The 55,733-nt window shown below is 67.4% G+C and carries 51 protein-coding genes (1 of these 51 running past the window's edge); 19 read left to right on the forward strand and 32 right to left on the reverse strand.

From position 1 onward, the window contains the following. Positions 1-213: 213 nt before the first annotated feature. Positions 214-846 carry a TetR/AcrR family transcriptional regulator gene (locus AC1RVW_RS05890; RefSeq protein WP_493198619.1) on the reverse strand — a complete coding sequence of 211 codons (633 nt, stop codon included), beginning with the start codon at positions 844-846 and terminating at the stop codon, positions 214-216. Between the two features lie 82 nt (positions 847-928). Between AC1RVW_RS05890 and AC1RVW_RS05895 the strand changes: the two genes are divergently transcribed. Next, positions 929-1,585: an O-methyltransferase gene (locus tag AC1RVW_RS05895; RefSeq protein WP_234383060.1), complete on the forward strand. Its 657-nt coding sequence runs from the start codon at positions 929-931 to the stop codon at positions 1,583-1,585. Here AC1RVW_RS05895 and AC1RVW_RS05900 read toward each other — a convergent pair. Further along, on the reverse strand, positions 1,582-2,793 hold the full coding sequence (locus tag AC1RVW_RS05900; protein ID WP_493198620.1) for a serine hydrolase domain-containing protein: 1,212 nt from the start codon (positions 2,791-2,793) through the stop codon (positions 1,582-1,584). The genes AC1RVW_RS05895 and AC1RVW_RS05900 overlap by 4 nt on opposite strands. A gap of 189 nt (positions 2,794-2,982) precedes the next feature. Between AC1RVW_RS05900 and AC1RVW_RS05905 the strand changes: the two genes are divergently transcribed. The 3 genes from AC1RVW_RS05905 to AC1RVW_RS05915 are packed head-to-tail and all read left to right on the forward strand — an operon-like array spanning position 2,983 to position 8,743. After that, positions 2,983-4,002 carry a TRAP transporter substrate-binding protein gene (locus tag AC1RVW_RS05905; RefSeq protein WP_155742470.1) on the forward strand — a complete coding sequence of 340 codons (1,020 nt, stop codon included), beginning with the start codon at positions 2,983-2,985 and terminating at the stop codon, positions 4,000-4,002. Continuing rightward, positions 3,999-7,025, forward strand: a complete 3,027-nt coding sequence (locus AC1RVW_RS05910; protein WP_493198621.1) for a bifunctional diguanylate cyclase/phosphodiesterase — start codon at positions 3,999-4,001, stop codon at positions 7,023-7,025. Before AC1RVW_RS05905 ends, AC1RVW_RS05910 begins: the two co-directional genes overlap by 4 nt. Next, entirely contained in the window at positions 7,025-8,743 is a 1,719-nt protein-coding gene (locus tag AC1RVW_RS05915) for an OPT/YSL family transporter (RefSeq protein WP_493198623.1), read from the forward strand. The genes AC1RVW_RS05910 and AC1RVW_RS05915 overlap by 1 nt, the downstream gene beginning before the upstream one ends. Here AC1RVW_RS05915 and AC1RVW_RS05920 read toward each other — a convergent pair. The 5 genes from AC1RVW_RS05920 to AC1RVW_RS05940 form a co-directional block, all read right to left on the reverse strand. Beyond that, complete coding sequence (locus tag AC1RVW_RS05920) at positions 8,736-9,614, reverse strand: 2OG-Fe(II) oxygenase (protein ID WP_493198625.1); 879 nt, start codon at positions 9,612-9,614, stop codon at positions 8,736-8,738. The genes AC1RVW_RS05915 and AC1RVW_RS05920 overlap by 8 nt on opposite strands. Before the next feature lie 4 nt (positions 9,615-9,618). Continuing rightward, a complete protein-coding gene (locus AC1RVW_RS05925) occupies positions 9,619-10,290 on the reverse strand; it encodes a hypothetical protein (RefSeq protein WP_493198627.1) in 672 nt (223 codons plus the stop codon). Between the two features lie 41 nt (positions 10,291-10,331). Beyond that, positions 10,332-10,982, reverse strand: a complete 651-nt coding sequence (locus tag AC1RVW_RS05930; protein ID WP_081267629.1) for a hypothetical protein — start codon at positions 10,980-10,982, stop codon at positions 10,332-10,334. A gap of 18 nt (positions 10,983-11,000) precedes the next feature. Then, the gene (locus AC1RVW_RS05935) at positions 11,001-12,422 is read right to left on the reverse strand and encodes a cytochrome-c peroxidase (protein ID WP_081267800.1); all 1,422 of its coding nucleotides are present in this window, start codon (positions 12,420-12,422) and stop codon (positions 11,001-11,003) included. 99 nt (positions 12,423-12,521) lie between these two features. Further along, entirely contained in the window at positions 12,522-14,975 is a 2,454-nt protein-coding gene (locus tag AC1RVW_RS05940; RefSeq protein WP_081267628.1) for an alkaline phosphatase family protein, read from the reverse strand. 611 nt (positions 14,976-15,586) lie between these two features. Here AC1RVW_RS05940 and AC1RVW_RS05945 point away from each other — a divergent pair. After that, positions 15,587-16,543, forward strand: coding sequence for a hypothetical protein (locus AC1RVW_RS05945; protein ID WP_155742468.1), 957 nt, complete (start codon positions 15,587-15,589; stop codon positions 16,541-16,543). Positions 16,544-16,685: 142 nt separating this feature from the next. Here the strand turns inward: AC1RVW_RS05945 and AC1RVW_RS05950 are convergent, their stop codons facing one another. Genes AC1RVW_RS05950 through AC1RVW_RS06000 form a run of 11 tightly spaced genes read right to left on the reverse strand, consistent with a single transcriptional unit; the run spans position 16,686 to position 27,880 of the window. Further along, positions 16,686-17,675, reverse strand: a complete 990-nt coding sequence (locus AC1RVW_RS05950; RefSeq protein ID WP_493198630.1) for a Bug family tripartite tricarboxylate transporter substrate binding protein — start codon at positions 17,673-17,675, stop codon at positions 16,686-16,688. After that, the gene (locus AC1RVW_RS05955; RefSeq protein WP_493198632.1) at positions 17,672-18,961 is read right to left on the reverse strand and encodes an SDR family oxidoreductase; all 1,290 of its coding nucleotides are present in this window, start codon (positions 18,959-18,961) and stop codon (positions 17,672-17,674) included. The genes AC1RVW_RS05950 and AC1RVW_RS05955 overlap by 4 nt, the downstream gene beginning before the upstream one ends. Continuing rightward, positions 18,961-19,506, reverse strand: a complete 546-nt coding sequence (locus tag AC1RVW_RS05960) for a nuclear transport factor 2 family protein (protein ID WP_493198634.1) — start codon at positions 19,504-19,506, stop codon at positions 18,961-18,963. The genes AC1RVW_RS05955 and AC1RVW_RS05960 overlap by 1 nt, the downstream gene beginning before the upstream one ends. Then, the gene (locus tag AC1RVW_RS05965; protein WP_493198636.1) at positions 19,503-19,883 is read right to left on the reverse strand and encodes a VOC family protein; all 381 of its coding nucleotides are present in this window, start codon (positions 19,881-19,883) and stop codon (positions 19,503-19,505) included. The genes AC1RVW_RS05960 and AC1RVW_RS05965 overlap by 4 nt, the downstream gene beginning before the upstream one ends. Then, positions 19,880-20,638 (reverse strand): SDR family NAD(P)-dependent oxidoreductase, encoded by a 759-nt coding sequence (locus AC1RVW_RS05970; RefSeq protein WP_081267621.1) that lies wholly within the window; start codon positions 20,636-20,638, stop codon positions 19,880-19,882. Before AC1RVW_RS05970 ends, AC1RVW_RS05965 begins: the two co-directional genes overlap by 4 nt. Next, a complete protein-coding gene (locus AC1RVW_RS05975; protein ID WP_493198638.1) occupies positions 20,635-22,767 on the reverse strand; it encodes an acetate--CoA ligase family protein in 2,133 nt (710 codons plus the stop codon). The genes AC1RVW_RS05970 and AC1RVW_RS05975 overlap by 4 nt, the downstream gene beginning before the upstream one ends. A gap of 1 nt (position 22,768) precedes the next feature. Beyond that, complete coding sequence (locus AC1RVW_RS05980; RefSeq protein WP_081267619.1) at positions 22,769-23,530, reverse strand: enoyl-CoA hydratase/isomerase family protein; 762 nt, start codon at positions 23,528-23,530, stop codon at positions 22,769-22,771. Next, the gene (locus AC1RVW_RS05985) at positions 23,527-24,639 is read right to left on the reverse strand and encodes an acyl-CoA dehydrogenase family protein (RefSeq protein WP_493198640.1); all 1,113 of its coding nucleotides are present in this window, start codon (positions 24,637-24,639) and stop codon (positions 23,527-23,529) included. The genes AC1RVW_RS05980 and AC1RVW_RS05985 overlap by 4 nt, the downstream gene beginning before the upstream one ends. Positions 24,640-24,642: 3 nt before the next feature. Next, positions 24,643-25,803 carry an acyl-CoA dehydrogenase family protein gene (locus AC1RVW_RS05990; RefSeq protein ID WP_493198642.1) on the reverse strand — a complete coding sequence of 387 codons (1,161 nt, stop codon included), beginning with the start codon at positions 25,801-25,803 and terminating at the stop codon, positions 24,643-24,645. A 28-nt stretch (positions 25,804-25,831) separates the two neighbouring features. Continuing rightward, the gene (locus tag AC1RVW_RS05995) at positions 25,832-26,767 is read right to left on the reverse strand and encodes a flavin reductase family protein (protein ID WP_493198644.1); all 936 of its coding nucleotides are present in this window, start codon (positions 26,765-26,767) and stop codon (positions 25,832-25,834) included. Positions 26,768-26,788: 21 nt separating this feature from the next. Continuing rightward, positions 26,789-27,880 carry an LLM class flavin-dependent oxidoreductase gene (locus AC1RVW_RS06000; protein WP_493198646.1) on the reverse strand — a complete coding sequence of 364 codons (1,092 nt, stop codon included), beginning with the start codon at positions 27,878-27,880 and terminating at the stop codon, positions 26,789-26,791. A 75-nt stretch (positions 27,881-27,955) separates the two neighbouring features. On the opposite strand from AC1RVW_RS06000, the gene AC1RVW_RS06005 reads away from it, so the two are divergent. Beyond that, positions 27,956-28,891: a LysR family transcriptional regulator gene (locus AC1RVW_RS06005; RefSeq protein WP_234383057.1), complete on the forward strand. Its 936-nt coding sequence runs from the start codon at positions 27,956-27,958 to the stop codon at positions 28,889-28,891. On the opposite strand, the gene AC1RVW_RS06010 is transcribed toward AC1RVW_RS06005, so the two are convergent. Next, positions 28,888-29,769, reverse strand: a complete 882-nt coding sequence (locus tag AC1RVW_RS06010; protein ID WP_493198648.1) for an SMP-30/gluconolactonase/LRE family protein — start codon at positions 29,767-29,769, stop codon at positions 28,888-28,890. The genes AC1RVW_RS06005 and AC1RVW_RS06010 overlap by 4 nt on opposite strands. 138 nt (positions 29,770-29,907) lie before the next feature. On the opposite strand from AC1RVW_RS06010, the gene AC1RVW_RS06015 reads away from it, so the two are divergent. Continuing rightward, positions 29,908-30,870: a Bug family tripartite tricarboxylate transporter substrate binding protein gene (locus AC1RVW_RS06015; protein ID WP_285411245.1), complete on the forward strand. Its 963-nt coding sequence runs from the start codon at positions 29,908-29,910 to the stop codon at positions 30,868-30,870. 27 nt (positions 30,871-30,897) lie between these two features. Here the strand turns inward: AC1RVW_RS06015 and AC1RVW_RS06020 are convergent, their stop codons facing one another. From AC1RVW_RS06020 to AC1RVW_RS06040, 5 genes are all read right to left on the reverse strand, one after another. Further along, positions 30,898-32,109 (reverse strand): CaiB/BaiF CoA transferase family protein, encoded by a 1,212-nt coding sequence (locus tag AC1RVW_RS06020; RefSeq protein ID WP_493198651.1) that lies wholly within the window; start codon positions 32,107-32,109, stop codon positions 30,898-30,900. 38 nt (positions 32,110-32,147) lie between these two features. Next, complete coding sequence (locus AC1RVW_RS06025; protein WP_493198653.1) at positions 32,148-33,314, reverse strand: acyl-CoA dehydrogenase family protein; 1,167 nt, start codon at positions 33,312-33,314, stop codon at positions 32,148-32,150. Positions 33,315-33,337: 23 nt separating this feature from the next. Beyond that, on the reverse strand, positions 33,338-34,096 hold the full coding sequence (locus AC1RVW_RS06030; protein ID WP_493198655.1) for an SDR family NAD(P)-dependent oxidoreductase: 759 nt from the start codon (positions 34,094-34,096) through the stop codon (positions 33,338-33,340). After that, positions 34,097-35,056 (reverse strand): Bug family tripartite tricarboxylate transporter substrate binding protein, encoded by a 960-nt coding sequence (locus tag AC1RVW_RS06035; protein ID WP_409196635.1) that lies wholly within the window; start codon positions 35,054-35,056, stop codon positions 34,097-34,099. A 234-nt stretch (positions 35,057-35,290) separates the two neighbouring features. After that, positions 35,291-36,235, reverse strand: a complete 945-nt coding sequence (locus AC1RVW_RS06040) for a class I SAM-dependent methyltransferase (RefSeq protein ID WP_493198818.1) — start codon at positions 36,233-36,235, stop codon at positions 35,291-35,293. A 229-nt stretch (positions 36,236-36,464) separates the two neighbouring features. On the opposite strand from AC1RVW_RS06040, the gene AC1RVW_RS06045 reads away from it, so the two are divergent. From AC1RVW_RS06045 to AC1RVW_RS06060, 4 genes are all read left to right on the forward strand, one after another. After that, a complete protein-coding gene (locus AC1RVW_RS06045) occupies positions 36,465-37,094 on the forward strand; it encodes a carbonic anhydrase (protein ID WP_409196636.1) in 630 nt (209 codons plus the stop codon). Between the two features lie 148 nt (positions 37,095-37,242). Then, the gene (locus tag AC1RVW_RS06050) at positions 37,243-37,788 is read left to right on the forward strand and encodes a PM0630 family protein (RefSeq protein ID WP_493198658.1); all 546 of its coding nucleotides are present in this window, start codon (positions 37,243-37,245) and stop codon (positions 37,786-37,788) included. 107 nt (positions 37,789-37,895) lie between these two features. After that, positions 37,896-38,900: a DUF2891 domain-containing protein gene (locus tag AC1RVW_RS06055; protein ID WP_493198660.1), complete on the forward strand. Its 1,005-nt coding sequence runs from the start codon at positions 37,896-37,898 to the stop codon at positions 38,898-38,900. A gap of 71 nt (positions 38,901-38,971) precedes the next feature. Further along, a complete protein-coding gene (locus tag AC1RVW_RS06060) occupies positions 38,972-39,262 on the forward strand; it encodes a DUF1330 domain-containing protein (protein WP_081267589.1) in 291 nt (96 codons plus the stop codon). Here AC1RVW_RS06060 and argC read toward each other — a convergent pair. Further along, on the reverse strand, positions 39,246-40,172 hold the full coding sequence (gene argC / locus AC1RVW_RS06065; protein WP_285411234.1) for an N-acetyl-gamma-glutamyl-phosphate reductase: 927 nt from the start codon (positions 40,170-40,172) through the stop codon (positions 39,246-39,248). The genes AC1RVW_RS06060 and argC overlap by 17 nt on opposite strands. Before the next feature lie 82 nt (positions 40,173-40,254). Between argC and AC1RVW_RS06070 the strand changes: the two genes are divergently transcribed. Together AC1RVW_RS06070 and AC1RVW_RS06075 are read left to right on the forward strand one after the other, a co-directional pair. After that, positions 40,255-41,145, forward strand: a complete 891-nt coding sequence (locus tag AC1RVW_RS06070; RefSeq protein WP_493198662.1) for a LysR family transcriptional regulator — start codon at positions 40,255-40,257, stop codon at positions 41,143-41,145. A 64-nt stretch (positions 41,146-41,209) separates the two neighbouring features. Continuing rightward, positions 41,210-41,785: a dihydrofolate reductase family protein gene (locus AC1RVW_RS06075; RefSeq protein ID WP_493198664.1), complete on the forward strand. Its 576-nt coding sequence runs from the start codon at positions 41,210-41,212 to the stop codon at positions 41,783-41,785. A gap of 10 nt (positions 41,786-41,795) precedes the next feature. Here the strand turns inward: AC1RVW_RS06075 and AC1RVW_RS06080 are convergent, their stop codons facing one another. The 3 genes from AC1RVW_RS06080 to AC1RVW_RS06090 all read right to left on the reverse strand — a co-directional run bounded on the left by AC1RVW_RS06080 (position 41,796) and on the right by AC1RVW_RS06090 (position 44,226). Further along, positions 41,796-42,152, reverse strand: a complete 357-nt coding sequence (locus AC1RVW_RS06080; protein WP_493198666.1) for a hypothetical protein — start codon at positions 42,150-42,152, stop codon at positions 41,796-41,798. 271 nt (positions 42,153-42,423) lie between these two features. After that, positions 42,424-43,215, reverse strand: a complete 792-nt coding sequence (locus AC1RVW_RS06085; protein ID WP_493198668.1) for an SDR family NAD(P)-dependent oxidoreductase — start codon at positions 43,213-43,215, stop codon at positions 42,424-42,426. Between the two features lie 63 nt (positions 43,216-43,278). Further along, complete coding sequence (locus AC1RVW_RS06090; RefSeq protein ID WP_493198670.1) at positions 43,279-44,226, reverse strand: alpha/beta fold hydrolase; 948 nt, start codon at positions 44,224-44,226, stop codon at positions 43,279-43,281. Between the two features lie 120 nt (positions 44,227-44,346). On the opposite strand from AC1RVW_RS06090, the gene AC1RVW_RS06095 reads away from it, so the two are divergent. Then, positions 44,347-45,273, forward strand: a complete 927-nt coding sequence (locus AC1RVW_RS06095; RefSeq protein WP_493198672.1) for a LysR family transcriptional regulator — start codon at positions 44,347-44,349, stop codon at positions 45,271-45,273. Between the two features lie 137 nt (positions 45,274-45,410). Next, positions 45,411-46,427 carry a LysR family transcriptional regulator gene (locus tag AC1RVW_RS06100; RefSeq protein ID WP_493198820.1) on the forward strand — a complete coding sequence of 339 codons (1,017 nt, stop codon included), beginning with the start codon at positions 45,411-45,413 and terminating at the stop codon, positions 46,425-46,427. On the opposite strand, the gene AC1RVW_RS06105 is transcribed toward AC1RVW_RS06100, so the two are convergent. The 4 genes from AC1RVW_RS06105 to pdxR all read right to left on the reverse strand — a co-directional run bounded on the left by AC1RVW_RS06105 (position 46,345) and on the right by pdxR (position 51,026). After that, positions 46,345-47,202: an ABC transporter permease subunit gene (locus AC1RVW_RS06105; RefSeq protein ID WP_081267794.1), complete on the reverse strand. Its 858-nt coding sequence runs from the start codon at positions 47,200-47,202 to the stop codon at positions 46,345-46,347. The genes AC1RVW_RS06100 and AC1RVW_RS06105 overlap by 83 nt on opposite strands. A gap of 31 nt (positions 47,203-47,233) precedes the next feature. Beyond that, positions 47,234-48,022, reverse strand: coding sequence for a taurine ABC transporter ATP-binding protein (locus AC1RVW_RS06110; protein ID WP_081267583.1), 789 nt, complete (start codon positions 48,020-48,022; stop codon positions 47,234-47,236). A 289-nt stretch (positions 48,023-48,311) separates the two neighbouring features. After that, a complete protein-coding gene (gene tauA, locus AC1RVW_RS06115; RefSeq protein WP_081267582.1) occupies positions 48,312-49,322 on the reverse strand; it encodes a taurine ABC transporter substrate-binding protein in 1,011 nt (336 codons plus the stop codon). A 168-nt stretch (positions 49,323-49,490) separates the two neighbouring features. Beyond that, positions 49,491-51,026, reverse strand: a complete 1,536-nt coding sequence (gene pdxR, locus AC1RVW_RS06120) for a MocR-like pyridoxine biosynthesis transcription factor PdxR (RefSeq protein ID WP_106938246.1) — start codon at positions 51,024-51,026, stop codon at positions 49,491-49,493. Between the two features lie 139 nt (positions 51,027-51,165). Between pdxR and AC1RVW_RS06125 the strand changes: the two genes are divergently transcribed. From AC1RVW_RS06125 to AC1RVW_RS06140, 4 genes are all read left to right on the forward strand, one after another. Beyond that, positions 51,166-51,579 (forward strand): nuclear transport factor 2 family protein, encoded by a 414-nt coding sequence (locus AC1RVW_RS06125; RefSeq protein WP_081267580.1) that lies wholly within the window; start codon positions 51,166-51,168, stop codon positions 51,577-51,579. A 31-nt stretch (positions 51,580-51,610) separates the two neighbouring features. Further along, positions 51,611-53,095 carry an NAD(P)/FAD-dependent oxidoreductase gene (locus tag AC1RVW_RS06130; protein ID WP_081267579.1) on the forward strand — a complete coding sequence of 495 codons (1,485 nt, stop codon included), beginning with the start codon at positions 51,611-51,613 and terminating at the stop codon, positions 53,093-53,095. A 204-nt stretch (positions 53,096-53,299) separates the two neighbouring features. Then, complete coding sequence (locus AC1RVW_RS06135; protein WP_493198676.1) at positions 53,300-54,913, forward strand: ABC transporter substrate-binding protein; 1,614 nt, start codon at positions 53,300-53,302, stop codon at positions 54,911-54,913. A 21-nt stretch (positions 54,914-54,934) separates the two neighbouring features. Then, on the forward strand, positions 54,935-55,733 hold the 5' portion of the coding sequence (locus tag AC1RVW_RS06140; protein WP_409196881.1) for an ABC transporter permease. 179 nt of this gene lie beyond the right edge of the window; the window shows 799 of its 978 coding nt (coding positions 1-799); its start codon is at positions 54,935-54,937; the stop codon falls past the right edge of the window.

Below are 55,733 nucleotides of genomic sequence, written 5' to 3' on the forward strand. Positions count from 1 at the left end.
TCCCCGCCCCCTCCTCCTCCGCCGCAGGCAACAAGCACGAGGGTGATTGCCGTGGCAAGGGCGTAGCCAGCGCGGCGCGAAAAGGCGGAATGCAGCGTCATCGGGATGGTCGGCGAGTGAAGCGTTTTTTGACGAACGCGCAGGCTAACGAAGGAGGCTTTCCGAAGCCATCCCCGAGAACAGGTAGAACGGTGTGGACTCCGAGCGCCGGGCTCAGCGCGATGCGAGGCTTTCCAGGTAGGCGCAGAGCATGTCGGCCATCGCGTCCGCCCAGGATTCGATCTCGGCGGCGGTCCGGGGGCTCTCCGAAAAATCCTTGCCCACCGTGCTGAGCGTCCTCACGATCAGGTCGCCCGCCATTTCACGCGTGGCATCGGAAGCCGCGGGCAGGGCTTGCTTCATGAACACCCTCACGATCTCGCCGCCGGCGGCGCGCACTTCCCGGGCCTCGGGCGCGTCACGGTAGAACGGCGCGGCGTCGCCGAGCGCCGTTCGCACCTGCGCCTCGTCGCACTCGGAGCGAATGAAGGCGTGCGTGAGCATGCGCAGGCGTTCGAGCACGGGCCGCTGCATGTCACCCAGAATGCCGCGCATCATTTCCGTGGTCTGCTGCCATTCGTCGCTCTGCAGACGAAACAGGATCGACGCCTTGTTCGGAAAGTACTGATAGACCGAACCGACGCTCACCCCGGCCCTCTCGGCGACGCGCGTGGTGGTGAAGCGGCTCACCCCTTCCTTCGCCAAAACCTGAATAGCTGCCTGAAGAATGGCCTGGAGAAGGTCGGCCGAGCGCGCCTGCTTGGGCTTTCTGCGAGAGGAGATGGAGGCACTCGAGCGGTCTGTCATGGGCAGGATCCGTAACGCGAATGGAAAACGTGAAGGGTTCTTCATATTATTTCGCATCTGCTTTTTCACACGAAAGAACCCGGTGACGACCCTGACCTCCCCTCCCCTCGCCCCTTTGCTCGACCGCCTGTTCCTGCAGGCCGCCGCGGCAACCAGCCCTGCCATCGCCAGCATCAGCCGCGAGGAACGCGAACGGCTGATGCACAGCAAGACCGAGTACCTCGACCTCTATGGCCGGATGAAGGATCTTTGGCTGCCGGTGTCGCGCGAGACCGGCGTGCTGCTCTACCAGCTGGCACGCAGCATGAACGCGCGCAACATCGTGGAGTTCGGCACTTCCTTCGGCCTGTCGACGCTCTACATGGCTGCCGCGCTACGCGACAACGGCGGCGGCAGGCTCATCAGCAGCGAGTTCGAGCCATCGAAGATCGCCAAGGCCCGCGAGCACCTGACTGAAGGGGGCGTGAGCGACCTGGTCGAAATCCGCGAAGGCGATGCGCTGAAGACGCTGGCCGTCGACCTGCCCCAGACCATCGACCTGGTGCTGCTGGACGGCGCGAAGGCGCTCTACCCCGACATCCTGGCGCTGGTCGAGAGCCGCCTGCGGCCGGGTGCGCTGATCGTGGCGGACAACGCCGACCACAGCCCGGAGTACCTCGCACGCGTGCGTGCGTCCGACGGCGGATACCTGTCGGTCCCCTTCGCCGCCGACGTGGAACTGTCCATGCGGGTGGGCTAGCCGCCGGGCTTCCCCACGCCTTCGTCGTCGATGGCCTTTTGCACCGCCCTGTAGAAACTGTCCCGCGCCGCGCTGTCGGCGCGGTTCGACGCCCCACCCGCCCAGTTGCCGTTCGAGGCGATGACCAGCCTGCGCTTCGGGTCGATGAAGATGCCCTGGCCGAAGATGCCGCGCGCCGCGAAGCTGCCGTCGTCGTAGGTCCACCATTGATAGCCGTAGCCGCGGCCCGGCTGGCCGATGTCCGTGCGCCGCGTGGTGGCCTCGGCCAGCCAGCCGTCCGGCACGATCGGCTGGCCGCCGATGCGTGCGCCGTCGAGCACGAACTGCCCGAAGCGGGCAAAGTCGCGCGTGGCCGCCTGGATGCAGCAACCGCTGATCTCCTGCCCCGAGCGGTTCAGGATCCAGGTGGCCTGCTGCTCCATGCCCGCGGGCCGCCAGATCTTCTCCGACAGATAGGTAGCCAGCGGCTTGCTCGTAGCCCGTGCCACCAGCACCCCCACCAGATTGGTCTCGCCCGTGCTGTAGTTCCAGCGGGTGCCCGCCGGTGCCGCCCGGGGGAGCTGGCGCAGGTAGCTCACCAGCGCGTCGGCACCCGGCTCCGGCCGATGGTTGTTGAAGCGCGCCACGTCCGACTGCGGATCGCCGTAGTTTTCGTTCCAGCGCACGCCGGAGGTCATCGTCAGGAGCTGGCGGATGCTGACAGCGTCATATGCCGAGCCCTTCATCTCCACGATGTAGTCGCTGACCTTGTCGTCGAGGCTGCGAATGTGGCCGTCCCGCACGGCCGCACCGAGCAAGGTGGAAGTGATGGATTTCGCCACCGAGAAGCTGGTCCAGCGCCCTTCGCGGTCGAAGCCCAGGCCGTAGCGCTCCAGGCGCAGCTTCCCGTCTTGCAGGATCACGAGCGCGGCGCTGCGCTGCTGCGCCATGTATGCATCGACGTCCAGGGACAGCGCCAACGGCGGCCCCGGCGGCAAGGCCGACGGCGCGGCACCAGCGGCCACGACGTGCGCCTTGGCCAGCACCGGCAAGCGGTCGAGGGCCCGGAAGCCCGCATCGCGCTGGCGCTGGCTCCAGAACAGCACATCGCTGTTGGTGGGCAGCGTGGAGAGCAGCCCGCGCGTTTCCTTGTCCAGGCTGAACCAGCCCGCCGCCCCGGCGATGGCCAGCACGGCGAGCCCCCCGAGAACGATCTTGCCAAGCTTCATGCTGAGAATTCCATGCGAGACGGTGATGAGTGACGATGTGCAGCGCATTGGACACCAAGCCGTCCCGGCCGGCGCCGAGCCCGTTACAACATCCGAGGGCGTTCACTCATCGCTGCCCGTGAAACCTGTGTAATGATTTGAAACCCTTCTCGCTTAGGGCTTATGTTGGTTTATTTCGCCGGACTCCTGATGTTTTTCGCCTCGCTGCTCTGCCACGCGCAGACGGCGCCCGAGCAACGGCTGCGCATCGTCGGCGGCCTGGGAGGAGTCACGCAGTACACCGGCCACGAAGAGCAGTTCTGGACCCGGGATCTGGCCACGCTGTCGGGCGGCCGCTACACCGCCAGCATCGTGCCCTTCGACCGTGCTGGCGTGCCGGGGCAGGAGATGCTCAACCTCATGCAGCTGGGCGTGGTGCCTTTCGGCACGGCGCTGCTGAGCCAGGTCTCGACGCAGTATCCGGAGCTGGGCGCCGCCGACATGGCGGGGCTGAACCCCGACGTTTCCACGCTGCGGCGCACGGTCGGCGCATTTCGCCCCTACCTGGCCGCCGCGCTGCGCGAACGCTACGGCGCCGAACTGCTGGCCGTGTACATCTACCCGGCCCAGGAGGTGTTCTGCAACAAGCCGCTGCAGCAGCTGTCGGACCTGGCGGGCCGCCGCACGCGGGTGTCGAGCTCGACGCAGGCGGATTTCATCGCCGCGGTGGGCGGCACGCCGGTCTACACCGAGTTTTCGCAGATCATGGCGAACATGAGGTCAGGCAACACCGACTGCGCGGTCACCGGCACCATGTCGGGCCACACGCTGGGCCTGCACGAGGTGACCAGCACCATCTACACCTTGCCGCTGAGCTGGGGCGTCGCGGTGTTCGCGGCCAACCGGGAGAGTTTCAACGCGCTGCCGGCCGACCTGCAGGCATTGCTGCGCAAGGAACTGCCCAAGCTGGAAAACGCGGTATGGACCCAGTCGGAGCGGGAAACCGACGAGGGCATCGCCTGCAACACCGGTGCGGCGGGTTGCACCAAGCCCACCAAGGGCCGCATGACGGCCGTCCGGCCGTCGCCACAGGACGAAGCGCGCCGCCGCGAGATCTTCGCGAACCGCGTGCTGCCCGGCTGGGTGCGGCGTTGCGGCCCGGAGTGCGCCAAGGCCTGGAACGACACGCTGGCGCCGGTGGTGGGGCTGCGCGCTCCTTCAGTTCAGTGAAGCCGCATTTCCCGCGCCGCGTCACCGCCATCGTCTTCGGCGTGGCCGTGCTTTTCCTCGCCACGGTGGTGACCGTGGCCAGCCTCATCGTCTGGGATGGGCGCCAGAAGGCGATCAGCGACCACGAGAACCTGGCCGTGCGATTCGTCAGCGGCTCCGAGGCGGCGCTCAACCGCTCGCTGCTGAGCGTCGACATGCTGCTGGCGGGCGCCAACGAACTGCTGCGCAGCTCCACCGTCGGCAGCGCCGGCAACGACATGGGCCGCTTCGAGGACCACCGGCTGCTGGACACCGTGGTGCGGCAGAACCTGCTGGTACGCCACGTCGCCTTCGTCGACGCACGCGGCGCCGTGGTGGCATCTTCCGACCGGCGCGGCGCACAGCTGCCGCTGGTGCTGCCCGCCGGCTTCATCGACAGCGTGCTGGCCAACCCGGTGTCCACCCTGGCCATCAGCCAGCCGGCCACCAGCCTGGTCACCTCGCAGAGGGTGTTGTTCTTCGCGCGCGCCACGACGCTGGCCGACGGCTCGCGCATGGTGGCGGTGGCCGAGGTGCAGCTCTCGCTGCTGGCCACCATCATGACCCAGGGCGCCGGCATCTACGGGCTCGAAGTCACGCTGGAGCGCGACGGCGGCCCGCTGCTGGCGAGCCTGCCGCCGCGCGACGATCTTGACGGCCGGCAGATCGAGCCCGCCCTGCACGAGAGGACCAGCGACGGCAAGCCCTCGCGCATGGCGGCGCGCCTGAGCGGGCTGCCGGCCATCGTGGTGGCCCGTCCGACCCTGCACCGCAACCTGCTGATCGTCGCGAGCATTCCCCTGACCGCGGCACTGCGCGAGTGGCGCCGCGAGCGCGACCTGATCGCCTGGACGGCCGTCGCCATCGGGCTGATGATCCTGGCGGTGGCCTGCTTCACGCACATCCAGCTGCGAAGGCAGTGGCTCGCGCAGATGGAGCTGCTGCGTTCCAAGTTCACGCTCGACCAGGCCCTGGAGTCGATGATCGACGGCTTCATCCTGCTCGACTCGGACAACCGCGTGCTCACCTGGAACCGCGGCTTCGTCGCGATGTTCCCGTGGGTCGCGCCGATGATTGCGCCGCAGCTGCCGTTTCGCCAGATCATGGACGAGACCGCCCGGCATGTGGTGCATGACCAGGGCCCGGCCGGCTGGACGGCGCTGAACACGCCGCAGATGGATCAGCCTTACTCCGAGCAGGAGGCGCTGCTGGAGAGCGGCCAGGTGATCCGCGCGGCGCGCAGCCGCACGCCCGACGGCGGCATCGTCTGCGTCTACCAGGACATCACCGAGAAGCGCCGCCACATGGCCGCCATCATCGAGAGCAAGGCACAGCTGCAGGCCACGCTGGATGCGCTGCCCGACCTGCTGCTGGAGGTCGGCCTGGACGGCCGCTGCCACGGCTGCCACTCGCCGCGCGTGCCGTTCCCGGCCATCGAGATCGCGGACCCGGTCGGGCACCTGCTGTCCGAACTGCTGCCCGCCGAAGCGACCGCCGAAGTCATGGGCGCGCTGCACGACGCCGACGCCAAGGGCCATTCGGCCGGCCGGCAGTTCGAGCTGCGCCACGCGGGGGACAAGGACTGGTTCGAGATCTCGGCCTCGCGCAAATCGATAGGCGACGGCCGGGACGCGCGCTTCATCGTCATCCTGCGCAACATCACCGAGAGCAAGCGCGCGGCGCGGGAGATCGAGCACCTTGCCTTCTACGACACGCTCACCGGCCTGCCCAATCGCCGCCTGCTGCTGGACCGGCTCAAGCGGGCCATGGGCTCCAATGCGCGGGGCTCGCGCCGTTGCGCGCTGCTGTTTCTCGACCTCGACAACTTCAAGACGCTGAACGATGCGCTCGGCCACGACATCGGCGACGTCATGCTCAAGCAGGTGGCGCAGCGGCTGAAGGAATGCCTGCGCGAAGGCGACATGGTGGCGCGCCTGGGCGGGGACGAGTTCGTCGTGATCCTCGAAGACCTGGACACGCAGAACGTCGTCGCCACCTCGCAGACCGAGACCATGGGCGCGGCCATCCTCGCGCGGCTGAGCCAGCCCTACCAGCTCGGCCTGCAGCAGCACCACAGCACCTGCAGCATCGGCGCCGCGCTTTTCGATGCGGGGAACGCATCGATGGAGGAAGTGCTCAAGCAGGCGGACATCGCGATGTACTACGCCAAGACCGACGGCGGCAACGCGCTGCGCTTCTTCGAGGCAGGCATGCAGACCACCATCACCGCGCGCGCCACGCTGGAGAGCGAGCTGCACGCGGCCATCGCCGCCCGGCAGTTCGTTTTGCACTACCAGAGCCAGGTCACCGACGAGAACAAGGTGACGGGCGCGGAGGTGCTGGTGCGCTGGCGCCACCCGGTGCGCGGCCTGCTGCTGCCGCACGAATTCATCGACGTGGCGGAAGACACGGGGCTCATCATCCCGCTCGGCCTGTGGGTGCTGGAGGCCGCCTGCATGCAGCTGGTGGCCTGGCGGGACGACCCGCGCCTGGGCCACCTGCAGCTGTCGGTGAACGTGAGCGCGCGGCAATTCCGCGAAGCGGACTTCGTCGACCAGGTGAGCCGGGTGCTGCAGCGCACCGGCGCCGACCCGCGCAAGCTCAAGCTGGAGCTCACCGAAAGCCTGCTGCACGAAAAAGTGGTCGACGCCATCGGCAAGATGAACGCGCTGGCGGCGCTCGGCATCCAGTTCTCGATGGACGATTTCGGCACGGGCTATTCGTCGCTGTCGTACATGACGCAGCTGCCGCTGAGCCAGATCAAGATCGACAAGTTCTTCGTGCACAGCATCGGCCTGAACCCGAAGGTGGAGCTGATCATCCAGACGATCATCGGCATGGCGCGCAACCTCGAGCTCCAGATCGTGGCCGAGGGCGTGGAAACGCAGGCGCAGCGCGACTTCCTCGAGCGCCACGGCTGCCGCGTGTGCCAGGGCTACCTGTTCGGACGGCCCCAGCCGCTGCACCTCTACGAACGCGAACTCGAATTCGACACCGCCGCCTGATGCCGCCCTCGCAAGCCTCCCCGCGAGCCCGCCGGCGCTGGTTGCCGGCCGAGGGCAGCTGGCGCTACCACCTGCTGCTGGTGGCCGCGGGTGCCCTCGTGCTGGGGCCGCTGGCCGGCGTGACGGCGGCCTACATGAACTTCTCGCTCGGCTTTTTCGTCGGCGGCCAGGTGCTCGCCGGCCTGCTGGGCTCGGCCGTGACGGCGGGCTACGGCGCGAGCGGACGGCACGGCGCCAACTACATCCAGACGGCGGCCGCCTCGGTGGCCGCCATGAGCGGGCTGGGCGTGCTGCTGCAGGCCATGGCGTGGATGGGCATGCCGCAGCCGCCGGCATGGCAGCTGATGCTGTACCTGGGCTGCATCGGCATGCTGGGCGCGGGCGTGGGCATGCTCTACACGCCGGTGCTGGTGGAACGCATGCGGCTGACCTATCCGTCGGGGCTGGCCGTGGCCAACATCCTGCGCGCGCTGACCGATCCGGCGTTGCTGCGGCGCTCGGTCAAGCAGCTCGGCGGTGGCATCGGCATCGGGCTGGTGGCGGGGCTGGCCACCGCGCGGCTGGCGGTGCTGGGCGCCATCGGCATGTCGGCATCGACCCTGGGCGCAGGGCTGGTGGTGGGCGCGCGCATCGGCGTCCCGGCGCTGACCGGAGGCCTCATCGGACTGGCGCTCAAGCCATGGTTCGTCTCGGCCGGCTGGCTGCAGGCGGACGACGCGCCGCGCAAGGTCATGTTCCTCATCGCGCTGGGTGCGATCATGGGCGCGGCGATCCTGGACATGGCGTTGATCTTCCGGCGGGCACTGCCGGGCGCACGGCGGCAGGCCGCAGCGCACGACGAGATGCCCGGGGTCACGCGCGGTCTCGCGCTCTGGGTGCTGTTCTGGGGCGCCGCCACCGTGGCCTGCGGGCATTGGCTGCTGGCGCAGCCGGTGTTCTATCTGGTGGTGGCCGTGGCGCTGGTGTTCGTCTTCGCGCTGGTCAACGGGATCTCAGTGGGCGTGAGCGATTCGAACCCGATCTCGTCGGCCTTCGTCGTGACCGTCGTCATCCTCGCCGCGCTCGGACTGCGCGACCCCACGGTGGGGCTGATGGCCGGCGCGGTGCTGCTCATGGCCACGGGCGTGGCCTGCGACATGCAGCAGGACCGCTCCACGGGCTGGAGGCTCGGCAGCTCGCGCACGCTGCAGTTCCGCTACCAGGTAATGGGCATCGTGGTGGGCGCCGTGCTCGCGGTGGTGTTCGCGCGCCTGTTCATGGCGGCCTACCCGGTTCTGCTGCAGGACCAGACGGTGCTGAAGGCCGATCAGCAGCCGGGCGGCTGGACCTCGGCCATGACCTACAAGTTCGTCGGCGTGCTGCGCAGCCTCACCGACGACGTGCCCTACCAGCGCACGGCGATCGGCATCGGAATTGCCGCGGGCCTCGTGATCGAGGGCCTGCGCAAGTGGATCCGGCCGCGCGGCTTCGTGCTCGACGCGATCGTGCTGCCGTCGCCGTATGCGCTGTCGTTCGGCGGCTTCGTGCCGCTGTCGGCGTCGCTGTGGTTCGCAGCGGGCGGCGTGGCCGGCAGCCTGTGGACCGCCCGCGCACCCGCGCGCGGGGACGCGCCACAGGACATGAGCAGCGCCTCGCTGTTCGGCGGCGGCCTGATCGCCGGCGACGCGTTGGCCGCGGTGGGACTGGGCGTGGCCAGCCTGCTCGCTGCCGTCACCTAGCCGCCACGAACCGGCGCTCGCGCATCCACTTGGTCATGACCCACTTCTCGCCACGGTCCACGGTCGCGCTGGCATGCAGGCAGCGCGCATCGACGCGCCCGCTGTCGTCGCCATATTCGAAGTAGCAGGCGTTGCCCCGGATCGGCGAGAACGCCAGGCCGAGTTGCGGGAAGACGGTCTGGCCGCCGTCCGGCACGTCGTTGAGATAGGTCACCAGGGTGCTCACGCGCTGTCCGCTTCGCGCGATGGATTCGCGGTTGGCGGCGTTGGTGGGCGCCAGGTAGTCGTGGTGAGGCTCGCTGCCCGCGCCGGTGGGGTAGTGCAGCACCTGCAGCCCCTCGCCGTTTTCCAGTGGCAGGTTCATCAGCACGGACAGGCGCCGGTCGAGACGCGCGATCAGCTCGTTCTCGCCCAACCGAAAGAACATGCCCCAGCTGGTGCGCTTGTCGCTCACCACGTCGCGCCCGCTCATCGGATCGACCAGCGTGGAAGGCTTCAGGCGTGGACGCGCCATCTCGATCACGGCCTTGCACTCGTGCGCATCCACGACATTGCCGAGCGCGGCGTAGACCGGATCGTTGCCGCGCGAATGCACGACGACCTCGCGATCGGTGGTCGGGATCCGCGTGCCCGATGCGAGCCGCGCCACGGGCCTGCCGGGGGACTCGTCCGGTATTTCGATGGCATCGGCAGGCATCGCGGTACCGCGCTGCCGTGCATCGACGTAGGCCGACACGATGGCCCGCGCCGAGCGCTCGTTCATGCCCTGGCCGAGCATGGTGGAGACCAGTGCCTGCGGCGCCCGCCCGGCATTCAGGTTGTGCGTGAGCCAGCGGCCCAGATCGGGCGAGAAGCGGACGACGGTGCTCATGGATTCACACGGGCCCCAGCCGCGCGACCCAGCCCTTGTCGCCGAGCGTGAAGCCCTGGCGCAGCTGCAGCTGCCCGCCCGCGCCGTTGGCGATGCGCGTGATCATCGGGAACACGCGCTGCGCGTCGGCGTTCTGCATCCACGGCGCCGTGTCGATCTGGTAGGTGTAGCTCACCACCGCCATCGGATGCTTCGCGTCGGAGGTGTCGACCTTGACGTCGACGATCTTTTCGCGCTTGAGATGCGCCACGCAAAAGTCGTTGGCATGCTCGGCGCCACGGGTGACGTAGGGATGCGGCTTGTAGAACTTGCGCCCGGCATCCGTCAGCTCGAACCGCTTGACGGCGCCGTCCGGGTTCTCGCTGCTCTTCGGCACGGCCACGATGGTGCTGTGCACCAGGCCCAGCTGTTCCATCACCGGGAACTGGATGGCATGGCGCGCGCCGGAGCCGGCCTCGGCCTCGGTCAGATCGATGGGCCAGTCGAACATGGCCAGGCAGATGTCGCCGCGCTGGGCCAGATGCTCATCCAGTGCGGGCGCGAGGTTCTCCGCGGTGGGGGCCTTGGGGTCGTGGCTCGCGCTGCATGCGGCCAGTGCGCAGATCAGCGCAATGCCCGTCAGAGTCTTGATCGAGGCCAGGGGGCCCCGGCTCGGGCAGATGCAAAAGAGATTCATGGGGTTTGTGGTTGTTTTCAGGAGCAAGGGCGATCGCGGACTCAGTGCATGTCCAGCTCGTCCGCGACCCAGCCGCGCCGCGTGAGGTGCACGCCCAGGCGCACCTGCATGGTTCCTTCGCGCTGGATGGCGCGCGCCAGCAGCGGAAAGGCCTGTTGCACTTCAGGCGTGCCGGCCCACTGGTCGGGCGCGATGCGGTAGGTGAAGAGCAAGGAGGTCGCGGTGCGGCCGTCGCGCGTCTGCGGCGGATCCCAGCCGACCAGGCGGTCCAGGCTCAGGGTGGCCGCGCAGAAGTCGCCCGGGTGCGTCACGGTCTGCGTCGTGGTGCGAATCACCACGGGCACCTGCAGGTAGTACTTGCGGCCCGCGTCGGTCAGCGCGTATTCGCGGGCCGGCGCGTTCGCTTGGCTGGCCGCGACATCCCTGCCCGTCACCAGGCCCAGCTTCTCGAGCAACGGCATCTGCTGCGCATCGGGTTCGTGCGATCCGGCCGCCACCGTGATCGGCCATGTGTACTTGGCCAGGCAGACATGGCCGCGCTGCGCGAGATAGTCATTGACCGTCGCCGTGAAGTTGTCGCGGTCCGGAAAGCGCGCCTGTTCGTTGTCGCAGCCGGCCAGCAAGGCCAGCAGCGCCAGAAGAAAGCCGACGCCGCCGACGCGGCGCGCGAGGAATGAGGTTGTTTGCGTCATCGAATCAACGAGCCGTCTTCAGTTCACGCATTTGCCGGTGGCCGGTGGCTTGGCGGCAGGCTGATAGCCGTCGCTCAGGACACCCAGGAAGCAGACCAGGTCGGCGACCTGCTGCGGCGTCATGGCCGGCGGGGAGCCGGGCGCGCGCGGCCTGGTGCCGCTGGCCAGCGTCTTGTCGCCGCCCTCGCCCGTGCCCATCGGCACTTCCTCGTCGATGCTGCCCTGCTGCGCAGGCGGCAGGTCGTTGTACTTGCGGACCTTCGCCCCGGGCACATGGGTGGGTTGCAGCGCCCAGGCCGGGTTGGCCCGCGGCGCGCCGGTGGCGTCCTTGTCGGCCGGATACCAGTACTCCGGGTCGGTGTCGCGCGTGTTGTAGAAGTTGACGACCTGCTCCAGCGAATGGAGCACGCCGTTGTGGAAGAAGGCGCCTCGCGTCGCCACGTTGCGCAGCACCGGAACCTTGAACATGCCGCAGTAGGGGTTGGGGGTCTGCGGCGTGGCGGGCATGTGGTCGGTGCGGTAGGGGCCGCACAACCCCATGTCGAAGTACTTCGGATCGTCGTTGGCGGGAATCGGATCCGGATTGTTCGGGATCGACCTGTCGTTGCGCGGCGCGCCCAGGGCCTGGTAGGTGAAGTCCGTCATCAGGCCGGAGTTGCCGTTGAAGTTGGCGCCCGTGTAGTGGCAGCCGGAGCAGTTGGCAACACCGCTGCTGTGGAACACGACCTCGCCGCGCCGTTCGGCCGGCGTCAGCGTGCCGCCTGCCTTGTTGAAGACGTAGAGGTCGTACTTGCTGCTGTACGGGTGGAAGCTCAGGTCCTCCGTCTCCAGCGCCTGGATCGCGGTGCCGACGGCGTCGAAGGCCTTGTCGGTGTCGTTGAAGACGTCGGCGCCGAAGGCTTGCCTGAACAGGCCGGCATAGGCGGCGTTGCGCACCGCCTTCACGACCGCTTCCTTCGAGGGGTTGTTCATCTCCAGCGGATTGAGCAGCGGCAGCGCGGCCTGCGCCGCCAGCGTCGCCGCGCGGCCATCCGCCATGAAGCCGCCGCCGGGCGAGTTGGAGGTCACGCCGTCCGGGTTCGGCGCGTCGTCGTCGAAGGCGGGTGTCGATTCCTTGTAGCGCAGCGAGGGCACGGCGCGCGCGCCGGCCTGCGTGATGTCGGAGCCCAGTTGCACCGAGATGCTGTTCGGCGGCCCGTAGGCGTATTGCGGGTCGTGGCAGCTCGCGCACGACATGTTCTTGCCGCTCGACAGGTTCTTGTCGAAGAACAACATCTGCCCGACCTGCGCGCCCGGGCTCAGGGCCGGCGCGCGCGGGCCGGCGCTTGCCGCCGTCGCCGTGCCCTTGCCATCGCAGCCCGCCAAAGCCAGAAGCGCCACCGAGAGCGCCACCGAAAGCGCCACGACGAGGGGGAGCGTCTTTTCCGTTACCAGATTCATCATTCACCGTTGCTCGAAGGCCGGAAAAAGCTGTTCCAGGCGGCCCCGCAAGGAGTTCCGCCTGGAACACCGCCCCGTTTCCCCGGGGCGGCCTTCGGCTTACTTGATTGCCCAGACGTTGGTCTGGCTTGCGTCGGGGCCCGTTTGCGGGGTGATCTGGCCTTCCAGCTTGCCCGTGAGCGTGTCGACCTGGCCGACGATGTCGGCCGCATACAGCTTCTGCGTGTAGTTGCCCGGGATCACGTAGGCATGGTTGATGGGCCGCACCGAGTCGAAGTGCGTGTCCACGCTGCCCGCGAATTCCGGCAGCGCCGTGATGTTGGCCGTGATGAAGGCTTCGGTGTACTTGGCGCGGTTCAGGTAAGTCGCATCCACGGCCGGGTCGGCGATCTGGAACATGTCCTGCAGCGTGCGCACGAACGAGAAGTGGCTGTAGGAGTCGCTGTCCGCGATCTTCTTTTTGGCCGTGCCCACGTCCTGCTGGTTGGAGATGATCCCGAAGATCGAGTTGCCGTGGCCGAAGTTGCCCGAGCTGTAGTTGACCGGTGCGGTGGTGGCCGTCGCCTTGCCGTTCGCATCCACGGTCACCGGTGCGGCGCCCGAGTTCTTGCCGCCGGCGTTCCAGCCGCAGCACGAGCCGTTGCTGCCGCCTTCGCCTTCGTCGTACATCACGACGATCGCGACGCGCTTCTGCGGGTTCTTCCACAGCGCGGAGTTCTGGATCTTCTTCACCACCATGCCGAGGTAGATGTCGGCGCGCATGACGCCGTTGGCCTGGCCGTTGTTGTTGCTCACGCAGCTGGTGTCGCTGCCGACGCCGTGCATGTCGTCGCACTGGTCCGGAACGATGAAGTTGATGTTGCCCACGTCGCCCGTGGCCAGGTCCTTGCTGAACTGGTCATAGACCCAGCCGTTCGGAATCGGGTAGGCCGAGGACTTGAGCCAATCCGCTTCCTGGTACTGGGTGCCGAAGATGGTGCGGTTGGTGGCCACGAACTCGGGCAGGTTGCGCGCGCTCTGGTAGGCGATCGACGGGCCGTGCTTGACCTTGTACAGGCCGTTCACCACGCCGAAGTTGGCGGTGCCGGTAAGGCTGGGGGTGGAGCCGTCGAGATTGGTGAAGCCGTTCAGGCGGTTGCCTGCGTCGTAGGTGGCGGTGACGGACGCGTCGGCGATGCTGTCGGCGCGAACGTCCTGGCCGGGGTTCATCGATTCGCTGTAGGTGCGGATGGTGCGGCCCGTCCTGGACATCAGCGTGAACAGGTTGTCGCCGAGGACGTTGTGCACGGTGCCGCTGGTCGGGTTGTCGCCGCAGGTGGTGCTGGCCGCGCTGTAGCCGGCGCGCGTGGCGCTGCCGGCGGGCGGCAGCGGGCCTTGACCCGGCAGCGGCTGGCCGTCGGAGGCCGTGCCGCCGGTGAATGCGACGTCGGTGATGGCGTTGGCGCTGCCGGCGATCACGCCGCATCCGAACCAGTTGTCGTCGTTGATGCCGAAGTCGTCGCCGCCGCCGAGCGCGGTGTAGTTCGGCTCGGACGGGTTGCCGGTCGAGTAGTACGTCGTCAGCTGGTTGTACTTGTTCAGGATGTAGTTGATGTTCACGGCCCGCGAGTTGCCGACGATCACGTCGGTCGACTTGTTCTCCTCGACGACCACGAAGATGTTGTCGTAGGCCGGCACGCCTTCCACGTTGAAGGCCGCCTGCTGCGCCTGCGCGAAGGTGATGGGCGCCTGCTTCTGCGTCGGCACCGACGGCGTGACCTTGCTGCCGTCCCTGTTGGTGATGGTCACGCTCGACAGGCCCACCAGGCGCGGGTCGCCGCCCGCGACGGCCAGGTTGTCGGGGAACATGTCCTTGCGGTCGAGCTTGGTCGTCGCATAGGTGTAGCGGTTGGTCAGCTGGTTGTCTTCGTACAGCACCGCGTACTGGCTGGCGCCGCTCAGCGTGTTGACGTCCGCCAGCGGGTCGGCGACCGTGGCCGTGCCGAGATTGAACGCCGGTCCGTTGAGGCGCGCGACGAGGTTGGCTTTCTCCGCCGCGTAGCTGCTGCCGTTGGCTTCCACCAGGCGTTGCGCTTCGCTCGACAGCGGGCTGATGACGACCTTGCCCGCGCCCTGGTCCGCGATCTGGGCGGCCGAGGCGCGCAGGATCAGGTGGCTGGCCACCGCGGTGCCGGTGGCGGTGTTGATCGCACCCGTGCCTATGTCCGCCACCAGCGGGCCGGTCTGGGTCGTGGTCAGCGTGAACTTGCCGCTGGCGTCCGTGACGGCCGACACTTCGCCGCTGTCGAGCACGCCGTTGCCATTGGTGTCGACGAAGACCGTGGCCTTCTGGTAGTAGCCGGCCTTGAGGGTCGGGTTGCCCGTGGCGCTGCCCGGCACGAAGCCGCTGGCGGCGACCACGCCGCTGTAGGTGGTGGGGCTGGCGGTGGGCGTCGTTCCGACCGGGAAGACGATGGCGCCGGGCCCGCCGTTGCCTCCCCCGCAAGCGGCGAGCACGCAAGCCGCGACCGTCGTCAAGGACGTGAACAGGGCTTTTCTATTGAGAATGTTCATATGAATCTTGGGGCTGAGAGTTATGGATGGTTTTTTCCGGCCTGCAAGCGGCAACAGAGGCAACTGCTTTTGTATTAACAAATGCCGCATCGAGGAGAAATGTAGAAATCGCGGGTGACATTTGTGTGTCAAACCGCCATACATCCTCGAATCTCACGCGCGTTTTTTCATCCGAATTTCCGGCGGCGCTATCGACTGACCGGAAGCTGACTTCAAAATTAGGTGAGAGTTAGGAATTAGTTAGACGTGGATTACAAGGGCGATACATAGAGGCCGCCCGGCATGCAACGCAGCGCTTCCCAAGCCGGACATCGCAATCCAAAAATCAATTGATCCAGGCAAAAATCAATTCATCTGGGCATCCGGATTTGGAAAATCACCGGATCTCCAATTCTTTTTTTAGTCAATTGCCAAGCCCGCCACGCGATCAAAATTTCCACAAATTGATTTGCAAATCAATCAGCTCTTGAATTGACGGCCGCGCATTGCTGCGGCGAAGCGATGCCCCGCTCGGGCTCATTGCCTACCCCCGCTAGCGCCGGCCACCGACCGAAGCGCCGCGGCGCAAGCCAAAAAGTGCGAGCTCCACAACAAGCAGACAAGGAGCGACCATGAGCTCATATGGCGTCAATACACCACCCTCCGGCGTGCTCGCCGCGGAGGGCAGCCGAAGCGGTGTCTCATGGGGCGCGATCTTCGCGGGCGCGGCCGGCGCTGCATCCTTGTCGCTGATCCTGCTGGTGCTGGGCACCGGCCTCGGCATGTCCTCCGTCAGCCCTTGGACCCATCAGGGCGCCAGTGCGGGCGCCATCGGCGTCGCGACGATCCTGTGGCTGAGCTTCACCCAGATCGCCGCGTCTGGCATGGGCGGTTATCTGGCAGGCCGGCTGCGTACCAAGTGGGCCGGCGTGCATACGGACGAGGTCTACTTCCGCGACACGGCCCATGGCTTCCTGGCCTGGTCTGTCGCGACGTTGCTGACCGCCGCGCTGCTCAGTTCCGTGGTGGGTTCGATCGTGGGCGCGGGTGCGCAGGCTGGTGCCACTGTCGCGAGCGGCGCGGCCGCGGCTGTGGGCATGGCAGGGGCTGGCGCAGGCGCTGCCGCGTCGCAGTCGGCACAGGACGGCGGCACGGGCCCGATGAACTACTTCATCGATTCACTGTTCCGTCGCGACGCCAGCGCTCCTGCCGCCGCGACCGGCGACGCAGGCACCGGACAGCCCGCCATGCCGGAACGCGGCACGGCAGCGGCCAACGCCGAAGTCAGCCGCATCTTCCTGAACAGCATCCGCACCGGTGCGCTGCCGCCGGAGGATGCGCGGTATGTCGGCCAGGTCGTGGCGCAGCGCACGGGGTTGAGCCAGCAGGACGCCGAGAAGCGCGTGAACGACACCTATGCAAAGGCACAGGCCACGCTGCGCGACGCGCAGGCCAAGGCCCGGGAAGCCGCCGACGCGGCCCGCAAGGCATCCGCGTATGCCGCCTTGTGGCTGGTGGTCTCGATGCTGATCGGCGCCTTCGTCGCCAGCTTCGCCGCAACCTACGGCGGGCGCCGGCGCGACCTCTGAACGACCGGCCTGCGTGAACACACTTCCTAGGAGATCCTCATCATGCGTTCGCTTCTGCTCTTGTTTCTCGGCGTGCCGATCCCGGTCATCATCCTGATCGCCCTGTTCTTTCACTAGCCATCAGTGAAGCCGGCCGCATTCGTCAGTCCACCCGCAACCTGGCGACTTTCGCCAGCGACTGCCAGACCGCGAGGTCCCGGTGGACGGTGGCGCCGAACTGCTCCGCGTTCTTGATCGGCGGGCGCGGCATGTTCTGCGCGGCGAACTTCTGGATGATCTCTTCGGTCGACAGGATGCGGTTGATCTCCTGGTTCAGGCGCGCGACCACCTCGCGCGGCGTGGCCGCCGGCGCAAAGATGCCGTACCAGCCGTCCACGTCGGAGCGGTAGCCCTGTTCGGTCAGCGTGGGCACTTCCGGCAGCGCGGGTCCGCGGGCGGAGCCGGTGCTGCCGAGCGCGATCAGCCTGCCGCTGCGGATGTGGGGAACCGGCGATGCGATGTCGACGAAGCCCACGCCGATGATGTTGCCCAGCAGGTCGGTCACCAGCGGCGAGACGCCCTTGTAGGGCACATGCGCGATGCCGATGCCGTACTGGGCCTTGATGCCCTCCAGCACCAGGTGGCCGGTCGAGCCGTTGCCCCACGAGCCGCAGGCCAGCTTGTCGGGGTTGGCCCTGGCCTGGCGAACGAGGTCCGCCAGCGAGCGGATACCCGTCGCCGGGTTCGCCACCAGCAGGATGCCGGCGGCGCCGACCTGCGCGATGGGCAGAAGGTCTTTCTGCGTGTCGTAGGGCATCTTCGGCTGGATGACCGGGTTGATCGCAATCGCCGAGGACGGCGACAGCAGGATGGTGTAGCCATCGGGCGCCGCCTTGGCGACGGTGTCATTGCCGATCAGGCCGTTCGCGCCGGGCTTGTTGTCCACGACCACCGGCTGCCCGAGGGCCTGCTGCAGCGGCACGGACAGCAGGCGCGCGAAGATGTCCGAGCCGGCACCCGGAGGGCCGGGCACCACCAGGCGGATCGGGCGCGCCGGCCAGGCGCCGGCTTCGCTGGCCCATGTATGGCCCTGAAGGGCGAGCAGCCCCGCGCCCGCCAGCAGGCGGCGGCGTGAAATGGTCGGTGAAATCATGCAGGAGTCTCCTTGTTGTGATCTCGGGCCGCGGCGGCGCCGAGGCGAAGCACCTGGCCGGTCAGGAACTGCGCCCGGGGGCCGGCCATGTAGTCGAGCAGCGGCAGGCAGGCGTCGGGTGCGAGATCGCGCGGCAGCTCCAGCGCGTTGATGCGCAGCGCGTGCGAGCCCCATTCGGCGGCCAGCGTGGCGACCAGCATCCGTGCCGCATCGGCATCGCCGGCCATCTGCCAGTCGAGCCCCGGTTCGGGCGCAGGCATCAGCAGCGTGAGGCTGGCGTGCGCCGCATGGCGCGCGCGGAAGCAGCGCGCCGCATCGAGCACCGCATCGAGCACCGCATCGAGCCGAGAGCCCGGCGGCGCATCCAGCGCGCGCGCATCGGCAACACCCGCGTAGCCCGTGGAGCCCGCATGGCTCGCATGGCTCGCATGAGAGCGAACCCATTTGTCCAGGGCGGCGCGCCACAGCGGTTCGCGCACCGCCTCGCAGTTCGGGCGCAAGGGCGCATCGAACGCCAGGGGCGGACGTTCGCAAGGCGGCAACGGCTGGCTGCCTCCGCACACGGACGAACCGCCATCCAGCACCAGCAGCCGGCCGGTGAGCACGCGCGCGCCCGGACTGGCCAGGAAGCACAAGGCGTCGGCCATCTCCTCGGGCTCGGCCATGCGGCCCATGGGAATCTTCGACGCCGCCTGCGCGGGGTCCAGCCGTCCACCGTCGATCAGGCGTTGCACGAGTTCGGTTCTCACGAAACCCGGCGCGAGCGTGGTCACCGTCCAGTCGGGCCTGGCGTGCGCCAGCGCGCGGCTCTGCCCGATCAATCCGGCCTTGCTCGGGCTGTAGAGGCCGCGCCAGGGAATGGCCCTCAGGCCCGCCCCGGAAGCCACGTTGACGATGCGCGCCCCCGGCCGCAAATGCGGGGCGCACGCCTGCACCACGCGCGCCGGTGCCGCCAGGTTGAGCGCCAGCAGGCGCGCCGCGCCGCCGTCGTCATGGCCGGATGTCGCCTCGGCGCCGCCGGCCGACATGCCCGCGTTGTTGATCAGCGCTTCGAGCGGCGGAACCTCCTGGCGCAGGCGTTCGATGCGGGCCGCGTCCGTCAGGTCTGCCACCAGGCCCAGCGGCCTCTGGGCTCCGGCCGGCCAGAGCGCTTCGGTGCGTTCCAATGCGGCCGCGTCGGCGTCGACCAGCACGCAGCGCCATCCCGCGCGCGCCAGGCCCAGCGCCGCGGCGCGGCCGATGCCGGCGCCTGCGCCGGTGATCAGCACGCTGGGAGATCCGGCCATCAGCCGCCTCGCACGTTGTGGAGCAGCGCATACACCGCATCGTGCGGTGCACGGCCGCCGACGGGCTGGCGCGCGCCGAACAGGGCCGCGTCGTCCTGCGCCAGTTCGGGCCGCGTGCGCTCCTCGATCCAGTCATAGACCACGGTTCGCGCGGCCACGCGCCATTCGCCGCCGCGACGCTCGAAGCGATCCGCATAACGGCCGCAAAGAAAAGTCTCGCGATCCGGCTGCGCGGCCGTGGACTGCAATGCAATAAAGCTGCTTTCCACGGCAGCCACGTCGCCGTGCAGTTCGATCAGCACATTGGTGATCTGGTGGACGCGGCGCCCGCCCTGCCGCAGCCTGGGCAGCGCCCGCGCGATGAAGCCGGCGGCACTGCCGTTCCAGGCCCCATGGCAATCGGTGGCGTCCTCCCAGTAGGCCGAACGCAAGGCGTCCTCGTCGCAGCGGTCGATGCCCCGGCAATAGCGCAGCAGGCAGTCGCGGATCGCTTCGCGGTCCAGCAACGACTGCAAGGCTGCCGGCACGGTCTGCGGCTCGCTCATGCGGCGGCGGGCGCGGCGCGCCGGAACAGCTGCAGCAGGTTGCCTTCCGGGTCGCGCAGCGACAGCACGGCGCCGTGGGCACCCATGTCGCGCAGGCCCAGCACCTGGCCGCCGGCGGCCGCAATGCGCTCCGGCGCGCCCTCGAAGTCGTCCACCTCCAGCACCATCACCAGGCCGCCGATGGCAGGCGCGGCCTCCTCGAGGCAGGCCAGCGCCACGTTGGTATTGCCCGCGCCGTACTGGATCCAGCGGTCGCCGTCGCGGAACTTCATCGGCAGGCCGAGCGCGCCTTCATAGAAGCCGTGCAGGCTGGCGGGATCCCTTGCCGCGACGAACACGTTCTGCACCCGCTTGGGCGGTCGCACCGCGCCGCTCACAGCGAGGTCTCCGAGGCGCCGCCGTCCAGGCGCAGCACGTCCGCATTGAAGAAGCGCGATTCGTCGCCGGCCAGGAAGCAGATGGCGTCTGCAATGTCTTCCACCGTGCCCAGGCGGCCCAGCGGGGTGCGGCCGATGCGCTTGGCGTCGAGCTCCGCATTGCGATGCTTGGCCGTGCCCTCGGTGGGGATGGCGCCGGGCGCCACCGCGTTCACGCGGATGTTGCGGGCGCCCAGGTCGGCGGCCGAAGCCCGGGTGATGCCCAGGACGCCGGCCTTGATGCCGCTGTAGACCACCGAGCGCATGGGCGACTTGAAGGCCGCGATGGATGCCACGTTGACGATGGAGCCGCCGCGCTGCGGGTCCATCGCCTCCGCCGCGGCCTGGATGCCCCAGATCACCGACTTGAAGCCGATCTCCACCATGCGGTCCATCACCTCCGGGGTGATTTCGGCAAGCGGCTGGTAGCGCACCCAGGCGGCGTTGTTGACCATGATGTCCAGCCGCCCCGCGTCGCTGGCGAACTGCGCCACCGCCTCGCGCATCCCTTCGCGCGTCGACACGTCGCACGGCAGCCCGATGGCCTGGCCGCCCAGGGCGCGGATCTCGGCCACGGCCTCTTCCACGAATTCCGGCTTCAGGTCGTTGATGCCGACGGTCGCGCCCAGGCGCGCCATGGCGCGCGCGGTGGCGCGGCCGATGCCGTGGCCGGCGCCGCTGATGAAGGCCGCACGGCCTGAAAGAGACATGTTCATGGCTTGGCTTTCATGGTTTGTTCCTCGGGCACCAGCAGCGCATCCAGCGCATGGGCGCCGCGCCCCTGCTCCAGCACCATCAAGGGGTTGATATCGATCTCCGACACGTCCTGGGCATGGCGCGTGGCGAATCGCGACAGCGCCGCGACGGCCCTGGCGGCCGACTGCACGTCGGCCCGGGGCCGCCCGCGCGCGCCGTCGAGCAGCGCGAAGGCCTTGAGCGAGCGCAGCATGGCGGTGGCCTGCGCCTCGTCGACGGGCGCCGGCTGCAGCGCCACGTCCTTGAAGATCTCGGCGAAGATGCCGCCCAGCCCGACCATCACCATCGGACCGAACACCGGGTCTTTCTTGGTGCCCAGGATCAGCTCGACACCCCCCTGCACCATCTGCGCGACCAGCACGCCGGCGATGCGGGCTTCGGGCGCCTTCTGCGCCACGCGCGCCAGCAGGTTCGCGTATTCCTCGAGCAGCTGCGCCTCCGACCGCACGCCGACGAACACGCCGCCGACCTCGGTCTTGTGAGCGATGTCAGGCGAGACGATCTTCAGCACCAGGGGAAAGCCCAGCGCACGAGCCGCGGCCAGCGCCTCGTCACGGTTGGCTGCGATCACCTCCTGCGGCACGGGCAGGCCGGCTTGCGACAGGACGGCCTTGGCGCTTGCCTCGGTGGCGAAGGCTTCCGTCGCCAGCGGCGCGCGCTCGATGGCCGCTGCGGCGGTCTCCGTGGTGCCTCGCGCGCCGAAGCGCAACAGCGCAGCCAGGGTCGCGCAAGCGGCATCGATGCCCTCCACCACCGGGAAGCCCATGCCGTTGAGCGTGGCCCGCACCTCCTGGGGCGCGCGGGCACACAGCAGGATCAGGCGCGAGGGATGGTCCTTGCGCACCTGTTCCAGCGCGGAAAGAAACACATCGCGCAGGCGGGGCAGGTGGAAGGCGTTGGCCGACTGCAGGATCAGCGCGTCGCAACTGGCATCCCGCGCGACGGCATCGAGCATCTGCGCCAGCACTTCGGGCCGGCTCGACACCTGCGCCGTCATGTCCACCGGATTGGAGGGCGAGGCGAAGGGCACCACCGACAGGATGCGCTCCTGCGTGTGCGCGGCCAGCTTGGGCAAAGCCAGGCCCTGCGCGCTGGCCGCATCGGCCAGCAGCACGCCGAAGCCGCCCGAGGCGGTGAGCACGGCCACGCGGTTGCCGCCCGGCACATGCGCCGGGCCGACGACGGACAGCGCGTGGCCCACTTCGAGCAACTGCTCGATGCTGGGCACGCGAATGGCGCCGCCCTTGCGCAGCACGGCGTCGAACACGGCGTCGGAGCAGGCCAGCGCGCCGGTGTGCGAGGCCGCGGCCTCGCTGCCGGCCTCGGAGACCCCGACCTTCAGCACCACCAGCGGCTTGCCGGCCTCGCGGGCCATGGCCATGGCCCGGATCAGCTTGTCGCCGTCGCGGCAGGTTTCCATGCAGCACAGGATCACGCGGGTGCCGGGGTCGCCCGCCAGAGACGCGATGGCGTCGGCGATGTCCACGTCGCATTCGTTGCCCGTGGTCAGCATGCGGCTGACGCCCAGGCCGCGCTCGCCGGCCAGGCGCAGCGTGAAGCTGCCCAGGTTGCCGCTCTGCGAGACGATGCCCACGGAGCCGGCCACGGGAAACGACGACTCCAGCGCCACCGAGAAGGTGGCGATGCTCCTGTCGGGCACGCCGATCGCGCCCAGGCAGTTCGGGCCGACCACGCGCATGCCGGCGGCGCGGGCCACCTCGCCGATCTGCTCCTGCAGTTGGCGGCCTTCATCGCCCATCTCGGAGAATCCGGCGGACAGGATCACCGCGGCCTTCACGCCGCGCCGGGCGCAGCCGCGCACCGCGTCGAGCACGCCCGCGGGCGGCACGGCGACCACGGCCAGCTCGGGTACTTCAGGCACGTCGTCCACGCCCGCATAGGCCGGCAGGGACTGCACCAGTCCGCCCTTGCGGTTGATCGGGTAGATGCCGCCCGCATAGCCATACTTCAGCAGGAACTGCAGCGGACGGCCGCCGATCTTGGTGACGTCGTCCGACGCACCGAAGATGGCGATCGAGCGCGGGCTGAACAGCGCGTCCATGCCGCGCCCCACTTCCACGGCCCGCATCTCAGCGCCCCTTGTAGACAGGCTTGCGCTTCTCAAGGAAGGCCTTGCGGGCCTCCTGCGCATCCTCGGTCCGCGACAGGGCCATGGTGATGTTCTGCTCGAAGCGGTAGCCGTCGCGCTGCGGCATCAGGTCCATCATGTTGGCGGCCTGCTTGGCATAGGCCACGGCCATCGGTGCCTTGGAGGCGATCTCCTGCGCGATCTCCATGGCCAGCGGCATCAGCTCCCCGGCGGGCACCACCTCGTCGAGCACGCCACGGCGGTACAGCTCGGCCGCGGACACCTTCATGCCGGTGAAGAACATGCGGCGCGTGAACGAACGCCCGAACATGGTCCTGAGCATCGAGACACCGCCCGCGAGCCCCACGTTGATCTCCGGCATGGCGAAGGTCGCGTCGTCGCTCGCCAGGAAGATGTCGCAGGCGGCCATGAGGCCGAAGCCCGCCCCCAGCGCGGGACCGTTGACCGCGGCGATCACCGGCTTGGCGCATTCGCGGATGGCGTTGCCGGTCTCGCGCGTCCAGCGGTTGTGGTCGAGAAAGTCGCCCGCCTTCCCGGCGTCGGGGCGGTCCTTGAGGTCCGCGCCGGAGCAGAAGAACTTGCCGGTGCCCGTGAGGATCGCCACGCGCACGTCGGCGCGCTCGGACACCTCGTCGAAGATCTCGATCAGGCGGCGGCGGGTGGCGCGGTCGAGCGCATTGACCGGCGGCTTGTCCAGCCGGATGACGGCGATGTGGTCGGAAACTTCCAGATTGATGCTCATCGCACACTCCCGGTTTGGTTGGAAAGAGAAGCAGTCGGCGTGGCGCACGCCTGCGGCGCCAGCAACCGGGCGACATGCAGGAGCCGGTCGCCGTAGCGGAACTCCGAGGCGATGAGGCGCTGCGCGGTGCGGGTGGCCAGCACCTCCTCGCTCACGCCCATGCCGCCGTGCATCTGGATGGCCGATTCGGCGCAGGCGCGCGCCGACTCGGCCAGCGACACCTTGGCCAGGCGCAGCGTGCGGCGCAGGCCGGCCGCGTGCTGCTCGTGTTCGTGGAAGCAATGGATCACCAGGCCCTTGGCGCCCAGGTACTTCACGTACATGTCGGCCACGCGATGGCGCAGCACCTGGAAGGTGGAAAGCGCCACGCCGAACTGGCGCCGCTCCTTCAGGTGACTGACGGTCTCGCGGATGAGCGTGGCCATCGCGGCCACCGTGTCGGCGGCGGTCAGCAGCAAGGCGGCATCGGTGGCCTTCTCCAGCGCCTCGCGGGCGGCAGCGCCACGCGCGATGCACGCGCCCTCGGGCACGGCGAGCCCCTGCAGCGCGAAGTCCGCGCCCTCGCGGCCCTCCATGGTCCTGTAGCGGGCCTTCGGTGCGCCGACGCGCTCGGCGTCGACCAGGAAGATGGCGTCCTCGCCATCGACCCGCGCGGGCACGAGGTAGTGCGAGGCAGGCAGCGTGACGTCGACGCCCTGCACCGTGCCGCCCAGCTCGTAGCCGATGTCCAGGTGCCGGGCCGCCAGGGCGGTGTCGTCGGGCATGCCGGACAGCGCGGTCAGCGGCGCCACCTGCGCGCTGCCGTCGGCCACGGCCTCCAGCCAGCGCCCGGCCGTCTCTGCACCCGCCGCCTGCAACAGCAGCGGCACGACGGCGCAGGTCTCGACCACCGGAAGCTGCAGGCCATGCGTGGCCAGCCCCTCGACGATGGACGCGAGATCGCTCAGGCTGCCGCCGACGCCGCCGGCCTCCTCGGGCACGAGGGTGGCCGTCCAGCCCAGTTCGCGCACGGGGTCGCCCTGCAGCGCCCGGTCCGCGTGATCCTGGGCATAGCGGCTCGCCGAATCCAGCAGCATGCCGGGAAAGAGCGATGGGAAGGATGTGAACATGGCTCAGGCTCCCAGCAGTTCGTTGGCGACGACGTTGCGCTGCACCTCGGAGGTGCCGCCGGCGATGGTGCGGGCGCGCGTGAACATGTAGTTCTGTATCCAGGTGGCGTCGGGCACGTCATCCCCCGCATCGGCAAGGAAGCGATGGGCCGCATCGGGGCCGACCGCGTCCAGCGCGATGGTCGTCAGCCGCTGCGCGACGTCGGCGCAGGTCATCTTGATGACGGAGGGCTGCACGCCCAGCGGGCGCTGGTGGATCAGGTCGTCGGTGGCCTGCGCCATCATCAAGCGCGCGCCTTTCACGTCGGCCTCGCACAGCAACAGCTTGTGGTGCAGCCCGCCGAAGTCGCGCCGGCCCGCGGCGGCGCGGCTCGCCTCCTCGACCAGTTGCGTGACCTGGCGGCGCATGAGCTCCAGCCGCGCCACGTTGGCCGGCGGCAGGCGTTCGCGCTCGAGCAGGAACTTCGCGCAGGTCCAGCCCTTGCCGACCTCGCCCACGAGGTTGTCGGCGCGCACGCGCACTTCGTCGAAGAACACCTCGTTGAGGTGATGCCAGCCGTCGATGGTCTTGATGGGGCGCACGGTGATGCCCGGGCTGTCCATGGGCACCAGCAGCAGCGAGATGCCTTCCTGCTTCTTCGCCTCCTTCGAGGTGCGAACCAGCATGTAGATCATGCTGGCCTCGTGCGCATGCGAGGTCCAGATCTTCTGGCCGTTGACGACCCACTCGCCGCCGTCGAGCCGCGCACTGGTCGACAGCGAGGCCAGGTCGGAGCCCGAGCCCGGCTCCGAATAGCCCTGGCACCACCAGTCCGAGCCGTCGAGGATGCGCGGCAGGAACCGGGCTTTCTGCTCGGGCGTGCCGAAACGGATGATCACCGGGCCGATGTGGCCCAGGCCGTGGTGATAGAGAGGCGGACAGTCGTTCTCGGCCATCACCTCCTCGAAGATGAGGCGCTGGCGGATGTCCCATCCGGTGCCGCCGGCTTCGACCGGCCAGCTCGGCGCGCCCCAGCCACGGGTGGCGAGGATCTTCTGCCAGGCCTGGTACTCGCGCTTGGTGATCTTCTGCCCGGCCGCGACGACGGCGCGGATCTCGGGTGGGCAGGCATCGCGCGCGAACGAGTCGAGTTCGCGCCGGAAGCCGGCGTAGTCGATGGACATCTTGTCTCCTGTGGAATGACGGAAAGGCTCAGCCCCTGCGCAACTGCGTGATCAGCTCGTCCAGGGCGGCCGCGGCGCCGTCGGCATCGCGCCGGCGCAGGTTGTGCGCCACCTTGCGGCGCAGCGGAAAAAGGTCGGGGCGCGGACGCACCGAGAGCACGTGCGTCATGCGCTCGCGCAGCACGCTGGTCATGGTCTGTGCCATCAGCGTCAGCGCCTCGTTGTGGCCTGCGGCCGCGATCGAGGCGAAGAACGCGCTGGCGGAGGCAATGCGCTCCTTCAGCGGTGCGTCGTCGGGGTGCGCCTCGATGGTGTCGGCGGCCTCGTGCACCGCGTCCAGCTCGGCCTCGGTGGCGCGTTCGCTGGCCAGGCGCAGCAGCGTGCCGTAGAGCGTGCGATAGGCCTCGTCGATGTCGGCGTCTCCCAGCCGCCCTTCCACGACCAGCTTGCGCAGCGACTCGGCCAGCTTCATGTAGGCGCCCTTGTAGAACACCAGCGCCTGCTCGGACGCCCCGGCGCTCAGGTGGCGCACCTCGCCGATGAAGATGGTGTGGTCGCCCGCCTCGTGCGCGGCATGCACGCTGCACTCGAAGCCCACCAGGCAGTCGTCGATCAACGGCATGCCCAGCGAGCCCGCGCGCCAGCGCACGCCGTCGAACTTGTCCTCGATCTTGCTCGACGCGAAGCGGCCCGACAGCGCGTCCTGCTGCTCGGACAGGATGTTGATGGCAAAGCCGTCCGCTGCCTGGAAGGTGGACAGCAGGCGGCTGGCATTGCGCAGGCTGAACAGCACCAGCGGCGGATCCAGCGACACCGAGCTGAACGAGTTGCAGGTCAGGCCCGCGGGCTGCCCGTCGGGTGCGCGCGTGGTGATGACGGCCACGCCGGTCGGAAAGCAACCGAGCAGCTGGCGGAACTGGGCGGGCTCGATGAGCGAGCGGATGCCTTCGGCGGCTTCGGACATGGCGTCTCCAGGCACGCGGGCTCAGGCCGCGGCGAGTTCGGCCTTGGCCGCCGGCCGGTGCGGCGGATCGTTGGCGATCTCCTGCTGCACCGTCGGAATGATGACCTTGCCCCACACCTCGAGCTGGCGCAGCATGGTCGGGTGGTCGAAGTCGCCCATCTGGGTCTGGAAGCAGTAGTGCACCGGCTTGAGCGTGCGGATCTCGTTGACCACGCGTTCGATCACGGTGTCGATGTCGCCCACGGGCAGCAGCGTGCGCATCTCGTCCAGCGAGGGTTCGCCTTCGACGATGCCTTCCTCGACCTGGTAGTCGTCGGCGATCTGCGCGGTGCGGCGCTTCAGGCTGACGGCGATGCGGCGCTGGTAGCGCGCGCACTCGAGGTAGCTTTCCACCTCGGCCTTGTCGTTGCTCGCAAAGGCCGCGCGCAGCAGGCCGACCTGCACGCCCGCGGGGTCCTTGCCCTCGGCCGCGGCCACCTTGTCGATGAGGCCACGGGTGCTCGCCAGCTTCTCCAGCCCGCCGTCGCCGCCGGAGACGAACACGTGGTGATCGGACTTCACGGCGCGCGACAGGAAGGCCGGGTCGACGCTGGTGATCCACATCGGCGGCATCGGCCGCTGCACCGCGCGCTGGCTGATCGCGCTCATGGGCTGCTGGTAGTACTCGCCGTCATAGCTGAACTTGGGCTGCCGCAGGCCGGCTTCGAGCATGTCGAGCATCTCGAAGGTGCGGCCCTTGGCCGACTCCAGCGACACGCCGAAGCGCTCGAACTCGAAGTGCTGGTAGCCAGAGCCGATGCCCAGGTTCAGGCGGCCGTTGGACAGCTGGTCGACCATCGCCACGTCCGCGATCAGGCGCGCCGGCGTGTACAGCGGAGCGACGACAATGCCCGTGCCCAGGCGGATGTTGCGCGTGACCGCGGCGCAGTGCGCGATCATGGTCAGCGGCGACGAGCACATGCCGTAGTTGCTGAAGTGGTGCTCGGCGTACCAAGCGGCACCGAAGCCCAGTTCGTCCGCCAGGCGCGTCTGCTCGACGGCGTCGCGCAGAATCTGGTGGGACGTCTTATGCTTGTTCCGTTGCTGCATCAAAATGAAGATTCCGAAGTCCATCGCTGTTGCTCCTGGTTGGCTGGTTCTGATCGAGGCCAATCGTAGGAACTCGAGCCCTCGCTGGATCACCAGCGCATGCACAGCTTCTTTGCGTCTTTCGAAATGAAAGCGCTCGATTCGCTGCGCATCTTTGTCGCCACCCAGCGCAAGGGGAGCCTCTCGGCCGCGGCCCGCAGCCTCAGTCTTTCGCCGGCGACCATCTCGCGGCGCATCAGTGCGATGGAGGAAGAACTGGGCGTGCAGCTGGTGGACCGCACCAGCCGCAACCTCAAGGTGACCGAAGCGGGCCAGGCCTTCCTGGAGCGGGCCGAGGCGATGCTGGAGCTCATGAACGAGGCCGAGCAGGCCGTGCACAGCGCGCGCGAACGGCCGGAAGGCCGCCTGCGCGTGCACTCCCGGACACACATCGCCCTGCGGGTGCTGGCACCGCTGCTGCCGCGTTTCGCGGAGCTCTATCCGGACATCCGAGTCGAGCTGGAACTCTCGGAGCATCCGATCAACCTGGTGGACCAGGACTTCGATGTCGACATCCGCACCGGTGAGTCCAACGATTCGGGCTTCGTCATCAAGCGGCTGCTGTCGAGCGACGAGGTGCTGGTGGCCAGCCCGGCCTTCCTGAAGACCTACTCCCGCATCCGGCATCCCTCCGACTTGCCGCAGGTGCGCTGCCTCACCTATCGGCGCGACCGCGAGATCACCACCTGGAAGTACATCGACCAGGCCGGAGAGCAGCAGGAGCTGCTCATCCAGGGCGTGCTGAGCGCCAACAACGGCGAGGTGCTGCGGCTGGCCGCCATCGGCGGCATGGGCGTGGCGCTGCTGTCCGAGGCCACCGTTCGCGACGACTTGCGCGAAGGCGCCCTGGTGCGGCTGCTGCCCGAATACCGCTTTGCGGTGCGGGCCTTCTCGAACGGCATCTTCGCCGTCTTCCGGCAAAGCCGTGTGCTTCCGCTGAAGGTGCGGGCCTTCGTGGACTACGTGGCGGACGCGATGAGAAGCGAGACCGGCTAGCAATCCCCGAAGTGATGGGGCAGTCGTCCCGCCGCGGGAAGACCCTCGAGCTGGAACAGGCCGCCGTCCTGCGCCAGCGTGCCCTCCAGCCGCGTGCTGCGCGAAATGCTCGTGAGGTACAGGTGTTCAAGGCGCGGCCCGCCAAAGCAGATGCTCGTCGGATAGCTCACCGGCAGCTCGATCACGCGGTCCAGTTCGCCGTCCGGCGCGTAGCGCGCGAGCCTGGCGGCGCGGGTCAGCACGGTCCAGAGAAACCCTTGCGAATCGGTCGTTGCGCCGTCGGGACCGGAGTCGAAGGCCTGCGTGCGAGCAAAGACGCGCTTGTTGCGCAGGGGACCGTCCGGGTCGTAGTCGTAGGCCCAGATGATCCGCTCCAGGCTGTCGGCCAGGTAGAGCACGGCGCCGTCGGGGCTGAAGCAAGGCCCATTGGCAAAGCCGATGTCGTCGGCCAGTTGTTCCACCCGGCAGTCGGTGCGCAGCCGGTAGAGCCCGCCCATCACGGGCTCGCCGGCCTGGCGGTCGATGTGCATGGTGCCCGCCAGGAAGTTGCCGGCCGCATCGCATTTGCCGTCGTTGAAGCGAACCTTCGGATGGTCCACGGGAATGCCGGCCAGGTGCTCCAGCCTGCGCGTGGCGAAGTCATAGCGCGCGAAGCTGTTGCGCAGGGCCACCACGACGGCCGCGCTGCGGCAGGGCGCGATCGAGCCCACGGGCGCGGGCAGCTGGTGGCGTTCGGCCTGCACGGCATCCAGGGGCAGCCTCCAGAGCGTGCCGGGCAGTGCGTCGATCCAGGTCAGGGCCTGGGCGTCGGCATCCCAGCAGGGGCTCTCGCCCAATTGGTCTTTGGTCGTCCCGACTCTGGTGATCTTCACGGTCATCGGCCAAGTGTGTGGGCGGGCCGGGGGGTCCCGGCTGCGGATCGCGCAAAGCTGCTTTTCATTCCCTGCCGATCCACACGCCGGGCGGCCATCTAGACTGATTCGAGAGTCCGGATCCGGACCGAAGCTGGAGACAAAATGAGCTATCGCAAACTCGTCATGGGGCTGGCACTGTGTGCGTGCGCCATCGCCCCCACCCTCGCCCTCGCACAGCAGGTGACCCGCATCGTCGTGCCCTTCGCGGCCGGCGGCGGCACCGACCAGTACTGCCGCATTTTGGCCCAGGAGCTCAACAAGCAGGGGCTCAACGTCATCATCGAGAACAAGCCCGGCGCCAGCGGCATCCTCGCGGCCGACTACGTCGCCCGCGCGAAGCCGGACGGACAGACGGTGCTCGTGTCCTCGCTCGGCACGCTCGCGAACAACAGCGTTCTCTACGACAAGCTGCCCTACGACCCCGCGAAGGATTTCTCGCCGGTCACGCAGATCGCCTACCAACCCGCCATCGTCGTGGGCCGCACCGACCTGCCGTACAAGAACATCAAGGAAATGGTGGCCTACGCCAAGCAGAACCCGGGCAAGATCAACCGGGGTTCGCCTGGGGCGGCGATCCTGACGAACCTGGCTCCCCTCGCCTTCGAAAAGGAACAGGGCTTCAGCACGCTGCACATTCCTTTCAACGGCGACGCCCCTGCGCTCCAGGCCCTGCTGGGCAACCAGATCGACATCCACGGCACCTCCATCACCGGATCGCTGCCTTATGTGAAGTCGGGCAAGTTGCGCGTGCTGGGCGTGATGGACTCGCAGCGCCTGCCGCAGGTGCCCGATGCGCCCACCTTCAAGGAGCAGGGCTTCGACATGGAAGCCAGGCTCTGGTATTCCCTTTCGGTGCCTGCCGGCACGCCCAAGCCGGCGATCGACCGCCTGAACAAGGCCGTGAACAAGGTGATCGCCGACCCCGAGTTCGTGGCCCGGGCCCATGCGATCGGCATGGAGCCCCAGGGCGGCACGCCCGAAGAACTGGGCAAGTTCATCAAGGCCGAGGCGGACCGCTGGGTTCCGCTGCTGCAAAGCCTCAACCTGCCCAAGCAGGCGCAGTAAGCGGCAGGGCCCTCGGGCCCTGCCCGCCTACTTGATGATGCTCCTGTTGCCCAGGGCTTCGAGCTGCGCCTCGCCCATGTCGAGCAGCTCGCGCAGCACTTCGGCCGTGTGCTCCCCCAGGTGCGGCGGAGGACGGCGCACACCGGCGCGCGCGCCGTCGATGATGTAGGGCGGCGCATGGACGGCCTGCGCTCCCGCCTGCGTGTCTTCGAAGCTGTGCCAGACCTGCGTCTGCGCCGTGCGCTCCGACTGCAGCGCCTCGTAGAGGCCGAGCACCTCGCCGCAGGGAATGCCGGCCTTGTTCATGCGGCCGATGAGATCGGCGCGCGAGAACTGTCCGATCTCGCCGAGCAGTATGGGCAGCAGTTCGTGCCGGTGCCTGGAGCGTTCGGTGTTGGTGGCGAACTTCGGATCGACAGGCAGTTCCGGGCAGAAGATCACCTCCTCGCAGAACCTTTTGAACTGGCCGTTGTTTCCGACCGCTATCACCAGCGGTCCGTCCGCGGCCTCGAACACGCCGTACGGCACGATCGACGGATGCGAGTTGCCGAACTTCGCCGGATCCCCCCGGTTGAGCCAGGCGGTCAGCCCGTAGTAGGACGTGATCATCATCCCGCTGTCGTACAGCGACATCTGGATGTGGCGGCCTTGGCCGGTGCGCGTGCGCTCGTACAGCACGGCCAGGATGGCCTGGGCCGAGTACATGCCGGTGAACATGTCGACCGCGGCAATGCCGAACTTCAGCGGCCCCTGCCCTTCTTCGCCATTCATGGCCATCAAGCCGGTCTCGCCCTGGATCACGAGGTCGTAGCCCGGCCGCGCCTTCTCGTCGCTCAGCACCGAATAGCCCGAGATCGAGCAGTAGATGATCTCCGGGTTGATGCTGCGCAGGTCTTCATAGCCCAGCCCCATCTTCTGCGCGCCGCCGTACTTGAAGTTCTGGATGACCACGTCGCACTGCGCCGCGAGCTTGCGCACGAGTTCCTGCCCGTCCTTGTCCTGCAGGTCGACGCAGATCGAGCGCTTGTTGCGATTGCAGCTGTTGAAGTAGGACGTGTTGTGGCTGCCGATGCGCACGCCCCAGTCCCGCGTGTCGTCGCCGCGCTCCGGGTGCTCGACCTTGATGACGTCGGCGCCCAGGTCGGCCAGCGCCATGCCGCACAGCGGGCCCGCCATGACCCTGGAGAGGTCCAGCACACGCACGCCGGCAAGCGGCTGCATGGAAGAAGAGTGGTTCATTCGATATTCCCGGATCTTGCTTTTTTGATACCGCTCGCTCAGTCGCCCAGGCGGTAGCCGGCCGCCGCGATGGTGCGCCTGGCAATGTTCAGTTGATGGATCTGGCTCGTGCCTTCGTAGAGGCGGAACAGCCGGACGTCGCGATAGAAGCGCTCGACCGGATGGCCCTGGATGAAGCCCGTGCCGCCCAGCATCTGCACGCAGCGGTCCGCCACGCGTCCGCACATCTCCGAGGCGAAGTACTTGCAGATCGACGCCTGCATGGTCACGTCCTCGCCGGCGTCGCGCTGGCGCGCGGTCTGCAGGATCAGCGCGCGCGCCGCCTGGATTTCGGTCTGGCAGTCGGCGATCAGGGCCTGCACCAGCTGGAAGCCGGCCACCGGCTGGCCGAACTGGCGGCGCTCGCAGGTCCAGGCGACGGCTTCATCCAGCATGCGGATGGCCGGGCCCGTGCACAGCGCCGCCAGGTGGATGCGCTGCTTGTTGAGCACCTTCATCGCCGTCTTGAAACCCATGCCCTCCACGCCACCGATGAGGCTGTCGGCAGGCACGCGGCAGTCGCTCAGAAGCACCTCGGACACGGGCGATCCGGCCTGCCCCATCTTGCGGTAGGCCTCTCCCGTCGAAAGGCCGGGCGTGCCGCGCTCGACCAGGAAGGCCGAGATGCCACGGGCGGAGCGGTCCTGCGGATCGGTGCGCGCCAGCACGGTGAACAGCCCCGCGATCGGCGCATTGGTGATGAAGCACTTGGTTCCGTTGAGCACGTAGTGCTCGCCGTCGCGTGCGGCGCTCGTCTTCAGCGCGGTCGCATCCGAGCCGGCATCGGGCTCCGTCAATGCGAACGCGCCGGTCAAGGCGCCGCTGGCCAGCAGCGGCAGGTAGCGGGCCTTCTGCTGCGGCGTGCCGTCGGCCACCAGTGCCTCGGAGCCGATGCCGGTGTTCGTGCCCACCCGCGCCCGGAACGCGACCGAGGCCTGGGACAGCTCCATCGCGGCAAGCACCAGTTCTTCGGTCGTCATTCCGGCGCCGCTCCATTCCTGCGGAATGGACCAGCCGAAGAAGCCGCGCGCCGCCATGTCGTCGACGAGGTCGGCCGGAACCTCGTCCCGCCGCTCGACCTCCGCCTCGCGTGGAATCAGCTGCTCCCGCACATAGCGCCGCAAGGCGGCCAGGGTTTCGTCGAATGCAGAGGGATCCCGGATCATGTGTTCTTCCCGCAATGAAGGCATCAGTTGGCTGTGTAGCCGCCATCCACCGGCAGGATGGTGCCGGTGACGTAGCGCGCCTGCTCCGAAGCCAGGAACACCACGGGACCCGCGATGTCCTGCGGATCCGCCGCGCGGCGCAGATACGTACGGCGCACCATCCGCTCGCAGCGTTCGGCGTCATCCGCGATGTGGGCGGTCATGGGCGTCATCACCAGTCCGGGTGCGACGGCGTTGACGCGCACGCCGTACGGCCCGAAGTCTCGCGCCAGGAACTTGGTCAACTGGGCGACGGCCCCCTTGGAGGCGCCGTAGGCGATGTGCGCCGAGGTCGCCACCAGCGAAGTGATGGATGCCACGTTGACGATGGCGCCACGGGTCCGGTGCAGGCCCCGTGTGCAGGCCACGGACAGGTTGAGCACGCCCTTGACGTTCACCGCCATCACGTGGTCGATGTCCTGCGAGAGTGCCTGTGCCTCGAACACGGCGCTGCGGCCGCTCACCCCCGCGTTGTTCACGAGCACGCCCACGGGCCCCCAGGCTTCCTGCAGATCGGCGACCACGGCTTCGCATTGCGCGGCATCGCGCACGTCCAGCGCATAGGGCCGGACGCGGTCCGCCGCGTGGCCTGTGCGACGGGCCGCTTCCCGGGTGCTGTCGGCGTCGAGGTCTGTCAGTGCCACGCGGCAGCCCGCCTCGAGCAGGCGGGTGGCAATCGCGAAGCCGATGCCCTGGCTCGCACCGCTGACCAGGGCCACGGTGTCGTCGAACAAGGGGCTCATTCAGTGCCCCTGCTTGGGCAGGTCCAGGCGCTGCAGCAGCGGGATCCAGCGCTGCGTCTCGGCCTTCACGTAGTCGGCCAGCGCCTGCGGCGTGCCGCCTCGCGGCTCCATCCCTATGGCCTGCGCGCGCGCGATGAAGGCGGGATCGACCAGCACCTGGTTGACCGCGCGGTTGAGCTTGTCGACGATGTCCTTGGGCGTGGCGGCGGGTGCGGAAAGCGCGTACCACAGCAGCGCCTCGATGTCGTAGCCCTGCTCCTTGAAGGTGGGCGCATCGGGCACCTGGGGCAGACGCTTGACGTCCATCACGCCCAGCACGCGCATCTTGCCCGCCTTGACATGCTGCAGCGGGCCGGTGATGGAGGTTCCCTGGATGTCGATCTGGCTGCCGAGCATGGCCTGCAGGCCGGGCGAATCACCATTGAAGGGAATGTGCATCGTGCGGATGCCCGCCATGCTCTCGAAGGCCAGGGGCGCCAGGTTGGTCAGGATGGATGCGCCCGGCGAGCCGCGGTTGATCTTGTCCGGATGCGCCTTGGCATAGGCCACCATTTCCTTGATGTTCTTGTAGGGCAGGTCCGAGCGCCCCACGATGATGGTCGGCTGGTAGGCGATCTGCGTGACCGGCGTGAAGCTGGTCACCGGGTCGTAGGGCAGCTTGTCGTACATCACGGTGTGGCTGGCCAGGATGCTCAGCGAACTCATCAGCAACGTGGTGCCGTCGGGCTTGGAACGCGCCACGTTGCCCGCCGCCACGATGCCGCTGGCGCCCGGCTTGTTCTCCACGATCGTCTGGGTGCCGCGGCTGGTGAGTTCGGAGGCCAGCAGCCGCGCGTACTGATCGGTTCCGCCGCCGGCCGCGAAGGGAACGACGATGCGCAAGGGTTGTTGGGCCTGCGCCCCACCGACGGCGAGGACGAGACCGAGCAGAAAGCCGCCAAGGCGCTTCCGGACTGGCATGGGATGTCTCCTGAATGGGATGCGGAATGCTTTTTCCCAGTTTAGGAGCGCACGCTTCGCGGCATGCATCAAGGCATGAAAAGGTGCTTTGTAATTTCCAGTGCATCACCGCCGAGCAGCGACGCCGGTTCGCACCAGCGCGATCATGTCCGGCACGGGCATGTTCATCGCCATCAGGTGGCACTAAGAGCGAGGGAAGAAAGGGAAGGAAAAGCAGGCCGGTCGCTTCAGACCTCAGGTCCGGACATCCGGCGGCGCCCGGTACACCAGCACCTTCAGTGACCGCTCGTCGGACACGTCGGGAAAGGTGCTCGGATTCGCCAGTCTCTCCACGAAATCAAGTTCCGGCGCCAGTTCGCCCATTTGCTCCTGCAGGAATTTGGGTCCCAGTTCTGGCGCATTGAGGCATAGCAGGACATGGCCATCGGGCGCGAGCAGGTCAGGCAAGCGCTTGATCAGCCGGGCGTAGTCCTTGGTCGCGATGAAACTTCCCTTTTGATAGCTCGGTGGGTCGACGATGACCAGCCCGTAAGGGCCTGCGCGCGTGATTTTTCCCCACGAACTGAAAAGGTCATGGGGGAGGAAGCTCGCGCCTTCGAGCACGCCGTTGGCGCGGTGGTTCTGCTGCCCCACGGCCAGTGCGCCCTTGCTCATGTCCAGGTTGGTGACGTGGCGGGCTCCTGCCTGCAATGCGACCACCGAGAACGCGCAGGTGTAGGCAAACAGGTTGAGCACCTTGACGCGCGACCGGGCGTCGGGGCGCGCCTTCACAAACGCACGAACCCAGCGCCGCCCTTCGGCCATGTCGAGAAACAGCCCGTGGTTCTGGCCCCGGGCCACGTTGACGCGATAGCGAACACCCTCCTCGGTGACCCAATGCGGGTCGGGCAGCGAACCGCTCATGAGTTGCGTGCTGCTCTGTCCTTCATGCCGGCACTGAAACACCCATTGCAGCGTTTCACCCGGTGCCAACTGCGACCAGCGGCGCTCCAGCGCGGCGCCGATTGCAGCCAGTTCGTCGTCGGTCGCAGGCTTGAAGCTGGTCAACAGCCAAACCGGCGGGAAGAAGTCCAGCGACAAGTGAGCGCACTCGGGATGAAGCCCGCCGCGGCCGTGGAAGATGCGCTGCGCATCCACCGGTGCGGACATTGAAGCGATTGCGTCGAACAGGGGCTGCATAGGCATCGGCATAGTCTCCCATTCTGACCGGATGGCGCGGTGGTCCCGAGGCCAAGACTTGGAAGAGGCCGGAAGCACGAGAAGCATGCTGGCCACGGGCACACCTGCTCCGGCGACGAAGTCCAACCAGTCGATTTCATCGCGAAGGAGCCTGCCCGGTCTCCCTGAAACAGCGCCTTGCCGGGCCGCACCCGCTCCTTGGTAAAATTCACCATCAGTTGGAGGCTCGATGCGTGACGTTGTAGACGGATTCCTGCGGTTCCAGCGAGAGGTGTTTCCTGCTCGCCGAGAACTATTCCAGAAGCTCGCAAACAAGCAGGAGCCGACGACGCTGTTCATTTCCTGCTCGGACAGCCGCATGGTCCCTGAGCTGGTGACACAGCGCGAGCCCGGCGACTTGTTCGTCATCCGCAACGCCGGCAACATCGTTCCCTCCTTCGGTCCGGAACCTGGGGGCGTGTCGGCAACGGTCGAATACGCGGTCGCCGCCTTGAAGGTCACGGACATCGTCATATGCGGCCACTCCGACTGCGGTGCGATGACTGCCGTTGCCACCTGCGCGTGCCTGGATCACATGCCGGCGGTGAAGAACTGGCTTCGGTATGCGGACGCGGCCCGCATGATCAACGAGTCGAAGCACCACGACACCGAGCGAGCGCGCATCGACAGCATGGTGCGTGAGAACGTCATCGCACAGTTGAACAACCTGCGCACCCATCCTTCCGTGGCGCTCGCGCTGGCGCAAGGAAAGCTGACGCTACACGGATGGGTGTACGACATCGAGTCCGGCTCCATCGTGGCCCTGGCACCCTCCGGCAATTCCTTCGTGCCGCTCGAGGACCACCCGGCGGCGGTCTAAGTCGCAAGCGCCTTGCCAACGACGGCTGTTGGCCAGCTTTGGTCGAAGCACCGCCTACGAGACCAGCCCCGAATCGGCCATCAGACGTTCTCGAAAGCGGACGCTTGGGCTTGACCGTTCGACAGCCGCTTGAAGGACCTCATTTGCCATGAACCATTTCCGCCACCTTGTTGTTCTTTCCGCCGCGCTCACGTCGATGCACATCGGCGCTCAAACGATAGGCACAACGTCGCATTTGTCCATGGCCGAATCCAATGCCGCCGTGTTCAAAGCCTGCGCCGCCGCGCCGAAAACGAATGGCGCGTGTCCCCTCGACGCGGTCTTCGGCCTCTTCAAGCTCGCACCCAACAACAACGTGCTGGAATTCAGGGCTTCGAACACCGTTCCTCGAACGGTCAACCAGAACTACGGCTGGATCCTGAAACTCAACCAGAAGTCCGGCAAGGTCCGCGTTCTCGAACGCATGACATTGCCGGAAACCCCGAAGACATGGGGCACCGGTGGCCAGCCTCACGGCATGTCGGCGGATCGCAAGACCATCTCGATGGACGTGACCCTGAACGTCTACGACGGCACCATTTCGAAGTCTTGGGACGTGGCCCAGGGCGATCCTGCCGGCCACTACCTGATCACCGCTTACGTAGAAGACTCCGCGCCGGTGCAGTTCGAGTTCGATGTCGTCGATCCCCAATGACCGGCCGCCGCAGGCCTGTGGACTGAACTGGCAGCTGTTGCTCATCCGGTCCGCATAGCGCGCGGCTTCTTCTTCGTCCGCGACGAGCGATATGCCAACATCCGCGGATGCAACCGACCCTCACCGAAGATCTGGCCGCGCGCTTTGCCGACATCGCACTGGGCCATGTCACGCGCGAATACCCCAACAAGCCCGACCACGTGCTGGCCGGCCCGCAGGACGCACGCACGCCGAGCGAGTTGCATCCGGTGTTCTACGGCAGCTACGACTGGCACTCCTGCGTGCACAGCCACTGGATGCTGGCGTACCTGCTGCGCCGCTTCCCCGGCATCGCGCCGGCCGCGAGGATCGAACAGCTCTTCGACGAACACTACGTGCCGGCGAAGATCGCCGTCGAATGCGCCTACCTCGCGCAGCCCACCGCCCGCGGCTTCAAGCGGCCGTACGGTTGGGGCTGGCTGCTCAAGCTGGCGTCGGAGCTCGCGCAGCACAGTGACGCACGCTGGTCGAACGCGATGGCACCGCTTGCCGAAACCTTCGCGCAGCGCTACCGCGACTTCCTTCCGCTGGCCACCTACCCCGTGCGCGTCGGCACCCATTTCAATACGGCTTTCGGCCTCCGGATGGCAGCCGACTATGCACAGGCGACATCGGACACCGCGCTGGCCGAGTTGCTGCTTTCCACGGCCAGCCGCTGGTACGGCGACGACACCGACTGCCCGGCCTGGGGCGAACCCAGCGGCGACGACTTCCAGTCTTCCGCGCTGATCGAAGCCGAATGCATGCGGCGCCTGCTGCCGCCAGACGAGTTCGTGTCGTGGCTCGATCGTTTCCTGCCGCGCATCGCATCGCGCGAACCGGCCACGCTGTTTCACCCGGCGTCGGTATCGGACCGCACCGACGGCAAGATCGCACACCTCGACGGCCTGAACCTCAGCCGCGCCTGGTGCTGGCGCAGCATCGCCTCTTCGCTGCCCGAGGGCGATGCGCGCCGCATTGCCGCGCTGCAGGCCGCCGACGAACATCTCGCACTGGGCCTGCCCCATGTGGCCGGCGACTACATGGGCGAACACTGGCTGGCCAGCTTTGCCGTGCTGGCGCTGGAGGCCTGAGCACCGGGTGCGCCTGCATCGCCCGCGCCGCCACGCTATATTTCCGGCTGATCAACCAAAGAGCAATCACCATGGCAAAAGCCTATTGGGTCAGTGCATACCGTGCCGTCAAGGACGCCGACAAGCTCGCGGCCTACGCGAAGCTGGCAGGTCCTGCGATCTCCGCCGGCGGCGGGCGATTCCTGGCGCGCGGCCTTCCCGCAAAGGTCTACGAACACGGCTTGTCCGAGCGCACCGTGCTGATCGAGTTCGACAGCCTGGAACAGGCGACGGCCACGCACGACAGCCCCGAATACAAGGCCGCGCTTGACGCGCTGGGAGACGGCGTCGAGCGCGATCTGCGGATCATCGAAGGGGTCTGACCCCGGCCATCAGGCGCAGGTTCTGCAAGGCCGCGCCTGCCGCGCCCTTGCCCAGGTTGTCGAGAACCGCGCTCAAGACAATCTGTCCCGTGCGTTCATTGCAGGCAACCGCCAGGCTCATGTCGTTCGTGCCGTTGTGGACTTGCGGGTCCAGCTCCGTCACTGGCGCGTCCGGAGACATCGGCACCACACGCACCTTCGCCGCGTCGCGGTATCGCTCCATCAGGCATTCGTGGATGCGCGCGCCGGAGGCGTCTGCGGCAAGCATCCGCGTGTGCAGTCCGATGGTGAGCACGATGCCCTGCCGGTAGCTGCCATAGGCCGGCACGAAGATGGGCCGCTGCGCCAAGCCGGCATAGGTCTCGATCTCCGGCACATGCTTGTGCTCCAAGCCAAGCCCGTAGACCTTCAACGAATGCGCACCCGTCCCAGCCTCGTAAGCTTCCGCGCCCGCCCTGCCCTGGCCCGAATAACCTGACACGGCGTGGATGACGAGCGGATAGTCGGCCGGCAGCAGACCCGCATCCGTCAACGGCCGCAGCAGCGCGACTGCGGCGGTGGGATAGCAGCCCGGATTCGTGACCCGCGATGCCGACGCGATGCGTTCGCCTTGCCCCGCATCGAGCTCCGGAAGGCCGTAGACCCAACCCGGGCTGGTGCGGTGCGCCGAGCTGGCGTCGATGACACGCACTGCCGGGTTGTCGATCATCGCCACCGCATCCCGGGCCGCGGCATCGGGCAGGCAGAGGATCGCGATGTCGCACTCGTTGAGCGCAGCCCTGCGCGCCGCTGCATCCTTGCGCAAGTCCGTCGGCAGTGTGCGGATGAGAAATTCCCCACCCCGGAGACGGTTCTGCAGATCGAGGCCAGTGGTGCCTTGATCGCCGTCGATGAAAATATTGAGGTCCATGGAGCGCGATCGTAGATAGGCGTCCAAGATAGCTCCAGCTAAATATATGCAACCCCAAATTAAGAAAAGTTGAATTTGCAACATGCGGGAACTGAGCCTTGACCATCTGCGCACCCTGGTCGCCATTGCCGACCTCGGCTCCCTGGCCAATGCCGCCCGCGCACTGCACCTGGCGGCCCCCACCGTCACCGTGCAGATCGCGGAGCTGGAGTCGCGCCTGGGCGGCCAATTGCTCGTTCGCGGGCGCGGGCCTGCGCAAGCGACCGCGTTGGGGGAGCGGTTCATTGCGCGCGCCCGAAGGCTTCTGGCGGACGCGGACGATGCGGTGGAAGACGTTCGACGCCAGCTCGCCGGCCAGACCGGCCGCGTGCGCGTAGGCGCTTCGACCGGTGCCATCGCGCACCTGCTGCCGCCCGCGCTCGAACGCCTTGCGCGCAACCATCCGGGCATCGAAGTGAACGTGCAGGTGCTGACTTCCAACGACAGCATGGCCCGGCTCGCCGCGGGCAGCCTGGACCTGGCGGTCGTCGCCCTGCCCCAGCCGCCCGTGCGCGGAGTTCATGTCACGCCTCTGCGGCGCGAGGCCGTGGTCGCCTTTCTGCCGGCCGATTGGAAAGCACCCAGGCGGCTGACACCGCAGTGGCTGGCCCAGCGGCCGCTGATCATGAACGACGCCTCCACGCGCCTCTACCGCCTGACCGCGGAATGGTTCTCCGCGGCCGGCGTCCACTGCCGCCCGCGCATCGAGCTCAACTACAACGACGCGATCAGGACACTGGTCGCCGCCGGCTACGGGGCGGCCTTGCTGCCCGAGGAATCACACGAGCCCGCGCGTGATCCGCGCATCGCCGTTCGCCCGCTGAGCCCGGCGCTGTGGCGGCAACTGGGCCTGGCAGTCAGTGACAGGGACACCAGCGGCCCGACGCGTTTCGTGCTGGAGGCGGTGCTGCCAGCGAGGAGTTCGGCCGCCTGACGCACGCACCATGCGGTTGCGCAACACGGGACCGACGGCTACGCTTGCACGCAAGGAGACCCGAATGAGAAAGCTCAAGATCATGGAGCACATGTCGCTGGACGGCGTGATCCAGACATCCGGCGATGACCATTTCCCTTACGGTGACTGGACCGCGCCCTATCGGACGCCCGCGGGTCGGGACGAAGTCTTCGCTGCGCACGGCGGGCGCTTCGATCTGCTGCTCGGCCGGCGCACCTACGACCTGTGGTCGGGCTTCTGGCCGCAGGCACCAGCCAGTCCCATGGCGGACAGTCTCAATGCGGCCACCAAATATGTCGTGACCCATCGCCCGGAAAGCCTGGCATGGGGCCCCTTCGAAGGACTTGGACCGGAGACCGTCGAGGACATTCGCCGCATCAAGTCGCAGGCGGGACCGAACCTGATCCTCTGGGGCAGTTCCACGCTGACGTCGATGCTGTTCGAGCATGGGCTTGCAGATGAAATCACGCTGATCGTCTATCCGGTTCTGCTGGGCACCGGGAAGCGCCTCTTTGCCGAAGGCACCCCGCCGCGTTCTTTCGAACTCATCAACACGAAAGCACTGCAGTCCGGCGTCATCCTCCATACCTGCAAGCTCGCCGGGCCTCTGAGGTCTTGATCGCAAGGCGTCACGACCGGTACCAGATCCTGAGCGTCACGTACACCGCATAGCCGAGGCCGAGCACCATCCAAAGCAGGAAGAACATGTTGGCCCAGTAGTCGGCCGCATTCGCAGCCAGGGTGTAAAGCTGGCTCTGGCACCCTTTTCCAACACACGGGATCTCGCGGCGGATCAATCCGCGCATCATGAAGAAAAACAGGGTGCAGGCAATGCCGGCGGACATCAGCAGGCCCACGGGACCCAATGGTCCCTTGGCGAGTTCGTCGCTTTCGTCTCGAGGCCCCCGGCGAAGAAGCTTCTGCCCATACCGGTACCAGAAGAAGCCCAGCAGGAGCATCAGCGAGTAGTAGATGACTTGTCGCATTTCGTCGGTTGCGCCATGACTGACGCTCTCCCCTCGGGGAACGGATTGGCAACCCTCCCGCGAGCGCACGGGGCCTGTCGCGCAGGCTCGCTGCCAAGCCTGGCTGCGGTCAGATCAGTCGCTCGCTGGAGACCAGCCTCCGATACTACTTGGGCGAACAGGTCAGCTTCGAAAGCTTGCAAACGCTGAATGTTCCCGGAGGCATCTTCAGTGTGTGCCTGTTGCGCACCAGGCTCGGACAGCTTCCGCTCGCCGTCGCAAACGCCTTGGGTCAGAAGGCACTCTTGACCACACCGCCGTCGACGCGAAGTGCCGCGCCCGTGGTTGCCGAAGCGAGCGGGCTTGCCACGTATGCCACCAGCGAGGCCACCTCCTGCGGCGAAGCGAAGCGCTTGATCAGCGATGTCGGGCGGACGTGATCGAAGAACTCTGCTTCGACCTGCTCGAAGCTCTTGTCGCTCGATCGCGCCATGCCTTCCACGAAGTCGCCGACGCCGCGCGATTTCGTCGGGCCCGGAAGCACGCTGTTGACCGTGATGTTCGTGCCGGCGACCGATTCCGCAAGCCCACGCGAAACCGCAAGCTGCGCGGTCTTCGTCATGCCGTAGTGAATCATCTCGGTCGGTATCTGCACTGCGCTCTCGCTCGAGATGAAGATGATCCTTCCCCAGTTCGCTCGCCTCATCTCCGGCAGCACCAGGCGCGCAAGGCGCACGCCGCTCAGCACGTTCACGTCGAAGAAGCGCTGCCAATCTTCATCCGGAATATCTTCGAAAGCCTTGGCCTCGAAGATGCCCAGGTTGTTGACGAGGATGCCGATGCCGGGGTGACGGCGCACCGCCTCCTCGGCAGCGTCTGCCCGGCTGAGGTCGCCGGCATGGCCGAGCACCGTGCCTTGCGTTTCCGAGCGGATGCGCTCCACCGCTTCGTCGACCGCCGCCTGCGATCTGCCGTTCACGATCACGCTTGCGCCCTCCTGGGCCAGCGTGCGCGCAATGGCGTAACCGATTCCGGCGGTGCTGCCGCTCACCAGCGCGAGCTTGCCGTTGAGTTGAAGGTCCATGTTGATTCTCCTTTGTCGATTCGACGTCTGTGCCCGTTGAGTTCCACTGTTCGAGCCCTCGGGCTAGCCGAGGAAGGTGATCAATGCCGGTATGACCTGGTCCGGCGCCTCTTCCATGAGCCAGTGCCCGGACCCTTTGACGATCACGCCCTGCACGTTGGTCGCGACCATCTTGCCCTGTTCGACAAGAAAAGTCCCGCCGGCCTTTTCGCCGGAGAGGACCAGCATCGGCATGGGCAGCGGCGTCTTGCCCATTTCCGCAAACTCGGCGGCGTCCTGCTCGAAGGCCTTGAAGTACTCGAATCCGGCACGCATGCCGCCCGGCTGCGCGTAGGCCTTGGCATAGAACCGGCGATCGGCTTCGGGCACCGAGTGATTCGGGTCGGCCGCAAAGTCGTTCCAGAAATGCTCGAAGTAGATGCGTTCACGCCCGCTCACGAGCGCCAGCGGCGTCTTGCCGTGGAAATGGAAATGCCAGAGGTCGCGCAGGAGCCAGACCTTCTGCCATTCGCCGATGCCGGGCAGGAACGCGTCCATGAGCACCACCTTGTCGGTCTCGGAAGGAAACTGCGCGGCATACGCGTAGGCCACCATCAGGCCGATGTCATGGCCGACGATGCTGGCGCTTCGAATGCCGAGCGACCGGACGAGTTCGTGGATGTCGACCGCCATGTTCTTCTTGCCGTAGCCCGTCTCGGGCTTCGACGAACTGCCGGCGCCCCGGAGGTCGGGCACGACCACGGTGTGCGTTTTCGCCAGCAGCGGCATCAGCGGGTTCCACATGTGCCCGGTCTCGGCGTAGCCGTGCAGCAGCACAACGGCCGGCCCGGTCCCGCCGATGCGGTAGTGGATGCGGGTGCCGTTCACCTCTGCCGTGCCTGCGCGGAAGCCTGGCACCGCGTCGACGACAGGTGCGGCGTGCGCCGTGGCGCCCATGGTCAGCGCGGCACCAGCCGCCATTGCTCCAGCGAGCAGCGCGCGGCGGGTGGGGATGGGATGGGTATCGGTCATGCTGGGATCCTTTCTGTCGGTGTCTGGGGTGAGGAGAATTTATGATTCAGCTTCACTTCCACAAAGGCCTCAAAAGTGGTTTACTCATTCAGCTTTCATGAATGATTGGAACCGACGCCCATGGACCGATTGCGTGCTTACGAGGTGTTCGTCACCGTGGTCGCGCGGGGCAGTTTCACCAAGGCGGCCGACGCGCTGGACACCTCCCCGGCCAACGTGACGCGCTACGTCAACGAGTTGGAAGCCCACTTGCGCACGCGGCTGATCAACCGCACGTCGCGCCGCCTCTCGCTCACCGAAGGGGGTGAAGCATTGTTCGACCGGGCGAAGTCGATTCTTGAAGAAGTGGCGGAGACCGAAGCGCTGGCCACCACCGCGTCGCTCCAGCCGCGTGGGCGCCTGCGCATCAACGCGCCGCTGAGTTTCGGCAGCCTCGTGCTGGCGCCCCTGTGGCCGCAGTTCATGGCGAAGTATCCCGATGTCGAGCTGGACATCGCGCTCATCGACCGCGTGGTCGACATCGTCGAAGAGGGCTACGACCTGGCGATACGCATCTCGCGGACCACGTCGGGAAACCATATCGCGCGGCGCCTCGGCCGCTCGCAGAACCTGGTCTGCGCCTCGCCCGAATACCTCGCGACCCATGGCATGCCCAAGGTCCCGGCGGACCTTTCGCGGCACCTGTGCCTGGGCTACACATACGGCGCGACATCCGACGAATGGCAGTTCGCCGGCCCCGGCGGAACACTGGAATCCGTGCGCGTGCGCTGGGCCCTGCGGGCCAACAACGGCCATACTGCTCGAGCCGCGGCACTCGCAGGCGTCGGCGTCATATGGCAGCCGAGCTTCGTGGTGGGCCACGATGTGCAGGCCGGACGATTGGTCGAGGTCATGCCCGGCTATCGCATGCCACCCATCGACATCCTGGCGATCTACGCAAGCCGCCGACATCTCAGTGCAAAGGTGCGGGTGATGGTCGACTTTCTGGTCAATGCATTTCAAGATTCGCCGCGGGAGGATGGCGAATTGGCGGCGGTTGGCAGCTGATTCAGGAAGCTCCGGACCACAAGACGCACATGGCAGTTGCATCCATGGCGCAGGCAGACAAGCGCCGCCGCGAGCCCCAGCCAGACGATGCCCCCGCGAAAAACCCCGGATCAGGAAGCTGGAACAATCCGGCCACCATGGACGGCCTCGATCTCATCAAAACATTTCGCGAAGTTGCGTTTCGGCGCAGCTTTTCCCGCGCGGCGATTTCTCTGGGCATGTCGAAAGCCACGGTCAGCCGCTACGTCGCGGAACTCGAAACCCGCAGCGGCGTGCGCCTGCTGAACCGCTCCACCCGCTCCCTGAGCCTCACCGACGCCGGCCAGGTGTTGCTCGACCGCAGCACCGAACTGGTGACGATGGCCGAGAACACCCTCAACGACCTGCAGGCGCACGGCTCGCATCCGCGCGGACGGCTGCGCATGAGCGCGCCGCACGGGCTGATCGCGGGGTGGATGTCCGACGTGATCGCCGAGTTCATCAAGCTCTACCCCGATGTGTATGTGAGCCTGGTCTTCACCAACGGCGAGGTCGACCTGATCGGCGAAGGCATCGACATTCACTTGACCGGCGGGCGCATCGACGACATGAACCTCATCGTCCGCCGGCTGGTGCAGTTCGACATGGTGGTGTGCGCCTCGCCCGCCTACTGGGCACAGCGCGGAATTCCCCAGGTGCCGGAAGACATGGGCCGGCACGACGTGCTGAGCTATGCCTCGATGCCGACCACGCACCTGCCCTTCGAGACCGACGGGAAGGCGCACGAGGTGGCGGTGCACAGCCGCATGGAGGCCAACGATGCTGTGGCGCTGATCGAGCTGGCGTTGCGCGGCGTGGGCGTGGCCTACGTGCCGGAGCCGCTGGCGCAGTCGCACCTGGAGCGCGGTGCGCTGGTGCCGGTGCTGCGCGAGCACATGCCGCGCGATCACTGGCTGTACGCGGCGTATTCGCAGCGCCGCCACAACAGCGCGGCGATGCGGGCGATGCTGGATTTCCTCGAACAGTCGATGGTCACCGAAGACAATGACCCGGTGCTGCCGCCCATGCCCGCGCCGTCGCCGGTGTCGCCGCCTACATGCGCCCTTTCCAGGGCACAAGGCGTCGCTCGAGCCACCGCATCAGCAAGTCGAACAGATAGGCCACCACGCCAATGACGATGATGCCCATGATGACGATGTCGGTGCGCAGGAAGTTCGACGCGTTCAGCACCATCTGACCCAGCCCCATGTTGGCGGCCACCATCTCGGCCGCCACCAGCGTCGTCCAGCCGAAGCCGATGGCAATGCGCATGCCCACCAGGATGTCGGGCAGCGCCGAGGGCAAGATGACGTGGCGGATGACCTGCATGTAGCTCGCACCCATCGAATACGCGGCGTTGATCTGTTCCTGCGAGGCGCTGCGCATGCCCGAGCGCGCGGCCAGCGCGAGCGGCGCGAAGCAGCTCAGGAAGATCAGCAGCACCTTCGGCAGTTCGTCGATGCCGAACCAGATGATGATGAGCGGCAGGTAGGCCAGCGGCGGCAACGGCCTGTAGAACTCCAGCGGGGGATCGAAGATGCCGCGCCAGAAGCGGCTCATGCCCATCGCGATGCCCACCGGAATGGCCGTGGCGCAGGCCAGGAAGAAGGCCGAGAACACGCGGAACATGCTCGCCAGGAAGTGCTGCCACAGCGGCTTGTCGTTGGCCTGTCCGGTGAGGTATTCGTAGAACTGCTGGAACACGGCCTGCGGCGTGGGCAGGAAGAGCGGCTTGACCCAGCCCATGTTGGTGACGATGAACCACAGCGCCACCAGCGCCACGACCGTGACCACGCTGATGGTCACGCTCGAGCCCTCGCCCGGCACCTTGAAGGCGCTGGTCTTGAGCTTGGCGCCTGCTGCCGCGGGAGCGGGCGGCGCGGCAAGCTTGGACGGTGGCGGTTGCGTCATGACGGCGCTGGGCGATGCAACGGTGACGACATCATGCATGGGCGGCCTCGCGGTGATGGATGATGGACAGCACTTCCTCGCGCATGCGGATGAACTCGGGCTCCGACTTCACCTTGCGCGAATCGCCGTGCGACAGGTACTGGCGTGAGAACGGCACGTCGTCGTAGACGTGCGAGATGCGCCCCGGGCTCGGACTCATCACGATGAGCCGCGTGGCCAGGAACAGTGCCTCTTCCACCGAGTGGGTGATGAAGAAAACCATCTTGTTCGACTTGGACCAGGCCTGCAGAAGAATCTCCTGTACCTGCTCGCGCGTGAACGCATCGAGCGCACCCATGGGCTCGTCCATGAGCAGCACGGCCGGGTCGCTGGCCAGTGCACGCGCAATGCCCACGCGCTGCTGCATGCCACCCGACAGTTCATACACGGCGCGGTCGGCGTATTTCTGCAGGCCGACGAGGCCGAGTTTTTCTTCGGCGATGCGGTCGCGTTCGGCCTTTCCCACACCGCTCAGGCGAAGGCCGAGCGCCACGTTGTCGCGCACGTTGAGCCAGGGCATCAGCGCATGTTTCTGGAACACCACGCCACGGTCGGCACCGGGGCCGGCCACGGGTTTGCCGTCGAGCAGGATCTCGCCGGTGGAAGGCGGCAGAAAGCCCGCGATGCTGTTGAGCAGCGTGGTCTTGCCGCAGCCCGATGCACCGAGCGCGACGACGAAGTCGCCGTCGTGCATCGTGAGGTTGACGGGGGCCAGCGCCTGCAGCGTGCCGCCCTTGACGGCGTAGTTGACCGTGAGGTCGCGGATGTCTAGCGTGGGCATTCAGTTCTCCAATGCGGGTTGTTGTCTTTCTTTCGGGGTGCGTGCACAGGTCACCGGGTACTCCCCTCCGCGAATGTCCCCCGCCATTCGGGCTCCTCCTTTGTTTCGCTGCGGGGAGCACCCGGTGCCCTGTGCACAAGGCACGCTGTCGGTTCGCGGCCGATCAACCAGTGCTCTGAACGATCACGCCGATGGGGTGCCTTGCGCAGCGAAATAAAGGAGGAGGGGCGAAGCCCCGGGGACATTCGCGGAGCAAGGTACCCCGTCGGCGTGAGCGCGCCCCAAAAAACTACTTCCCCATAGCCTTGTCGACATAAGCAGTGGTAACGAACGCGCTGTAGTCCGGCTTCACCTCCTGCACCCGCCCCTGCTCCTTCAGGAAGGCCGCCGTGTTGGCCATCGCCTTCGCGGCACCACCACCCAGCCAGGTCGGAGAAACCTGCTCCGCCATCGTCGGGAAGGTGTACAGCGCCATCGCAGCCCCCACATCCTTCGGGTCGGCCTTGGTCCACTTGGCCATGGCCTTGGTCTGCGGAGAATCGGGCGTCCAGCTCTTGCCGGTGGCCTTGTACTCCTCGTTCGCGCGGTTCAGCGCCTTCACGAAGGCCACCATGAAAGGCTCGTTGGCCGCGGCCCACTTGGCGTTGACCACGATGCCCTCGAAGGTCGGCGCGCCGCGCTTGCCGATGCTGCCCGACGTGGCGATGGTCTTGCCGTTGGCCTTGATCTTCGACAGCACCGGGTCCCAGATGAAGGTCGCGTCGATGTCGCCGCGCTCCCAGGCCGCCGCGATCTCGGGCGGGCGCATGTTCATCACGTTCACGCTCTTGGCGTCGACGCCGTCCATCTTCATGCCGGCCATGAGCTGGTAGTGCGCCGTCGACACGAAGGGCGTGGCCACCTTCTTGCCGGCCAGGTCCTTGATGCTGTTGATGTTGGTGCCGTTGCGTGCCACCAATGCTTCCGCATTCGCGATGTCGGCGGAGATCCAGAACAGCTTGATGTCCTGGCCCTGGCTGGCCGCCGCCGTGAGCGGGCTGGAGCCGGTTTCGCCCATCTGCACGTCGCCCGAAGCCATCGCGCGGATCACGTCGCCGCCGCCCGCGAACATGCGCCAGTTGATCTTGTAGCCCGTGGCCTTCTCGACCTCGCCGGATTCCATCACCAGCCGCAGCGGCACCAGCATGTCCTGGTGGGCGAAGGTGACTTCCTTGGTTTGCGCGAACACCGCGCCGCTGAGCGTGAACGCGGTCGCGAGGGCCGCTGCGCACTGGAGGGAAAGACGTCGGGACAAGGTCATCTCTGTTTCTCCTGAAGGTGAATCGAAGCGGACTTTGCACCGATCGCCCGCCGCCAGGAAGTACCAGCGCCGCTGTCGGCATAGAGCCAGTGGATCAGGACTTACCCTCGTTCTGGTGCGCCGCGCACGCCACCGGTGCGCGCGAGCCTGCGCCCCATCGACAAGGGCTCAGTGCGTCCGCCCGCCGGCAGGCCTCTTCTCGCCTCGCGCCAGAGCCAGTTCCTCCACGGCCATCCCCAAGGCCCGGATGCCCGCCGGAATCTGCGAGGCCGCAATGGACGAAAGCCTCAGCCGGAAGAACGGACACGGATACGGCGGCCGCGCGAAGAACACATCGCCGGCCTCGATCAGCACGCCGTGGTTGCGCGCCATCAGCGACAGCTCCGTGGCATCCACCCAGGTCGGTGCCTGCACCCAGATCGAGGCTCCACCCGAAGGCAGCCGGAACTCGAAATCGGGCAAATGGTCGCGCAGCGCCTGGGCAGCCAAAGCGAGCCGCTCCTGCATCGCGTGGTTGACCCGCCGCGCATGCGACTCGTGGTGTCCCAGCGAAAGAAACAGCGCATACGCATGCTGCAGGAACGCACTCGGATGCCGCACCATCGCATGGCGTATCACCCGCAGTTCCTTGATGAGCGCCCGCGGCGCCACGATGAACCCCAGCCGCAGCGCGGGCGACAGGCTCTTGGACACAGAGCCCACGTAGATCACCCGGCCTGTCTTGTCGAGGCTCTTGAGCGCGGGCATCGGCGTGCCTTCGTAAAGGTTCTCCGCCTCGTAGTCGTCCTCGATGATCACGAAGTCCTGCAGCTCCGCCTTTCGCAGCAGCCACTGGCGCCGCTCCAGGCTCAGGGTCGCGGTCGTCGGGCTCTGGTGCGAGGGCGTGACGAAAAGGTAGTCGGCCGCGGGCAGCGCATCGACGACCAGCCCGTCCTCGTCGACATCGACCTCCACCCACTTGGGCTGCCGCAACGAAAAGCTGTTGCGCGCATGCGGATGGCCCGGCTCCTCGAGCCCCACGCGCGTCTGCTCGTCGAACAGCGCCTCGGCCAGCAGGTAGTAGGCATGCTGGGCGCCCATGGTCACCAGGATCTCTTCCTTCAGCGCGAACACACCGCGCTTGGGCAGGAGACGCGTGCGGATCTGCTCGATGAGGTCGGGCACGTCGTCGGTCTCGAAGTCCGGCGTCCAGTGCGGCAGCTGCGAACGCGCCAGGCTGCGCGCGCAGCATTCGCGGAAGTCCTCGGTGGGAAACAGCTGCGGGTCGTAGTTGCCGTAGACGAAGGGATACGGGTAGTCGCGCCAGCGGTCGGGCTTCGACAGCGTGGGCTTGTCGACCAGCGAGCGCAGCACGCGCCCCTGCCAGTCCGGCGGCTGGCTGGCCTGCCCGCTGCGGCCCACCAGCGGCTCCGCGTGCGCGGCGGACAGCGGCCGCGCGTTGCGCGCCACGAACACGCCGCTGCGCGGGCGCGCTTCCAGAAAACCTTCGTCGATCAGCTGCAGGTACGCCGACGTGACGGTGTTGCGGCTCAGCCCCAGCAGCGCGGCCAGCTCGCGCGACGACGGCAGCGGCGCGCCGGGGCTCAGGTGCTCTTCAAGAATGGCCTGCACCACGGCGGCCCGCAAGCGGGCCTGCAGGGGCAATGCCGGCTGGTCGGGCAGCGCGAATAGCTGCGCCCACTGGGTGGCTCGCGGGTTGGGCATGGTGCGCCGCAGTTTAGGGCAGCCGCCGCAATTTGCGGCACCCCGGCGGCGTTCTGGCTCGGTCGAATCCCCGGAACTGGCCCTATCGCGGCGCCAGGCGGCTGCCTACGCTTGCCGCATCAATTTCCGGAGTTCCCGCGTGACCGCCCAGCCTTCTTCCTCTTCTTCCCCCGTGACCACCGACACCCTCGCCGCATTCAGCGACGCCTGGAACCGCCACGACATCGACGCGCTGATGGGCTTCATGACGCCCGACTGCATCTTCCAGACCGCCGCCGGCCCCGACGCCTGCGGCACGCGCCACACGGGCACCGAGGCGGTGCGCAAGGCCTTCGCCGCCGCCTGGGCAACCGTGCCCGACGCGCAATGGATCAACGGCCAGCACTTCGTGCACGGCGACTTCGGCACCTCGCAGTGGACCTTCACCGGCACCGCCGCCGACGGCAGCCGCATCGAGACCGACGGCATCGACGTCTTCACATTCAGGGACGGAAAGATCCACCTGAAGAACGTGTTCCGCAAGGCCCGCCCCAACCTGCCCGCCGCGAAGTGAGCCGACCTTCCTCCTCTTACTGGAGCCCTTCATGACCATGACAGGCACGGCGCAGTTCGCCACCGCCAGCGCCACCGTCGACGGCGCATCGCCCGAGCAGCAACAGCAGCCGACGCAGGCACCGTTTCGCCCCTACGACCCGCAGTACGACCCGCTGCACGCGCCCGACCCCGGCGCCGGCCGCGCCTACGCGCCGACCTGGTGGGTGGCCAGCGCCGGCACGCCGCCCGAAGACGACGGACCGCTGGTGCGCGACATCGATGTCGACGTGGCCATCATCGGCTCGGGCGCCACCGGCATGTCGACCGCGCTCTACCTGGCACAGGAGCACGGTATTCGCGCCACCGTGCTCGAAGCCAACCAGGCCGCGTGGGGCTGCTCCAGCCGCAGCGGCGGCCAGGGCCAGAACGCGAGCGGCCGCCTCAAGCGCTCGCAGTGGATCGCGCGCTGGGGCATCGACACCGCCAGGCGGCTGGACGCCGAGATCCGCGGCGGCTTCGAGAACTTCCGCCATCTCACCACGCAGATCGACTGCGACGCCTTCGACGGCGGCCACCTCTACCTGGCGCACCGGCCCGAGAAGCTGCCGATCCTGGACGCCGAGGCGCGCCTGATGCGCGAGCAGTTCGGCTACGCCACCCGCATGATGAGCGCCGAGGAAGTGCGCCGCGACTACTGTGACGAACGCGAGACGGTCGGTGCGATGTATGAGGCCGAGGGCATCGGCATCCACCCCTTGAAGTTCACCTTCGGACTGATGCAGCGGGCTCGCGCGCTGGGCGTGACGGTGCACACCTCGAGCCCGGTGCAGGGCTGGCACACCGTCGACGGCGTGCACCACCTGCGCACGCCCGCGGGCGTGGTGCGCGCGCGCCGCGTGGCGGTGTGCACCGGCGGCTATACCGGGCAGGCGCTGAACCCGATGCTGAAGAACCGGATCATGCCGATCCTGTCGAACTCGGTGGTCACGCGCCCGCTCACCGACGCCGAACTGCAGGCCACCAACTTCAGGTCGCAGACCTTCCTGACCGACACGCGCACGCTGCGCTTCTACTACCGCCTGCTCAAGGGCAACCGGCTGCAGATCGGCAGCCGCAGTTCAGTGAGCGGCGCCGACGCCGAACACCCGGTGCACCTGAAGCTGCTCACCGACGCCATCGCGCGCAAGTTTCCGCCGCTGGCGGGCATCCGCATCGACTACTCGTGGTGGGGCTGGGTCGACATGAGCCACGACATGATGCCGCGCATCACGCAGCCCGACGCCGGCAAGAAGATCTGGTACGCGGTGGGCTACGGCGGCAACGGCGTTTCCTTCTCGACCTGGGCCGGCAAGCGGCTGGCCGAGCGCGTCGCGGGCAAGGACACGGGCAAGGAAGTGTTCGAGCTGCCCATCTACCGCTCGCCGCTGCCCTTCCCCAATGTGCTGGGGCTGGTCGAGTCGCGCGCGTTCGCGCCGTTCCGGCGCATCGGGCAGCGCATGCTCTACAAGTGGTACTGGCTGCGCGACGAGAAGTAGGCGCAGGCGCGCATTCCCCGAAGTGGCGCAGGCCGATGCACCAGCCTGCCGCACAACGGGGCAAACCCGCCCCTTCTGGCCCTGCGAGTCGCGCCGCGTTGGCTCTTCGCCGCCACGCGGCGAGCGCCTATCTTCGACACCAAGGCCTTCGCTTCACCGGGGCCGAATCCGATTGCCTGTGTCGAACTCCCCTGAGGTCCTGTCATGCCGATCCCCGTTCCCGAGCTTCCAGTTTTCTCGCGCCGAGCCACCCTGCTGTCCGCCAGCCTCGCGGCGGCAGGCACCCTGCTGCCGCTGTCCGTCTTCGCGGCCGACGAGCCCAGGCGCGGCGGCACGCTGGTGATCGGCAGCACGCAGACGCCCCGGCACCTGAACGGCGCGGTGCAGTCGGGCATCGCCACCGCCATGCCTTCGACGCAGATCTTTGCCAGCCCTCTGCGCTTCGACGACAAGTGGGCCCCGCAGCCCTACCTGGCCGAGTCATGGAAGCTGGCGGACGACGGCAAGTCGCTCACGCTCAAGCTGCGCAAGGACGCGGTGTTCCACGACGGCAAGCCCGTCACATCAGCCGACGTGGCCTTCTCCATCCTGGCCATCAAGGCCAACCACCCCTTCACCACCATGATGGGCCCGGTCGAGAAGGTGGACACGCCCGACCCGTACACCGCCGTCGTGCGGATGAGCGTGCCGCACCCCGCCATCGTGCTGGCGATGTCGCCCGCGCTGTGCCCGATTCTTCCGAAGCACATCTACAGCGACGGACAAGACCTGAAGAACCACCCGCGCAACACCACCGACGTGATCGGCTCGGGCCCGTTCCGCGTGGCCGAGTTCAAGCCTGCCCAACGCGTGGTGCTGGAACGCTTCGACAAGTTCTTCATTCCGGGGCGTCCCTACCTCGACAAGGTCATCATCAACATCACGCCCGACTCGGCGAGCCTGATGCTCGGCCTGGAGCGCGGCGACATCCAGATGGTGCCCTTCGCCACGCTGCCCACCGACCTGAAGCGCCTGGCCAACGACCCGAAGATGTCGCTCACGCCCAAGGGCTACGACGGCATCGGCGCGCTCAACTGGCTGGCATTCAACACGGCGAAGAAGCCGCTGTCGGACGTGCAGGTGCGCAAGGCCATCGCCACCGCCATCGACAAGAACTTCATCACCAAGGCGCTGATGGGCGGCTTTGCCACCGTGTCCGACGGCCCGCTGGTGGCCAGCAGCCCGTTCGCCGTGCCCGATCTGGTGCGCTACCCGCTCGACCTGAAGAAGGCCGGCGAGATGCTCGACGCCGCGGGCTACAAGGCGGGCGCGGGCGGCGAGCGCTTCAAGCTCACCATCGACTACCTGCCCGGCGTGGACGACCAGCAGAAGAACGTGGCCGAGTACATCCGCGGCCAGCTCAAGAAGGTGGGCATCACGGTGGAGGTGCGCGCCTCGGCCGACTTCCCGGCCTGGGCCAAGCGGCTGGCCTCGCACGACTTCGACATGTCGATGGACACGGTGTTCAACTGGGGCGACCCTATCATCGGCGTGCACCGCACGTACCTCTCGACCAACATCAAGCCCATCGTCTGGACCAACACCCAGTCGTATGCCAACCCGAAGGTCGACGAGTTGCTCAACACCGCCGGCGGCCTGATCGACCCGACGCAGCGCAAGGCCTACTACGCCACCTTCCAGAAGATCGTGACCGACGAATTGCCGATCGAATTCATCAACCAGGTGCCGTATCACACCGTCGCCAGCAGGAAGTTGGGCAACGTGCCGGTCACCATCTGGGGGCCGTTGTCGCCGCTGGACGAGGTGTACTTCAAGTAAGGCGGACGGGTCATGGGCATGCTGCCGTTTCTGCGCCATGCCGCCTCGCGACTTCTCCAGGCCCTGGGCCTGGTGATCGCGGTGGTGGTGCTCAACTTCGTGCTGGTGCACGCCGCGCCGGGCGACCCGGTGGAAACCATTGCCGGCGCCAGCGGCGGCATGTCGCCCGAGCTGATGGCGCAGCTGCGCACGCAGTACGGGCTCGACAAGTCGCTGCCGGTGCAGCTGGCCGTGTACCTGGGCAAGGTGGCGCGCGGTGACCTGGGCTACTCGTACTTCTTCAACCTGCCGGTCACGCAGATGATCGCCGAGCGCGTTCCCGCCACCCTCCTGCTGGTGCTGAGTTCCGTGCTGCTGGCGTTCTTCGCGGGCACGGCGCTCGGCGTGCTTTCGTCACGCAAGCCCAACGGGTGGCTGTCGCAGTTCATCACCGTGCTGTCGCTGGTGGGCTTTGCGGCGCCGGTGTTCTGGCTGGGGATCATGCTGGTGATCCTGCTGGCCTCGGTGTTCCCGATTCTTCCTGTGGCGGGCATGCGGTCCATCGACTCGACGGGCACCGGCGGCTTCGCGGACATGCTCGACGTGGCGCAGCACCTGGTGCTGCCCACGCTCACGCTGAGCCTGGTGTATCTCGCGCAGTACAGCCGGCTCGCGCGCTCGTCGATGCTCGACGTGCTGGGCTCGGACTTCATTCGCACCGCCCGCGCCAAGGGGCTGGCCGACCGCGTGGTGCTCTACAAGCATGCGCTGCGCAATGCGCTGCTGCCGGTGGTCACGGTGCTGGGGCTGCAGTTCGGCAACGTGCTGGCCGGAGCCATCC

The organism is Variovorax sp. MPBD4-3 (assembly GCF_058809745.1).

What these genes read in the sequence shown, in the direction of transcription:
- AC1RVW_RS06075 (WP_493198664.1), top strand. Translation starts at nt 41,210, where the DNA reads ATGAGAAAGCTCAAGATCATGGAGCACATGTCGCTGGACGGCGTGATC.
- AC1RVW_RS06030 (WP_493198655.1), bottom strand. Translation starts at nt 34,096, where the DNA reads ATGAGCCCCTTGTTCGACGACACCGTGGCCCTGGTCAGCGGTGCGAGC.
- AC1RVW_RS05925 (WP_493198627.1), bottom strand. Translation starts at nt 10,290, where the DNA reads ATGAATCTCTTTTGCATCTGCCCGAGCCGGGGCCCCCTGGCCTCGATC.
- pdxR (WP_106938246.1), bottom strand. Translation starts at nt 51,026, where the DNA reads ATGCCCAACCCGCGAGCCACCCAGTGGGCGCAGCTATTCGCGCTGCCC.
- AC1RVW_RS06130 (WP_081267579.1), top strand. Translation starts at nt 51,611, where the DNA reads ATGACCATGACAGGCACGGCGCAGTTCGCCACCGCCAGCGCCACCGTC.
- AC1RVW_RS05985 (WP_493198640.1), bottom strand. Translation starts at nt 24,639, where the DNA reads ATGTTCACATCCTTCCCATCGCTCTTTCCCGGCATGCTGCTGGATTCG.
- AC1RVW_RS06040 (WP_493198818.1), bottom strand. Translation starts at nt 36,235, where the DNA reads ATGCAGCCCCTGTTCGACGCAATCGCTTCAATGTCCGCACCGGTGGAT.
- AC1RVW_RS06135 (WP_493198676.1), top strand. Translation starts at nt 53,300, where the DNA reads ATGCCGATCCCCGTTCCCGAGCTTCCAGTTTTCTCGCGCCGAGCCACC.
- AC1RVW_RS06005 (WP_234383057.1), top strand. Translation starts at nt 27,956, where the DNA reads ATGCACAGCTTCTTTGCGTCTTTCGAAATGAAAGCGCTCGATTCGCTG.
- AC1RVW_RS06085 (WP_493198668.1), bottom strand. Translation starts at nt 43,215, where the DNA reads ATGGACCTTCAACTCAACGGCAAGCTCGCGCTGGTGAGCGGCAGCACC.
- AC1RVW_RS05975 (WP_493198638.1), bottom strand. Translation starts at nt 22,767, where the DNA reads ATGCGGGCCGTGGAAGTGGGGCGCGGCATGGACGCGCTGTTCAGCCCG.
- AC1RVW_RS05950 (WP_493198630.1), bottom strand. Translation starts at nt 17,675, where the DNA reads ATGATTTCACCGACCATTTCACGCCGCCGCCTGCTGGCGGGCGCGGGG.
- AC1RVW_RS05930 (WP_081267629.1), bottom strand. Translation starts at nt 10,982, where the DNA reads ATGACGCAAACAACCTCATTCCTCGCGCGCCGCGTCGGCGGCGTCGGC.
- AC1RVW_RS05915 (WP_493198623.1), top strand. Translation starts at nt 7,025, where the DNA reads ATGCCGCCCTCGCAAGCCTCCCCGCGAGCCCGCCGGCGCTGGTTGCCG.
- AC1RVW_RS06090 (WP_493198670.1), bottom strand. Translation starts at nt 44,226, where the DNA reads ATGACCGATACCCATCCCATCCCCACCCGCCGCGCGCTGCTCGCTGGA.
- AC1RVW_RS05970 (WP_081267621.1), bottom strand. Translation starts at nt 20,638, where the DNA reads ATGAACATGTCTCTTTCAGGCCGTGCGGCCTTCATCAGCGGCGCCGGC.
- AC1RVW_RS05935 (WP_081267800.1), bottom strand. Translation starts at nt 12,422, where the DNA reads ATGAATCTGGTAACGGAAAAGACGCTCCCCCTCGTCGTGGCGCTTTCG.
- AC1RVW_RS06100 (WP_493198820.1), top strand. Translation starts at nt 45,411, where the DNA reads ATGGACGGCCTCGATCTCATCAAAACATTTCGCGAAGTTGCGTTTCGG.
- tauA (WP_081267582.1), bottom strand. Translation starts at nt 49,322, where the DNA reads ATGACCTTGTCCCGACGTCTTTCCCTCCAGTGCGCAGCGGCCCTCGCG.
- AC1RVW_RS06105 (WP_081267794.1), bottom strand. Translation starts at nt 47,202, where the DNA reads ATGACGCAACCGCCACCGTCCAAGCTTGCCGCGCCGCCCGCTCCCGCG.
- AC1RVW_RS06080 (WP_493198666.1), bottom strand. Translation starts at nt 42,152, where the DNA reads ATGCGACAAGTCATCTACTACTCGCTGATGCTCCTGCTGGGCTTCTTC.
- AC1RVW_RS06035 (WP_409196635.1), bottom strand. Translation starts at nt 35,056, where the DNA reads ATGCCAGTCCGGAAGCGCCTTGGCGGCTTTCTGCTCGGTCTCGTCCTC.
- AC1RVW_RS05900 (WP_493198620.1), bottom strand. Translation starts at nt 2,793, where the DNA reads ATGAAGCTTGGCAAGATCGTTCTCGGGGGGCTCGCCGTGCTGGCCATC.
- AC1RVW_RS06070 (WP_493198662.1), top strand. Translation starts at nt 40,255, where the DNA reads ATGCGGGAACTGAGCCTTGACCATCTGCGCACCCTGGTCGCCATTGCC.
- AC1RVW_RS06055 (WP_493198660.1), top strand. Translation starts at nt 37,896, where the DNA reads ATGCAACCGACCCTCACCGAAGATCTGGCCGCGCGCTTTGCCGACATC.
- AC1RVW_RS05960 (WP_493198634.1), bottom strand. Translation starts at nt 19,506, where the DNA reads ATGAGCGAGCCGCAGACCGTGCCGGCAGCCTTGCAGTCGTTGCTGGAC.
- AC1RVW_RS06010 (WP_493198648.1), bottom strand. Translation starts at nt 29,769, where the DNA reads ATGACCGTGAAGATCACCAGAGTCGGGACGACCAAAGACCAATTGGGC.
- AC1RVW_RS06015 (WP_285411245.1), top strand. Translation starts at nt 29,908, where the DNA reads ATGAGCTATCGCAAACTCGTCATGGGGCTGGCACTGTGTGCGTGCGCC.
- AC1RVW_RS06110 (WP_081267583.1), bottom strand. Translation starts at nt 48,022, where the DNA reads ATGCCCACGCTAGACATCCGCGACCTCACGGTCAACTACGCCGTCAAG.
- AC1RVW_RS05920 (WP_493198625.1), bottom strand. Translation starts at nt 9,614, where the DNA reads ATGAGCACCGTCGTCCGCTTCTCGCCCGATCTGGGCCGCTGGCTCACG.
- AC1RVW_RS06095 (WP_493198672.1), top strand. Translation starts at nt 44,347, where the DNA reads ATGGACCGATTGCGTGCTTACGAGGTGTTCGTCACCGTGGTCGCGCGG.
- AC1RVW_RS06025 (WP_493198653.1), bottom strand. Translation starts at nt 33,314, where the DNA reads ATGATCCGGGATCCCTCTGCATTCGACGAAACCCTGGCCGCCTTGCGG.
- AC1RVW_RS05945 (WP_155742468.1), top strand. Translation starts at nt 15,587, where the DNA reads ATGAGCTCATATGGCGTCAATACACCACCCTCCGGCGTGCTCGCCGCG.
- AC1RVW_RS05905 (WP_155742470.1), top strand. Translation starts at nt 2,983, where the DNA reads ATGTTTTTCGCCTCGCTGCTCTGCCACGCGCAGACGGCGCCCGAGCAA.
- AC1RVW_RS05980 (WP_081267619.1), bottom strand. Translation starts at nt 23,530, where the DNA reads ATGAGCATCAATCTGGAAGTTTCCGACCACATCGCCGTCATCCGGCTG.
- AC1RVW_RS06000 (WP_493198646.1), bottom strand. Translation starts at nt 27,880, where the DNA reads ATGGACTTCGGAATCTTCATTTTGATGCAGCAACGGAACAAGCATAAG.
- AC1RVW_RS06020 (WP_493198651.1), bottom strand. Translation starts at nt 32,109, where the DNA reads ATGAACCACTCTTCTTCCATGCAGCCGCTTGCCGGCGTGCGTGTGCTG.
- AC1RVW_RS06050 (WP_493198658.1), top strand. Translation starts at nt 37,243, where the DNA reads ATGAACCATTTCCGCCACCTTGTTGTTCTTTCCGCCGCGCTCACGTCG.
- AC1RVW_RS05890 (WP_493198619.1), bottom strand. Translation starts at nt 846, where the DNA reads ATGACAGACCGCTCGAGTGCCTCCATCTCCTCTCGCAGAAAGCCCAAG.
- AC1RVW_RS06060 (WP_081267589.1), top strand. Translation starts at nt 38,972, where the DNA reads ATGGCAAAAGCCTATTGGGTCAGTGCATACCGTGCCGTCAAGGACGCC.
- AC1RVW_RS06045 (WP_409196636.1), top strand. Translation starts at nt 36,465, where the DNA reads ATGCGTGACGTTGTAGACGGATTCCTGCGGTTCCAGCGAGAGGTGTTT.
- AC1RVW_RS05995 (WP_493198644.1), bottom strand. Translation starts at nt 26,767, where the DNA reads ATGTCCGAAGCCGCCGAAGGCATCCGCTCGCTCATCGAGCCCGCCCAG.
- AC1RVW_RS05990 (WP_493198642.1), bottom strand. Translation starts at nt 25,803, where the DNA reads ATGTCCATCGACTACGCCGGCTTCCGGCGCGAACTCGACTCGTTCGCG.
- AC1RVW_RS05940 (WP_081267628.1), bottom strand. Translation starts at nt 14,975, where the DNA reads ATGAACATTCTCAATAGAAAAGCCCTGTTCACGTCCTTGACGACGGTC.
- AC1RVW_RS05955 (WP_493198632.1), bottom strand. Translation starts at nt 18,961, where the DNA reads ATGGCCGGATCTCCCAGCGTGCTGATCACCGGCGCAGGCGCCGGCATC.
- argC (WP_285411234.1), bottom strand. Translation starts at nt 40,172, where the DNA reads ATGGACCTCAATATTTTCATCGACGGCGATCAAGGCACCACTGGCCTC.